This is a genomic window from Arthrobacter sp. CMU6, from assembly GCF_059090205.1.
Genome location: NZ_JBNHFL010000012.1, coordinates 57,672 through 115,342, shown reverse-complemented (window position 1 = coordinate 115,342; position 57,671 = coordinate 57,672). Strand labels below are relative to the sequence as shown.

Annotated in this window: 52 protein-coding genes and 3 pseudogenes (2 of these 55 cut by a window edge); 39 read left to right on the top strand and 16 right to left on the bottom strand. The window is 67.6% G+C overall.

Translation table 11 applies throughout. From position 1 onward, the window contains the following. Together secF and AC5RWD_RS10660 are read left to right on the top strand one after the other, a co-directional pair. A protein-coding gene (gene secF, locus AC5RWD_RS10665) for a protein translocase subunit SecF (protein ID WP_494019963.1) crosses the window boundary here: on the top strand, nt 1-724 show its 3' portion. Its footprint begins 293 nt before the window's first position; 724 of the gene's 1,017 nt are visible here — the last part of the coding sequence; its start codon lies off the left edge, out of view; it ends in the stop codon at nt 722-724. 194 nt (nt 725-918) lie between these two features. Beyond that, entirely contained in the window at nt 919-3,312 is a 2,394-nt protein-coding gene (locus tag AC5RWD_RS10660; protein ID WP_306923928.1) for a RelA/SpoT family protein, read from the top strand. Here the strand turns inward: AC5RWD_RS10660 and AC5RWD_RS10655 are convergent. The 3 genes from AC5RWD_RS10655 to AC5RWD_RS10645 all read right to left on the bottom strand — a co-directional run bounded on the left by AC5RWD_RS10655 (nt 3,193) and on the right by AC5RWD_RS10645 (nt 6,640). Further along, nucleotides 3,193-3,897 (bottom strand): hypothetical protein, encoded by a 705-nt coding sequence (locus AC5RWD_RS10655; protein WP_494019962.1) that lies wholly within the window; start codon nt 3,895-3,897, stop codon nt 3,193-3,195. The genes AC5RWD_RS10660 and AC5RWD_RS10655 overlap by 120 nt on opposite strands. A gap of 177 nt (nt 3,898-4,074) precedes the next feature. Beyond that, nucleotides 4,075-5,748, bottom strand: coding sequence for a DUF349 domain-containing protein (locus AC5RWD_RS10650; protein ID WP_494019961.1), 1,674 nt, complete (start codon nt 5,746-5,748; stop codon nt 4,075-4,077). A gap of 73 nt (nt 5,749-5,821) precedes the next feature. Next, complete coding sequence (locus AC5RWD_RS10645) at nt 5,822-6,640, bottom strand: peptidylprolyl isomerase (protein ID WP_494019960.1); 819 nt, start codon at nt 6,638-6,640, stop codon at nt 5,822-5,824. 264 nt (nt 6,641-6,904) lie between these two features. Here AC5RWD_RS10645 and hisS point away from each other — a divergent pair, with 264 nt between their 5' ends. Continuing rightward, a complete protein-coding gene (gene hisS / locus AC5RWD_RS10640; protein WP_494019959.1) occupies nt 6,905-8,257 on the top strand; it encodes a histidine--tRNA ligase in 1,353 nt (450 codons plus the stop codon). A gap of 16 nt (nt 8,258-8,273) precedes the next feature. On the opposite strand, the gene AC5RWD_RS10635 is transcribed toward hisS, so the two are convergent. Beyond that, nucleotides 8,274-9,545 carry an APC family permease gene (locus AC5RWD_RS10635; RefSeq protein ID WP_494019958.1) on the bottom strand — a complete coding sequence of 424 codons (1,272 nt, stop codon included), beginning with the start codon at nt 9,543-9,545 and terminating at the stop codon, nt 8,274-8,276. 99 nt (nt 9,546-9,644) lie between these two features. Between AC5RWD_RS10635 and aspS the strand changes: the two genes are divergently transcribed. Together aspS and AC5RWD_RS10625 are read left to right on the top strand one after the other, a co-directional pair. Beyond that, nucleotides 9,645-11,432 carry an aspartate--tRNA ligase gene (gene aspS / locus AC5RWD_RS10630; protein ID WP_494019957.1) on the top strand — a complete coding sequence of 596 codons (1,788 nt, stop codon included), beginning with the start codon at nt 9,645-9,647 and terminating at the stop codon, nt 11,430-11,432. Between the two features lie 164 nt (nt 11,433-11,596). Then, nucleotides 11,597-12,472 (top strand): GNAT family N-acetyltransferase, encoded by an 876-nt coding sequence (locus tag AC5RWD_RS10625; RefSeq protein WP_494019977.1) that lies wholly within the window; start codon nt 11,597-11,599, stop codon nt 12,470-12,472. A 96-nt stretch (nt 12,473-12,568) separates the two neighbouring features. Here AC5RWD_RS10625 and AC5RWD_RS10620 read toward each other — a convergent pair whose 3' ends face one another. The 6 genes from AC5RWD_RS10620 to AC5RWD_RS10595 form a co-directional block, all read right to left on the bottom strand. Further along, nucleotides 12,569-12,763 carry a hypothetical protein gene (locus tag AC5RWD_RS10620; protein ID WP_494019956.1) on the bottom strand — a complete coding sequence of 65 codons (195 nt, stop codon included), beginning with the start codon at nt 12,761-12,763 and terminating at the stop codon, nt 12,569-12,571. Between the two features lie 28 nt (nt 12,764-12,791). Then, nucleotides 12,792-14,186, bottom strand: a complete 1,395-nt coding sequence (locus tag AC5RWD_RS10615) for an MFS transporter (RefSeq protein WP_494019955.1) — start codon at nt 14,184-14,186, stop codon at nt 12,792-12,794. A 10-nt stretch (nt 14,187-14,196) separates the two neighbouring features. Next, nucleotides 14,197-14,526, bottom strand: coding sequence for a Dabb family protein (locus AC5RWD_RS10610; protein WP_494019976.1), 330 nt, complete (start codon nt 14,524-14,526; stop codon nt 14,197-14,199). A gap of 1 nt (nt 14,527) precedes the next feature. Further along, nucleotides 14,528-16,213, bottom strand: a complete 1,686-nt coding sequence (chcC1, locus tag AC5RWD_RS10605; protein WP_494019954.1) for a 4-oxocyclohexanecarboxylate 2-dehydrogenase — start codon at nt 16,211-16,213, stop codon at nt 14,528-14,530. Between the two features lie 64 nt (nt 16,214-16,277). Continuing rightward, on the bottom strand, nt 16,278-17,039 hold the full coding sequence (locus AC5RWD_RS10600; protein WP_494019953.1) for an SDR family NAD(P)-dependent oxidoreductase: 762 nt from the start codon (nt 17,037-17,039) through the stop codon (nt 16,278-16,280). 106 nt (nt 17,040-17,145) lie between these two features. After that, nucleotides 17,146-17,931, bottom strand: a complete 786-nt coding sequence (locus tag AC5RWD_RS10595; protein WP_494019952.1) for an IclR family transcriptional regulator — start codon at nt 17,929-17,931, stop codon at nt 17,146-17,148. Between the two features lie 135 nt (nt 17,932-18,066). On the opposite strand from AC5RWD_RS10595, the gene chcC2 reads away from it, so the two are divergent. From chcC2 to AC5RWD_RS10560, 7 genes and pseudogenes are all read left to right on the top strand, one after another. Further along, nucleotides 18,067-19,815 carry a 4-oxocyclohex-2-ene-1-carboxylate 5-dehydrogenase gene (gene chcC2 / locus AC5RWD_RS10590; RefSeq protein WP_494019951.1) on the top strand — a complete coding sequence of 583 codons (1,749 nt, stop codon included), beginning with the start codon at nt 18,067-18,069 and terminating at the stop codon, nt 19,813-19,815. A 20-nt stretch (nt 19,816-19,835) separates the two neighbouring features. Further along, a pseudogene (locus AC5RWD_RS10585) lies at nt 19,836-20,003 on the top strand (helix-turn-helix domain-containing protein); the annotation flags it as partial. 36 nt (nt 20,004-20,039) lie between these two features. Continuing rightward, a pseudogene (locus AC5RWD_RS10580) lies at nt 20,040-20,555 on the top strand (IclR family transcriptional regulator); the annotation flags it as partial. Nucleotides 20,556-20,750: 195 nt separating this feature from the next. Next, nucleotides 20,751-21,995 carry a cytochrome P450 gene (locus AC5RWD_RS10575; RefSeq protein WP_494019950.1) on the top strand — a complete coding sequence of 415 codons (1,245 nt, stop codon included), beginning with the start codon at nt 20,751-20,753 and terminating at the stop codon, nt 21,993-21,995. Then, nucleotides 21,988-22,377: pseudogene (locus AC5RWD_RS10570) on the top strand (FAD-dependent oxidoreductase); the annotation flags it as partial. The gene AC5RWD_RS10575 and the pseudogene AC5RWD_RS10570, both read left to right, overlap by 8 nt. Before the next feature lie 14 nt (nt 22,378-22,391). Next, complete coding sequence (locus AC5RWD_RS10565) at nt 22,392-22,886, top strand: oxidoreductase C-terminal domain-containing protein (RefSeq protein ID WP_494019949.1); 495 nt, start codon at nt 22,392-22,394, stop codon at nt 22,884-22,886. Between the two features lie 10 nt (nt 22,887-22,896). Further along, nucleotides 22,897-23,232, top strand: a complete 336-nt coding sequence (locus AC5RWD_RS10560) for a 2Fe-2S iron-sulfur cluster-binding protein (protein ID WP_494019948.1) — start codon at nt 22,897-22,899, stop codon at nt 23,230-23,232. Nucleotides 23,233-23,323: 91 nt separating this feature from the next. On the opposite strand, the gene AC5RWD_RS10555 is transcribed toward AC5RWD_RS10560, so the two are convergent. Next, on the bottom strand, nt 23,324-24,010 hold the full coding sequence (locus AC5RWD_RS10555; protein WP_494019947.1) for an acVLRF1 family peptidyl-tRNA hydrolase: 687 nt from the start codon (nt 24,008-24,010) through the stop codon (nt 23,324-23,326). Nucleotides 24,011-24,070: 60 nt separating this feature from the next. Here AC5RWD_RS10555 and AC5RWD_RS10550 point away from each other — a divergent pair, with 60 nt between their 5' ends. The 14 genes from AC5RWD_RS10550 to nusB all read left to right on the top strand — a co-directional run bounded on the left by AC5RWD_RS10550 (nt 24,071) and on the right by nusB (nt 37,763). Then, complete coding sequence (locus AC5RWD_RS10550; protein ID WP_494019946.1) at nt 24,071-25,624, top strand: replication-associated recombination protein A; 1,554 nt, start codon at nt 24,071-24,073, stop codon at nt 25,622-25,624. Nucleotides 25,625-25,796: 172 nt separating this feature from the next. Further along, the gene (rpsD, locus tag AC5RWD_RS10545) at nt 25,797-26,423 is read left to right on the top strand and encodes a 30S ribosomal protein S4 (RefSeq protein ID WP_377952103.1); all 627 of its coding nucleotides are present in this window, start codon (nt 25,797-25,799) and stop codon (nt 26,421-26,423) included. Nucleotides 26,424-26,569: 146 nt separating this feature from the next. Then, entirely contained in the window at nt 26,570-26,944 is a 375-nt protein-coding gene (locus tag AC5RWD_RS10540; RefSeq protein ID WP_307103150.1) for a DUF948 domain-containing protein, read from the top strand. A 19-nt stretch (nt 26,945-26,963) separates the two neighbouring features. After that, a complete protein-coding gene (locus tag AC5RWD_RS10535) occupies nt 26,964-27,194 on the top strand; it encodes a DUF6167 family protein (protein ID WP_494019945.1) in 231 nt (76 codons plus the stop codon). A gap of 106 nt (nt 27,195-27,300) precedes the next feature. After that, on the top strand, nt 27,301-29,979 hold the full coding sequence (gene alaS / locus AC5RWD_RS10530) for an alanine--tRNA ligase (RefSeq protein WP_494019944.1): 2,679 nt from the start codon (nt 27,301-27,303) through the stop codon (nt 29,977-29,979). Between the two features lie 6 nt (nt 29,980-29,985). Further along, a complete protein-coding gene (gene ruvX, locus AC5RWD_RS10525; RefSeq protein WP_494019943.1) occupies nt 29,986-30,585 on the top strand; it encodes a Holliday junction resolvase RuvX in 600 nt (199 codons plus the stop codon). After that, nucleotides 30,582-32,285: an endolytic transglycosylase MltG gene (gene mltG, locus AC5RWD_RS10520; RefSeq protein WP_494019942.1), complete on the top strand. Its 1,704-nt coding sequence runs from the start codon at nt 30,582-30,584 to the stop codon at nt 32,283-32,285. The genes ruvX and mltG overlap by 4 nt, the downstream gene beginning before the upstream one ends. Beyond that, the gene (locus AC5RWD_RS10515) at nt 32,282-33,142 is read left to right on the top strand and encodes a shikimate dehydrogenase (RefSeq protein WP_494019941.1); all 861 of its coding nucleotides are present in this window, start codon (nt 32,282-32,284) and stop codon (nt 33,140-33,142) included. Before mltG ends, AC5RWD_RS10515 begins: the two co-directional genes overlap by 4 nt. 26 nt (nt 33,143-33,168) lie before the next feature. Further along, nucleotides 33,169-34,368 carry a chorismate synthase gene (aroC, locus tag AC5RWD_RS10510; RefSeq protein WP_306923873.1) on the top strand — a complete coding sequence of 400 codons (1,200 nt, stop codon included), beginning with the start codon at nt 33,169-33,171 and terminating at the stop codon, nt 34,366-34,368. After that, on the top strand, nt 34,368-35,009 hold the full coding sequence (locus tag AC5RWD_RS10505; protein ID WP_494019940.1) for a shikimate kinase: 642 nt from the start codon (nt 34,368-34,370) through the stop codon (nt 35,007-35,009). The genes aroC and AC5RWD_RS10505 overlap by 1 nt, the downstream gene beginning before the upstream one ends. After that, a complete protein-coding gene (aroB, locus tag AC5RWD_RS10500; RefSeq protein WP_494019939.1) occupies nt 35,006-36,094 on the top strand; it encodes a 3-dehydroquinate synthase in 1,089 nt (362 codons plus the stop codon). Before AC5RWD_RS10505 ends, aroB begins: the two co-directional genes overlap by 4 nt. After that, nucleotides 36,094-36,612 (top strand): tetratricopeptide repeat protein, encoded by a 519-nt coding sequence (locus AC5RWD_RS10495; RefSeq protein WP_494019938.1) that lies wholly within the window; start codon nt 36,094-36,096, stop codon nt 36,610-36,612. Before aroB ends, AC5RWD_RS10495 begins: the two co-directional genes overlap by 1 nt. Before the next feature lie 177 nt (nt 36,613-36,789). Next, nucleotides 36,790-37,353 (top strand): elongation factor P, encoded by a 564-nt coding sequence (gene efp / locus AC5RWD_RS10490; RefSeq protein ID WP_003800749.1) that lies wholly within the window; start codon nt 36,790-36,792, stop codon nt 37,351-37,353. Further along, a complete protein-coding gene (nusB, locus tag AC5RWD_RS10485) occupies nt 37,353-37,763 on the top strand; it encodes a transcription antitermination factor NusB (protein ID WP_076802758.1) in 411 nt (136 codons plus the stop codon). The genes efp and nusB overlap by 1 nt, the downstream gene beginning before the upstream one ends. 79 nt (nt 37,764-37,842) lie before the next feature. Here the strand turns inward: nusB and AC5RWD_RS10480 are convergent, their stop codons facing one another. Beyond that, nucleotides 37,843-39,129: a PrsW family intramembrane metalloprotease gene (locus tag AC5RWD_RS10480; protein WP_494019937.1), complete on the bottom strand. Its 1,287-nt coding sequence runs from the start codon at nt 39,127-39,129 to the stop codon at nt 37,843-37,845. 167 nt (nt 39,130-39,296) lie between these two features. Here AC5RWD_RS10480 and pyrR point away from each other — a divergent pair, with 167 nt between their 5' ends. The 13 genes from pyrR to AC5RWD_RS10415 all read left to right on the top strand — a co-directional run bounded on the left by pyrR (nt 39,297) and on the right by AC5RWD_RS10415 (nt 54,498). Beyond that, nucleotides 39,297-39,881, top strand: coding sequence for a bifunctional pyr operon transcriptional regulator/uracil phosphoribosyltransferase PyrR (gene pyrR / locus AC5RWD_RS10475; RefSeq protein WP_494019936.1), 585 nt, complete (start codon nt 39,297-39,299; stop codon nt 39,879-39,881). Further along, complete coding sequence (locus tag AC5RWD_RS10470; protein ID WP_494019935.1) at nt 39,878-40,873, top strand: aspartate carbamoyltransferase catalytic subunit; 996 nt, start codon at nt 39,878-39,880, stop codon at nt 40,871-40,873. The genes pyrR and AC5RWD_RS10470 overlap by 4 nt, the downstream gene beginning before the upstream one ends. After that, entirely contained in the window at nt 40,873-42,234 is a 1,362-nt protein-coding gene (locus AC5RWD_RS10465) for a dihydroorotase (protein WP_494019934.1), read from the top strand. The genes AC5RWD_RS10470 and AC5RWD_RS10465 overlap by 1 nt, the downstream gene beginning before the upstream one ends. Then, the gene (locus AC5RWD_RS10460) at nt 42,234-42,752 is read left to right on the top strand and encodes a PH-like domain-containing protein (RefSeq protein WP_494019933.1); all 519 of its coding nucleotides are present in this window, start codon (nt 42,234-42,236) and stop codon (nt 42,750-42,752) included. Before AC5RWD_RS10465 ends, AC5RWD_RS10460 begins: the two co-directional genes overlap by 1 nt. A 19-nt stretch (nt 42,753-42,771) precedes the next feature. Beyond that, complete coding sequence (gene carA, locus AC5RWD_RS10455) at nt 42,772-44,079, top strand: glutamine-hydrolyzing carbamoyl-phosphate synthase small subunit (protein WP_494019932.1); 1,308 nt, start codon at nt 42,772-42,774, stop codon at nt 44,077-44,079. Continuing rightward, nucleotides 44,079-47,420 carry a carbamoyl-phosphate synthase large subunit gene (carB, locus tag AC5RWD_RS10450; protein ID WP_494019931.1) on the top strand — a complete coding sequence of 1,114 codons (3,342 nt, stop codon included), beginning with the start codon at nt 44,079-44,081 and terminating at the stop codon, nt 47,418-47,420. The genes carA and carB overlap by 1 nt, the downstream gene beginning before the upstream one ends. After that, nucleotides 47,413-48,300, top strand: a complete 888-nt coding sequence (gene pyrF, locus AC5RWD_RS10445) for an orotidine-5'-phosphate decarboxylase (protein ID WP_494019930.1) — start codon at nt 47,413-47,415, stop codon at nt 48,298-48,300. The genes carB and pyrF overlap by 8 nt, the downstream gene beginning before the upstream one ends. 98 nt (nt 48,301-48,398) lie before the next feature. After that, a complete protein-coding gene (gene mihF / locus AC5RWD_RS10440) occupies nt 48,399-48,722 on the top strand; it encodes an integration host factor, actinobacterial type (protein ID WP_043418338.1) in 324 nt (107 codons plus the stop codon). Nucleotides 48,723-48,765: 43 nt separating this feature from the next. Next, the gene (gene gmk / locus AC5RWD_RS10435) at nt 48,766-49,362 is read left to right on the top strand and encodes a guanylate kinase (protein ID WP_003800770.1); all 597 of its coding nucleotides are present in this window, start codon (nt 48,766-48,768) and stop codon (nt 49,360-49,362) included. 15 nt (nt 49,363-49,377) lie between these two features. After that, a complete protein-coding gene (rpoZ, locus tag AC5RWD_RS10430; RefSeq protein ID WP_003800778.1) occupies nt 49,378-49,638 on the top strand; it encodes a DNA-directed RNA polymerase subunit omega in 261 nt (86 codons plus the stop codon). A 40-nt stretch (nt 49,639-49,678) separates the two neighbouring features. Beyond that, nucleotides 49,679-50,923, top strand: coding sequence for a bifunctional phosphopantothenoylcysteine decarboxylase/phosphopantothenate--cysteine ligase CoaBC (coaBC, locus tag AC5RWD_RS10425; RefSeq protein WP_494019929.1), 1,245 nt, complete (start codon nt 49,679-49,681; stop codon nt 50,921-50,923). A gap of 76 nt (nt 50,924-50,999) precedes the next feature. Continuing rightward, on the top strand, nt 51,000-52,235 hold the full coding sequence (gene metK, locus AC5RWD_RS10420) for a methionine adenosyltransferase (protein WP_494019928.1): 1,236 nt from the start codon (nt 51,000-51,002) through the stop codon (nt 52,233-52,235). A gap of 130 nt (nt 52,236-52,365) precedes the next feature. Beyond that, nucleotides 52,366-54,498, top strand: a complete 2,133-nt coding sequence (locus AC5RWD_RS10415; RefSeq protein WP_494019927.1) for a primosomal protein N' — start codon at nt 52,366-52,368, stop codon at nt 54,496-54,498. 28 nt (nt 54,499-54,526) lie between these two features. Here the strand turns inward: AC5RWD_RS10415 and AC5RWD_RS10410 are convergent, their stop codons facing one another. The 4 genes from AC5RWD_RS10410 to AC5RWD_RS10395 form a co-directional block, all read right to left on the bottom strand. Continuing rightward, entirely contained in the window at nt 54,527-55,603 is a 1,077-nt protein-coding gene (locus AC5RWD_RS10410) for a glycosyltransferase family 4 protein (protein ID WP_494019926.1), read from the bottom strand. After that, nucleotides 55,600-56,529: an alpha/beta fold hydrolase gene (locus tag AC5RWD_RS10405; protein ID WP_494019925.1), complete on the bottom strand. Its 930-nt coding sequence runs from the start codon at nt 56,527-56,529 to the stop codon at nt 55,600-55,602. The genes AC5RWD_RS10410 and AC5RWD_RS10405 overlap by 4 nt, the downstream gene beginning before the upstream one ends. Nucleotides 56,530-56,543: 14 nt before the next feature. Next, nucleotides 56,544-57,413: an aldo/keto reductase gene (locus AC5RWD_RS10400; protein WP_494019924.1), complete on the bottom strand. Its 870-nt coding sequence runs from the start codon at nt 57,411-57,413 to the stop codon at nt 56,544-56,546. A gap of 74 nt (nt 57,414-57,487) precedes the next feature. Further along, nucleotides 57,488-57,671, bottom strand: the 3' portion of a protein-coding gene (locus AC5RWD_RS10395; RefSeq protein WP_494019923.1) for a VOC family protein. Its footprint extends 179 nt past the window's final position; only the last 184 of its 363 coding nucleotides appear in the window; its start codon lies beyond the right edge, outside the window — the gene reads right to left on this strand; its stop codon occupies nt 57,488-57,490.

The following is a 57,671-nucleotide window of genomic DNA, read 5'->3' as shown; positions in this document are numbered from 1 at the left end:
CCAGACGGACAAGCTCTCCGATGACGAGACCCTCAAGATCAAGGAGGGCCTCACCAAGGCCTACGGCGTGACCGACAACGAGGTGACCTCCACCTTCGTCGGGCCCACCTGGGGAGCTGACGTCACCAAGCAGGCCCTGATCGGCCTGGTGGTCTTCGTTGCCCTCGCGACGGTCCTGATGGCCCTGTACTTCCGGACCTGGAAGATGTCCCTCTCGGCCATCGTGGGCATGCTCGTCACGATGTTTATTACAGCCGGTGTCTACGCCCTGAGCGACTTCGAGGTCACGCCCTCGGCGATCATCGGCTTCCTGACGGTCCTCAGTTACTCGCTGTACGATACCGTGGTGGTGTTCGACAAGATCCGTGAAAACACTGCCGACATCGACTCCTCCACGCGCCGGACCTTCGGCGAGGAAGTCAACCTCGCGGTCAACCAGACCCTGGTCCGTTCCATCAACACCATGATGGTGGCCATCCTTCCGGTCGGGGCGATCCTGTTCATCGGGGCCGGGCTGCTGGGTGCGGGAACCCTGCGCGACCTTTCGCTGGCCCTGTTCGTCGGGATCCTGATCGGCACGGCCGCGACGATCTTCATCGCGGCCCCTATGTACGCCTGGCTGCGCCAAAGCGAGGCGCCGCTGGTCAAGCAGGCGCAGCGTGTCAAGCAGCGCCGCGCCGACGCTGCTGCCAAGGCTGCGGCGGGTGAGGCCGCGAAAGCCTAGAGCCCCGTCTTAGACCGGATGCCGTCACCGCGACGGCGTCCGGTCTTTGCGTTAAGCGACTGTCAGCGTCGCGGCGTGCTGTCCGGGTGCCGGTCTGCGTACCTGGCTGCGCCGTTGGTGACGGACGCGGTTATCGGTCAGGCCCGGAGCGGGAATAGACTGGGATAATTAAACGGGTCGTGAGGGGTACTTCATTGGAAGAGGGTTCGACGTCGGCGCCAACGGCAGCCGGAGGCAACGGTCCGGGCCAGGGACAGCAGACTGGCCTGGTGGCTGCCGGACGCCCGGCGCCCGGCGTGCCTGTGGACAACTCCGGCGTCCGGCCCACATTCCCGGGCCGGCGTGAGCGGACGAGGTCCCGCCTGGCACGCCTGACGGGCCGCAGCACCGCAACGTACTCGCCCATCCTGGAACCGCTGCTGCGTACCGTGCGGGCGAACAACCCCAAGGAAGACTTCGACCTCATCCAGCGCGCCTTCGTGGTCGCGGAGCAAAGCCACCGTGGGCAAAAGCGCAAGAGCGGTGATCCCTACATCACCCACCCTGTCGCCGTCGCGACCATCCTCGCCGAGCTGGGGCTCAGCGGCACCACTCTGGCCGCCGCCCTCCTCCACGACACCGTGGAGGATACGCCCTACACCCTTGAGGACCTCCGGGCGGACTTCGGGCCCGAAGTGGCCATGCTGGTTGACGGCGTCACCAAGCTGGACAAGGTCAGCTTCGGTGAGGCAGCCCAGTCCGAGACCGTCCGCAAGATGGTCGTGGCCATGGCCAAGGACATCCGTGTCCTCATGATCAAACTTGCGGACAGGCTGCACAACGCGCGCACATGGCGGTTCGTCTCCGCCGAGTCCTCGGCCCGCAAAGCCCGGGAGACCCTGGAAATCTTCGCACCGCTGGCACACAGGCTCGGCATGAACACCATCAAGTGGGAGCTCGAGGACCTGTCCTTCGCGGCGCTTTATCCCAAGGTGTACGAGGAAATCGTCCGCATGGTGGGGGACCGTACGCCGGAGCGCGAAAAGAGCCTCAGCGTCATCCGGAACCAGATCGCCGACGATCTGCGCACGGCACGGATCAAGGCTACGATCACCGGCCGGCCTAAGCACTATTACTCGATCTACCAAAAAATGATCGTCCGGGACAAGGACTTCGACGACATCAATGATCTCATGGGCGTCCGGGTCCTGGTGGACTCGGTCCGCGACTGTTATGCCGCCCTGGGCACCCTGCATTCGCGCTGGAACCCGCTGCCTGGCCGGTTCAAGGACTACATCGCGATGCCGAAGTTCAACATGTACCAGTCCCTCCACACCACGGTCATCGGCCCCGGCGGCAAGCCGGTCGAAATCCAGATCCGCACGCACGAGATGCACCGCCGCGCCGAGTACGGTGTGGCCGCGCACTGGAAGTACAAGGACCAGCCGAACCGGACCGCCACCGGACCAGGCAGCCCGCGCGACGGCGACATGGGCTGGCTCCGCTCCTTGGTGGACTGGCAGCAGGAAACGTCCGATCCCGGCGAGTTCCTCGACTCGCTCCGGTTCGAGATCAATGCCCGCGAAGTGTTCGTGTTCACGCCCAAGGGCGAAGTCATGGCGCTGCCGGCCGGCTCCACCCCGGTGGACTTCGCGTATGCCGTGCACACCGAGGTGGGCCACCGCACCATCGGGGCCCGGGTCAACGGCAAGCTCGTGCCGCTCAACAGCGAACTCAACCACGGCGACTGGGTGGAGATCTTCACTTCGAAGGCCGAGGGGGCCGGCCCCAGCCAGGACTGGCAGCACTTCGTCAAGAGCGCCCGGGCACGCAACAAGATCCGGCAGTGGTTCAGCAAGGAACGCCGCGAGGAGGCGATCGACCGCGGCAAGGAGCTGCTGACCCGTGCCATGCGGAAGCAGAACCTTCCGCTGCAGCGCCTGATGACGCACGACGCGCTGGCCGCCGTGGCCGAGGACTTCAAGTACGTCGACATTTCCGGGCTGTACGCCGGAGTGGGTGACGGCCACACCTCCGCGCAGTCCGTCATGGAAAAGCTCGTGGAGAGCCTTGGCGGCAACGAAACGCCCGACGACGACCTCACCGAAGTCAGCATCCCCACCCAGGTCAGCAAGGCCCGGTTCTCGGATTCCGGCGTGGTGGTCCGCGGCGTGGGCGACGTCTGGGTGAAGCTGGCCCGCTGTTGCACCCCTGTGCCGCCGGACCCGATCCTCGGCTTCGTCACGCGCGGCTCGGGCGTGTCGGTGCACCGGACCGACTGCACCAACGTGGCGGGCCTGAAGGACCAGCCGGACCGGATCGTCGACGTTGACTGGGCGCCGACGCAGTCAAGCGTCTTCCTGGTGGAGATCCAGGTGGAGGCGCTGGACCGGAAGTCCCTCTTGTCCGACGTGACGCGCGTGCTCTCCGAGAATCACGTGAACATCCTGGCGGCCAGCGTCCACACGTCCACGGACCGCGTGGCCATCTCAAAGTTTGCCTTCGAGATGGGTGACCCCAAGTACCTCAGCCACGTGCTCAGTGCTGTACGGCGGATCGACGGGGTGTTCGACGTCTACCGGACCACGGGCAACCGCCGGAGAAGCTAACAGCGAGAGCTTCTCCAGGGCTGCGTTCTTGTGCGGCAGCCGGGGCATCGCCTCGACGGCCAGCATCAGGAGCCGGAGCCTGACATCGAGTTCGGGCTTGGCCAGGAGCAGCCTCAGGGCCGGAACTGCCCGCTCGGTCTCCACATGCAAGGCGATGTCCAGTGCCGTCCGGGGCGGACTGGACACCATGAGGCCGCCCAGGCTGACGACGTCAAACGGCCCGAGCCGGACCTCGTGGAGCGTGCAGCCGCGGGTGGAGCGAAGGCTGGAGATGCGGCGCTTGGCATCCACCAGGAGGGCCAGCCGGTCCGGCTCGCGGGCGCAGCCATAGATCCAGGCGGCAGTCATCCGTCCTGCCACCACGCGCCGCCGTACCTGGGCCGGCACTCCGTGGGCCGCCGCGCGTGCCCGCAGTTGCGGGGACGCTGCCGTCCCGGGAACGGTGTAGCCGTGCTGATAAAGCTGCGTGAGCACGCCGTCGGCCGCCATGGACTGGAGCTCAGGCCAGGTGAAGGGAAGCCCCGGCGAATAGAGCTCCTGTAGCTGGGCGGGGGAGTCCGCGGGCAGGGAATCGCATCTGGCCAAGGAGACATGGGCTTGGGTTACATGTGTCTGCGAACCAGATGCCTGTGAAGCTGGTCCCTGTGTAACAGGGGGCTGGGAGAACGGTGCCATTCCGTCATCCTGCCGGAAGCGGACTTAACGGGTAAGGCCCCGCCCCGGCTATGTGGATAACCGGGACGGGGCCTGTGCGGATGCTCCCTAGGAGAGCTCGCTCGCCGACCGCTGGATCTGGTCCAGCCATGCCTGGCGGGCTTCCAGGGCTTCCCGTGCAGCCTTGATCTTGCGCTGGTCGCCTGCCTTCTCCGCCTCGGCCAGGTCATCCTTCAGGCCGGCGATGGCGGATTCGAGCTGGCTCAAGGCACTGTTGGTGCGGGCCTTGGTCTCCGGGTTGGAGCGCTGCCACTTCTCGTCCTCGGCCTGGCGGACTGCATCCTCGATCCGGCGCAGCCCGGCCTCGATCCTGCCCATGTCCGCACGCGGAACCTTGCCGGCCTCTTCCCAGCGGTCGTGGATGGACTGCAGGGCCTTCTTGGCGGCGGCGATGTCCTTGACCGGAACGATGGACGACGCCTCCTCGAGGAGAGCCTCCTTGACCTTCAGGTTGGCGGCGTATTCCTGGTCGATCTCGTCGTTGGCGGCCTGGCGCGAGCTGAAGAAGACATCCTGCGCGGCGCGGAACCGGGCCCACAGTGCGTCGTCATCCTTGCGGCTGGCACGCGGTGATGCCTTCCACTCGTCCATCAGGCGGCGGTATTCGCCGGCAGCGAAGCCCCAGTCGGTGGACGTCGACAAAGCCTCGGCCTCCGCAATCAGCTTCTCCTTGGCAGCCTTCGCCGCCGAGTTGTTGCTGTCCAGCTGGGAGAAGTAGGCGCGGCGGTGCCGGTCGAAGACCGTCCGGGCGGCACGGAAACGCTTCCACAGGGCGTCCTCGTTGCTGCGTCCCAAGCGGACCCCGCTCTTCTGCGCGGCCTTCCAGCTTTCAAACAGCTCGTTCATGCGCGCGCTGGACGTCTTCCACTGAACCTGGGCCGGATCGGTGCCGGAGATCGCCTCGGCCTCGGCCACGATGGCCTCACGTGCGGCGAGCTCGGCGGCGCGGACGGCGTCGTGCTGTGCCTTTTCCGCCTTCTCCAGCTCCGTGATCTGGGTGGACAGGGTGTCCAGCCGGCCCTCCGCGGAACGGATGTCGCCCACCATGTTCCGTTCACCGAGCTGCTCGCGCAGGTGCGTCACGGTCTTCTGCATGTCAGTGGTGGGGGCCTTCGAGGCCACGCGCTGTTCCAGCAGGACAATCTGGGCGACGATGTCGTCATACTTCCGGGCGAAGTAGGCCAGGGCCTCGTCGTTGCTGACGTCCGGGTACTGGCCGACGGGGTGTTCCTCGCCGTCAATGGTCAGGAACACGTGGCCATCGCCCTCAACGCGGCCCCAGCGGGCGGCTTCGGCAAGCGAGGTGGCCGGTGGTGCCTGCACCGGCGTTACGGTGGCAGCAGGGCCGGCCTTGGGCCGGGCAGCAAAGGCTGCCGGGGTCGGTGCGGGCCGGTGTGCCGGCGTCGGACGCGGTGACGGTGCGGGGCTGGGTGCCGGCGCTTCCTCCACAGCTTCCGGCTGCGGGCTTTCCTGCGTGGCTTCGGCCTGTGGCGCCTCGGGCTCAGCAGCGTCGGCCTGCGCCGCTTCGGGCTCAGCGGCCTCGGCCTGCGCCGCCTCTTCCGGCTGCGCCTGCGGGGCGTCGGCCTGCACCTCACCCTCAGGCTGCACCTGATCCACAGGCTCGGCAGCCTCCGCAGGCTCGGCCGCTTCCACGGTCTCGGGGGAAGCCTGGACCTCGGTCACTTCGGCTGCTGTTTCGTCGGATTTCTGACTGTCTGTCACCGCTAAAAGTCTTTCGCTTGGAGGAAGATACTCATCCATAAGTCGCCTGTGGCCGCTGGCGCGGCAGGGGTTCCTACTTCAGAGAAAACGAGTCTATCGTGACTGCTTCCGCAGGTGCGCCGTCCGTGTCACTTTCGCCCGTCTTAAGACCGGCAGCCGCAATCTTCGTCACGACATCCAGGCCCGAAGTCACCTTGCCCACGATGGTGTAGCCGCCGGCCGAGTCGGCCGGAATGACGGTGTCCTTGTAGACAATAAAGAACTGGGTCCCATTGCCGTAGGCGTTGTTGCCCGTACGGGCCACCGCAATGGTGCCGGCAGGATACTTGTTGTCCGCCGGCGTGTTCTCCAGCGGCCCCCAGGTGTAGTTGGGGTCGCCCTGGCCGTCGCCGGTCTTGGAGCCGCACTGCAGGACACCGAAGTTCTCGGCGGTGGTGAGGCGGTGGCAGCTGACGCCCTTGTAGTAGTTCTGGTCGGCAAGGGACTTGAACACGGCGGCTGCCTGCGGGGCCTTGGTGCCGTCCAGCTGCACGCCCAAGGTGCCCCGGTTGAGCTGCAGTGAGCCGGTGAATGTTTTGCCTGCCGCCGTCGCGGGCTTGGGGATGTTTGCCGCGTTGGTCTGCGAGGCAGTAGGAGTGGCGGAGGCGGACGGTGTGGCTGACGGAGAGGCAAGGCCTGCCTCGGCAGCAGCGAATTCCTCTTCGGTGGGGTTCCCGGCAAACACTGTCAGTTGAAGAACGACGGCGAGCACCACCGCCGCGGCCGCCGCACCTCCCGCCACCAGGTTGTCCCGCTTGCGGCGCTTCTCCTGGGCCCGGCGAAGCTCGCGTTTGGCTTCCATCTGCTGGATGCGCCTCTTGGCTTCGCGTGTTTCGCGTGGACTGGCCGCCACGGGTCCTCCTCATCGATCGGACTGCCCGGCCGGGCAAGCCCCTGAAGGCATCCCCGGCTGCAGATTGCACTGCGGCAGCCCCGTCACCGCCCGGGTTCCCCGCATTAGAGATGCAGGCGCCGAAAGCATAAACTGACTGCCGCACATAAGTTTATGCAGAACAGGCTGGACTCCCGCCGCTGCCGCAGCTGTTTGGTTCCAAATAGCGACGCGGAACATGGCGCAGCGGCTCCCGCCTTCGTTTACCTGAGGAGAAACTCCACCATGGCACGCACCGCCTCCCTGTCCGGATTCCCCGAGTGGCTTCCCGAGGAGCGGCTGGTGGAGCAGCATGTCCTGGACTCGCTGCGCCGCACGTTCGAGCTGCACGGTTTCGGCTCCATCGAGACCCGCGCCGTGGAAACGGTCGGCCAGCTGCTGCGCAAAGGCGAAATCGACAAAGAGGTCTACGGGCTGAGCCGGCTCCAGGACGACGAGGGAGAGGAAGCGAAGGGCAAACACGATCCGCACGCCCTGGCCCTGCACTTCGACCTCACCGTGCCGTTCGCCCGGTACGTCGTGGAAAACGCCGGCTACCTGGCCTTCCCCTTCCGCCGCTACCAGATCCAGAAGGTCTGGCGCGGGGAACGCCCGCAGGAAGGCCGCGCCCGCGAGTTCACCCAGGCGGACATCGATGTGGTGGGCGACGGCGAGCTACCCTTCCGCTACGACGTTGAGATCGCCCTCGTCATCGCCGAGGCGCTGGGCGCCCTCCCCATTCCGGAGTTCCGGCTGCGCATCAACAACAGGAAGCTCGCCGAGGGCTTCTACCGGGGCATCGGCCTACCCGATACCGCAGGAGTGCTGCGCAGCATCGACAAGCTGGAGAAAATTGGTCCGGAGAAGGTGGCGGAGCTCCTCAAGTCCGAGCTCGGCGCCACCGACGAGCAGGCACAGGCGGCGCTGAAGCTGGCCGGTATCAAGACCGAGGACACATCCTTCGTGGCGCAGGTCCGCTCGCTCGGCGTCAGCAACGACCTCCTGGAAGAGGGACTGAACGAACTCGAACAGGTGATCGAGGCCGCCGTGAAGCGGGTCCCGGGCAAGGTTGTTGCGGACCTCAGCATTGCCCGCGGCCTGGACTACTACACCGGCACGGTCGTGGAAACCGTCCTGGTTGGCCACGAGCAGCTCGGCTCGATCTGCTCCGGCGGCCGCTACGACGCCCTGGCGAGCAAGGGCAACCGGAAGTTCCCAGGCGTCGGGCTGTCCATCGGCGTGACCCGGCTCGTCTCGCGCATCCTCAGCCAGGACCTGGCCAAGGCTTCCCGTTCCGTACCCACGGCAGTGTTCGTGGCGCTCACATCGGACGAGAGCTGGGGCGAGGCGCAGGACGTGGCCACGGAGCTGCGTAGCCGCGGCATCGCCGCCGAGGTAGCCGCGAAGGCAGAGAAGTTCGGCAAGCAGATCAAGTTCGCGGACCGGCGCGGCATCCCCTTCGTCTGGTTCACGGACGAGGACGGCAAGCACCAGGTCAAGGACATCCGCTCCGGCGTGCAGGTGGACGCCGATCCGGCCACGTGGACGCCGTCGGACGAGGACATTCGCGTCCAGGTCATTCCGGCTCCCGTCTCCTGAGCTACGGTTTCCTGGGTTACCGTCTGCCGGGTAACCGCAGCCGGCGCTTCCGCAATGTAAGTACGGCGGCGCGCCCGGCGAGTCCGGCGGCCATGACGGCCGCCATGCCGAGCACAGAGGCCGCGGGCAGGGTAAATGCCAGGACCAGGCACCCGGCCAGCCCTGCGGCGTTGAGCCACCTGGGCGCGTGCCGGGGCCGGTCCCTGAGGGTGAACGCTGCGGCATTCGTTACCGCGTAATACAGCAGGACGCCGAAGCTGGAGAAGCCAACCACCGTGAGCACGTCGGTGGTCAGCAGCAGCAGAACGACGACGGCGGCCACCGCCAGTTCGGCCGTTACCGGCACCGTGTGGTGCCCGCCCACCCTGGCCAGGGGAGCGGGGAGGTCGCGTTCGCGGGCCATCGCCATGGCCGTGCGCCCCACCCCGGTGATCAGGGCAAGCAGAGCGCCGAGAGAGGCGGCGGCCGCACCTGCCTGGACTGCCGGCGCCCCGGCGGCCAGCCGGGACTGTTCCACAGCGTCGAGCAGCGGCGCCGTGGAGGAAGCAAGCACCTGCGGTGAAAGATGCGCCAGAAGCAGCGCCCCCAGCAGCAGGTAGATAACCAGGGCGCCTGCCAGGGCACCGAGGATGGCGCGCGGTATGACCCGCGCCGGGTCCTTCACCTCCTCGCCGAGCGTGGCGATGCGGGCGTACCCCGCAAAGGCGAAGAACACCAGGCCGGCGGCGGGCAGGATGCCCCAGACGCTGCCGGCCTGCCCGGAAACTGTCCCGCCGTCAGGAACGTGAGGTCCCAGAATGCTCGCGGCGGCCACGAAGGCCAGGGTGGCCAGGACCACGGCCAGCAAAATGCGCGTGAGGAAGGCCGTCCGGGTGATGCCCAGCAGGTTCACTCCCGTCAGCGCGGCCACCGCTGCGATGGCCACGGGGGTGGCGTAGCCCGGCGCAACGTACTGGCCGAAGGTCAGGGCCATGGCAGCGCAGGACGCCGATTTGCCGGTCACAAAACCCCACCCGGCAAGGAACCCGGGCCACTCGCCGAGCTGCTTGCGGCCGTAGACGTATGTGCCACCGCTTTGCGGATACATTGCGGCGAGCTGGGCCGAGGCGACGGCATTGCAGTAGGCCACGGCGCCGGCCAGCGCTATGGCCGCAAGGAGCAGCGGTCCGGCCAGGCGGGCGGCCGGCGCGAAGACGACAAAAACGCCGGCGCCGAGCATGGATCCGAGCCCGATCGCTGTTGCATCGGCCACACCGAGCCTACGTTGCAGCTGCTGGTGCTTGGTCATGGCAGGGCGGGAACCTTTCAAACGGGTAAACTCGGACGGGATCGTTTCCGCAACGATCGTATTTAAACTTCATTCTGTCTTCCTTCTGAAAGGAATGCTGTGCTGCGCACACATGACCTCGGATCCCTTCGCTCCGAGCACATTGGACAAACCGTAACCCTGGCAGGCTGGGTCGGCCGCCGTCGTGATCACGGTGGTGTCGCATTCGTCGATCTGCGTGACGCCTCGGGCGTGGCGCAGGTGGTGGTCCGTGAGGAAGAGGTCTTCCACGGGCTGCGCAACGAATATGTGCTGCAGGTGACCGGCACGGTGTCCAAGCGCCCGGAAGGCAACGAGAACCCTGCCCTGGCCACGGGCGAGGTGGAGGTCATGGCGGACAAGGTGGTCATCCTCAACACCGCCGACGCCCTCCCGTTCCAGATCGATGAGCACGTGGAAGTGGGGGAGGAAGCCCGGCTCAAGCACCGCTACCTGGACCTGCGCCGCCCCGGCCCCAGCCGCAACATCCGCCTCCGCTCCGAGGCCAACCGCGTGGCCCGCGAGCTGCTGCACGAGGAGGGCTTCGTCGAAATTGAGACGCCGACCCTGACGCGTTCGACGCCGGAAGGCGCCCGTGACTTCCTGGTCCCCGCCCGCTTGGCGCCGGGTTCCTGGTACGCGCTGCCGCAGTCCCCGCAGCTGTTCAAGCAGCTCCTGCAGGTGGGCGGCTTCGAGAAGTACTACCAGATTGCCCGCTGCTACCGTGACGAGGACTTCCGCGCCGACCGCCAGCCCGAATTCACCCAGCTCGACATCGAGGCCAGCTTCGTCGAGCAGGACGACATCATCCGGCTCGGCGAAAACATCGTCAAGGCTGTTTGGAAGCTGATCGACGTCGAAATCCCGACGCCGATCCAGCGCATCACCTACGCCGACGCCATGGCCCGGTTCGGGTCGGACAAGCCCGACCTCCGGTTCGGCCAGGAGCTGACCGAGCTGACCGAGTTCTTCAAGGACACCAACTTCGGCGTCTTCAAGGCTCCCTACGTCGGCGCTGTCGTCATGCCCGGCGGCGCCTCTCAGGCCCGCCGTGCCCTCGATGCCTGGCAGGAGTGGGCCAAGCAGCGCGGCGCCAAGGGCCTGGCCTACGTCCTCTACAAGGAAGACGGCGAGCTCGCAGGCCCCGTGGCCAAAAACCTCACCGAGACCGAACGCGCGGGCCTGGCCGACGCCGTGGGCGCCAAGCCGGGCGACTGCATCTTCTTCGCCGCCGGCGAGAAGACCCCGTCCCGTGCGCTGCTTGGTGCTGCCCGCGTTGAGATCGGGCACCGCACCGGCCTGATCGATCCCAGCGCGTGGGCCTTCTGCTGGGTGGTGGACGCCCCCATGTTCGAACCCGCCGCGGCCGCGGTGGCGTCGGGCGACGTGGCAGTCGGCGCCGGCCAGTGGACCGCCGTGCACCACGCCTTCACCTCACCGAAGCCGGAGTTCCTGGACAACTTTGAGCAGGACCCGGAGGCCGCGCTGTCCTACGCCTACGACATCGTGTGCAACGGCAACGAGATCGGCGGCGGATCCATCCGTATCCACGAACGCGAAGTTCAGGAGCGCGTCTTTGAGCTCATGGGCCTGGACAAGGCCGATGCCCAGACGAAGTTCGGGTTCCTGCTGGAGGGCTTCAAGTACGGCGCCCCGCCGCACGGCGGCATCGCCTTCGGCTGGGACCGCGTGGTGGCGCTGCTGGCAGGCGTGGACTCGATCCGCGACGTCATCGCCTTCCCGAAGTCCGGCGGCGGCCACGACCCGCTGACCGACGCCCCGGCCCCCATCACCGGCCAGCAGCGCAAGGAGGCCGGCGTTGACTTCAAGCCGGAAGCCAAGAAGCCGGAAGAGAAGAAGGCCGACTAAGCTGCGCGGCTGGCGTCAAGCGTCACGTAAAGGCGTGAGCTGACGCGAAGCATCACCAGGAGCAGGAGGCTCCCCGGATCTGCAGCGCAGATCACCGGGGAGCCTCCTGCCGTTGACGAAGGAGGGCCGCGGCCGTGACCGACATCGACATGCCCGACACCGACATGCCCGATGCCGCCTTGCCGGATGCTGCCTTGCCCGATGCCGGCCTCCCGGATCTGGAAGCGGCCATGGATGCAGCCTGGCCGGCACCGGATAGGGAGCAGTCCGGCGGCTGGGTTCTCCGCGCCGCCAACGGCGTGACCCAGCGTGCCAACTCCATCTGGCCGCGTTCGGAGCCCCAGGGGACGCGGGATGAACGGCTCGCGGCGCTGCGGGATGCCCGGGCCTGGTATAGGGGCCGCCGGCTGCCGGTGATCTTCCAGGTCTTCGACACTCCCGGCAGCTCCGCGCTGAACGCCGTCCTGGATGAGGAAGGCTTTATACGGCAATCCGAGACGCTGGTCATGGTGCGTGCAGCTGACGTTGCACCTGCGGCCGGCGGGGACGCTCCGGAACCTGGCGCCGGCGTCGAAGTGAGCGAACGTCCATCGGCGGAATGGCTGGACCTGTGGTGGTCCGTGGACGGCCGCGGCGGAGCCGCGGAACTGGAGGCCGCCCGTGCCATCCTCACCGGTTGCCCGGCACTTTACGCCCTGGTGAGGGACGACGACGGCGGGCCGGCCGCCGTCGGACGCCTCGCCGTTGTTCCGGGCGGGACAGCGGTTCCCGGTACGGGAGGTGTTCCCGGCGCGGTAGGCAGCTGGGGCGGGCTGTACTGCATGGCCACCCGGCCCGATGCCCGGCGCCGCGGGTACGCCACCCGGGTCCAGCAGGCCATGTTCAGCGCAGGTGCGGCGCGGGGACTGGCCGGTTACTGGCTGCTGGTGATGGCGTCGAACACCGCCGCCCGGGAGCTGTACTCCCTGGCAGGCTTCTGTGAAGTGTCCCGCTATTACTACCGGCAGGAGCGGCCCCGACGGTCGCTGACCGGCTGCTGAGCGGGGCTCCACTCCGCCGTTTCGACGGTTCCCTGCTCGCTCGACGCCGCGAAGCATCGAAGCGGCAGGGAACCGTCGAAACGGGCGGTAGCGGGGCTAGATCTCTTCGGTCCGATAATGCAGGCCCATCCACGGGGCGGTGACCAGCTCGCCGTCGTATGCGGATGCTGCGGGCTTCTCTGCGGATGCCGCAGGGCCAAGCGGCTGTTGCCGCCGGGTTGCCGGTAGCCGCGGGACCTGGAACGGCCAATGGCGCGGGTACCCGGTGCGGCGGCCGGTGTGTTGCCTCATGGTCTTTTCCTTCCGGTGCGGCGTCGGCTCAGCGGTCCTGGAGGGCGGACAGCTGCGCTTCGGCCTGCCGCCGGCGTGCGGTGCCCGCCAGGTATGGTCCGCCCAGTTCGCCGATGGGCGTGGCGGCGGTCTCCCGGGACCAGAATGCGGATCCTGCGGCGATGAGCATGCACACGGTGCCGAAGACGGCCACAGGCACCCAGCCCCAGGCCCCGGGGGCCAGCAGCATCCCGGCGATCATCGGACCAAAGCCGGCGAGAACCAGGCCGAACTGGTTGCCCAGCGCCATGCCTGAGTAGCGGACGGGCGCTGCGAACTGTTCGGCGAAGAACGCCGGCCAGACGCCGTTGAAACCCGAGTACAGCACCGTCATGTTCAGGAAGGCGGCAAGGAACACCAGCACGATGTTGCCCGAGGAGAGCGCCAGGAAGTACAGGAAGATCGTGACGGAGCAGCCGAACGCGGCGGTCAGCAGGAGAGGGCGGCGGCCAATCCGGTCGGACAGCCTGGCCGCCAGCGGCATGGCGAACATGGACAGGCCGATGGCCACGGCGTTGACGGTCAGGATGGATGCCCGGTCGAACCCGGCGTCGGACGTGGCATAGGCGAGTCCGAACACGGTGAAGATGGTCTGCATCACGGACATGATGGACATGCCAGCCACCCGCAGCACATCGGGGGCCTGGAAGCGGAGCACTTCCTTGATGGGCATCGGGGCCACCTGGCGGCGTTCCTGAGCCTCCTCGAAAACCGGTGTTTCATCCAGATGCGTGCGGACCCAGTAGGCGATGGCCAGGACCACGATGGAGAGCCAGAACGGGATGCGCCAGCCCCAGCCCATCATGGCTTCCCGGGGCAGGGACGTGACCGGGATGAAAACCAGGGTGGCCAGCACCATGCCGGAGGCGTACCCGGTCATCACGAAGCTGGTGAAGAACCCGCGCCTGCCTTCGGGTGAGTGTTCCAGCGTCAGGGTGGAGGCACCCGCCGACTCCGCGCCGGCGGAGAAGCCCTGCGCCAGCCGGCCCACCACCAGCAGGATGGGGGCCCACACGCCGAGCTGCTCGTAGGTTGGCAAGAAACCGATGCCGAGGGACGCCACGCCCATGATGCCGAGGGTCAAGAGCAGTATTTTTTTGCGGCCCAGCTTGTCGCCGAAGTGGCCCATTACCAGGCCGCCCACAGGCCGCGCGACGTACGCGACGCCGAATGTGGCGAAGGCGCCGATCAGACCCACGGCCGGGTCCGCGGACGGGAAGAACAGGTGCGGGAACACGAGGGCCGCGGCGGTGCCGTAGATGAAGAAGTCGTAGTACTCCAGCGTGCTCCCGAGGAAGGACGCCAAGGCGGCCTTCCGGGGCGTTTTCCGCGGAGCCTGCGTCGTTGCCTGCACTGGAACCTGCGGTGAGGGGGTGGTGGTCACGGGAATCTCCTTAAGACTGCGTTGTCTCAATGGGAGCCGGCGTGGTCTCCGGGAGGTGGAAATCCACCGCAAGGATCTGCCGGCTGTTGGGGAACGAGTACGCCTTCAGCGGTTCGTGGAGCGGATGCGTGTTGTAGACGGCGATGTCCTCGGCACGTTCAAAGTCGGCCACGATGGCGTAGTCGAAGGAGCGCTCCGTTTTGAGCACGTCCGGACCATGGCTGAGGCTGAGCATGCCGGGGATCTTTCCGGCCATGTTGTTGAGCCCGTCAATCCAGGCCTGCCGGTCAGCCGGCAGGAAATCGGGCTTGAACTGGAAGAGCACCGTGTGGCGGATCATCTCACGCACCCACCAGTTCCGTAGCCGGCTGGTCAGCCGTGCTGTCGCCGCGGGACGGGTACTCGGGGGACTGGCCGGCAAGGGCACGGCCGGCGAGATAGCCCATGGTCATGATGGGCCCAAGGGTGGCGCCGGCCCCGGGATAGCCTGCCGCGTAGGCGTTTTCGGTGGTGTTGCCGGCGGCGAACAGGCCCGGAAGGGGACGGTTGTCGACGTCGAGCACGCGGGCGGACCCGTCGGTGGCCACGCCGCCATTGGTGCCGAAGGCGCCGTTCACCACCTCCAGCGCGTAGAAGGGCCCCGACTCGAGCGGACCCAGCGAGGGATTCGGCCACGGGCAGTCGGCGTCGCCCCAGTATTTGTCGTAGGCGCTTTCGCCGCGGCCGAAGTCGGGGTCCTCGCCCTTGACCGCGAACTCGTTGAACCGGGCCACTGTGGCCTCCAGGTTTTCCGCCGGGACGTTGATCTTGGCGGCAAGTTCAGCCAGCGTGGGCGCCTCGATCAGGTAATCCGGCGTCGGCTGGCCTGCGCGGTGGGCCAGGATGCCGTAGCGCTCCAGGTAGCCGTGGTCCACGATCACGTGCGCCGGGGTGTTCAGCGCGCGGTTGGCGGCGGAGTCCCAGGACTGCAGGCTGCGGGCGAGGTCGTTGTAGTTCTGCGACTCGTTGGCGAAGCGGCGGCCGTGCCGGTTCACCATGATCGACCCCGGGCCCTGGCGTTCGAACCGCAGCAGGGTGCCGACCGCCTGCCCGTCGCGGGTGTCGCCGGTGACGGACATCGGCGCCCACCAGGCTTCGCGGGTGCCGCGGGTCTGGCCGCCGACGCGCTGCGACATCCGCAGCCCGTCGCCGGTGTTCGAGGGCGGCGAGCACATCGTGTAGAGCCGGGAAGCGAGCATAGAGTCGGCCAGGGCCCTGTCCCATTCGAAGCCGCCGGTCGCGAGCACCACGCCGTCGCGGGCATGGAACGCCTCGCCGGTTTCGAGTTCGACGCCGGTCACCCGCCCGCCGTCGGTGAGCAGGCGGTGACCGCGTGCCCCGGTGACGAGGGTGGCGTCGTCCCGGACCAGGCTGGCGAGCAGCATGGACACGAGGGCCTGCCCCTTCGCCACGAGCCCGCCGTCCTGGCGGGCGGCCAGTTCGTCCCACGGGAACTTGGTGAAGGCGCCCCACTCCTCGTATTCCTGCATGGTGAACGGGGCGCGGCCGTCACTGCGCACGTGTGCGCGGAGGCCGCCCAGGGCTTCGGCGCTGTTGAACAGCTCGGGCTCCACCGTGCGGCCGCCCGTCACTGCACCCGGGAGATCCTGCCGGTAGTCGGGGAAGTTGTCGAGGAAGATGAAGCGGACGCCGCACTCCGCCTCGACGAAGCGGAGCATCTGGTCGCCGTAGTCCAGCGCAGCGTCCAGCAGCTCCTCGCGGCCCCTGCCGCGGGCGACGGCCCGCACGTACTCCTTGGCCGCGGCCTTGGAATCAGTGATCCCGGCCTTCCGTGCGTGGTGGTTGTCCGCCACCCACAGCATGCCGCCGGACACGGCGGAGGTCCCGCCCAGGAGGTCGCTCTTTTCGAGGACGACGACGGACTTGCCGGCCCGGGCGGCGGTGGCCGCCGCGGTGAGTGCTCCCGCACCCGAACCGACGACGACGACGTCGTAGCTGTCGGCGGGCGTTCCGTTGACGAATTTCATGGGTTGCCTTTCAAAAGGAAGTTGGTGGGTGCTGTGCAGGTGGGTCCTGCTGAGTAACGTGGCGTCAGACGGCCGTATAGCCGCCGTCGATGACGAGCTCTGAACCAGTGGTGAAACGCGACTCGTCCGAGGCCAGGTAGAGCACGCCGTACGCGATCTCATCCGGTTCGCCCTGGCGGGGCAGCGGGTTGGAGCCAACCAGCTGCTTGTAGTAGGCCTCGGGACCGATGTCCGACTGCTCGGCAGAGCGGCGGCTCATCCTGGTGTTCATGGATCCGGGATGGATGGAGTTGACCCGGATGCCGTAGCCGCCATAGGCCGCGGCGTCCGACTTGCTCAGCAGCCGCACTGCCCCCTTGGTGGCGTGGTACAGCGGAACGTTCCGGCCACCGGTGAGGCCGTGGATGGAGGAGAAGTTGACGATGCTGCCGGTGCCCTTTTCGATCATGCCGGGGACCACGTGCTTGGTCATCAGCCAGACGCCTTTGACGTTGACGTTGAAAATCGTGTCGAAGTCGGCCGTCGAAGCGGTGTGGGACGCTCCTGCCGGGCCGATGATGCCGGCGGCGTTGACCAGGATGTCCGGCGTGCCCAGTTCGTCGCGGACCTGGCGGATGGCGTCGGCGACGCTGGCCTCGCTGGTGACGTCGACGTCGAACTCACTGATGTTTTCGTGGGCCGCGGCGGCGGGGGTGCCAGCAACGTCCAGGCTGGCCACCTTTGCGCCGTGTTCGGCCAGGAGGGCGGCGGTGGCGCTGCCCAGGTTTCCGCGGCCTCCGGTGACAATGGCCGTCTTTCCGGCCACCCGGTTCTGGATGGGATTCATGTGGTGCTCCTCGTGATCCTGCAGCCTCGTCGCTGCTTCCCAGCCAGCGTGGCAGGGGACCTGTGAGCGGAACCACATGATTACCAATGAACGGTAAAACCGGTCTTCAGTGGCTTTGCCGGAGCGTGCCCTTCAGCTCGCCCCGCCAGCCCAGGGCACGGGAGATCCCGCGCGCCGCGGCCATCAGGACGGGCACCCGGGCCGGCGCGTTCTCCTCGTTGCGCGGCACCACCACGCTGAGCGCCGCGCGGACTGTGTTGTCGGGGCCGAACACCGGCACGGCGATGCCGCTGGACTCCGGCACGATCACTCCGGGCATGGCGGCGAAGCCGCGTTGCCGGATCTCGGCCAAGTGGCGCCGGAGCGCGGCCGGCTCGGTCAGGGTGGTCTCGGTGAACTTCGTCAGTGGCCGTGCGAGGAAGGCGTCCTGGTACGCGGCGGGGGAGTGTGCCAGCAGGACCAGTCCCGAGGACGTGGCGTGGACCGGCAGCCTGCCGGCGATCTTGGTGATGTCCACGATGGTCTTGTCCGAGCCGAGCCGCTCGATGTACAGGACCTCGTCCGAATCGAGGATGCCCAGCGTGGTGGAGTGCTGCACCACGGCCTGGACGTCCTCCATGAACGGCAGGGCGGCCTCGCGCAGGCCCAGCATCTTGGAGCCCCGGGAAGCCAACTCCCACAACCGCGTGCCGATGTGGATGTCCCCGCCGGGCTCGCGTTCCAGCAGCCGCTCGAGCAGCAGGTCGTTCACCAGCCGGTAGGTGGTGGTCACCGGCAGGCCGGTGCGGCGCCCGAGCTCGGCAACGCTCATGGCGGGGTGCCGGTCATCGAACGCGCTCACGATCTTCACGAAGCGGCCGATGATCGACTCGCCGGACGCGGAGTTTGCCACTGTTCCTCCTGTGTCGATTCCCGCTCAATGGTAATCCTCCTCCCGGGCGGCCGTTCGCCCCGGTCTACTGGGGCTTTGGCAGTCAACGCCTGCCGCCGCAAAGGTGTGGCCGGCAGGAAGAACGGAGCAGGAACCATGACGGAAACCGCAAAGACGGCGGTCTGTGACGTCCTCGTCATCGGATCGGGCGTGGCCGGGATGGCCGCAGCATTGAAGGCCGCGTCGCAGGGATTGAGCGTGATCGTCGCGGAAAAGGAACAGTACTTCGGCGGAACCACCGCCATTTCCGCCGGATGGGCCTGGGTCCCCGGCAACAAGCACGGCCTTGCACAGGGCGATACCCGCGAAGACGCAGAGACCTACCTGAAGAACCTGGCGCCGGAGACGTTCAACGAAACGGGAGTTCGGAACTTCCTGGACACCGTGCCCGAGGCGATCTCCTTCTTCGAAAACGAAACCGACGTGAAGTTCACCTACCCCGAGAAGGCCCCGGACTACCAGATGGACCTGCCCGGAGCGAGGCTGTCCGGCCGGGCCATCCTGCCGCAGGACGTGGACGCACGCGTGCTCGGGGACAAGCGGCTCCTGATGCAGCCGTACCTGAGCTCCTACACAGTCTTCGGCTACATGCCGCAGGTAGGACCGGACATCAACGAGTTCTTCCACGTGAACCAGTCGGTCAGGTCCTTTATCTACGTCGCCCGGAAGCTGCTGCGCACCTGGGCCGACGCCGCCCGCTACAAGCGCCCGGTTCTGCGCTCCAACGGCAACGCCCTGATGACCCGCATGGTCAAGAGCGCCGATGACCTGGGCGTCCGGTTGTGGAAGTCCTCACCCGCGCTTTCCCTCACCAGGGACGACGCCGGGACCGTCACCGGTGCGGTCATCGGGGGAGAGCACGCCGTCACCGTCACGGCGCGGGCCGGCGTCATCCTCGCCGCCGGCGGATTCTCCGGGAACAGGGCGCTGCGGCAGCGGTATTTTCCACATGATGCCGGCGGCGACGACCACTTCACCCCCACCATCGGCCATGGCGGTGACGCCGCCACCCTGGCGATGGGCGCCGGCGGCTACATCGATGATTCCGTGTTCAGCGTTGGCTCCTGGGCGCCGGTGACCGTATTCAGGTACCTCAGCGGCGAACAGCGGCTCTTTCCGCATCTGCGGGCCATCGGGCTGCCCGGGCTGATCGCCGTCGACCGCCACGGCAGGCGCTTCGGCAACGAGGCCCTGAGCTACCACGACTTCGGCGGGGCCATGATCGAGCACAACAAGGACGAAGACAGGACCTTCGGCTACGTGATCGGCGACGCGAAAACGATGCATAAATACGGCGTCGGCTATGCCAAGCCGTGGCCGATGCCGCGCGGCTACTTCTACCGGACCGGGTACCTGGTCAAGGGGAACACCCTTGCTGAGCTGGCCGGCAAGCTACGCATCGATGCCGCGGGCCTTGAAGCCACCGTGGCCGAATTCAACCCGGCCGCGCAGCGCGGCGAGGATCCCGCATTTGGCCGCGGCTCCACGCAGTACAACCACTTCCGGGGCGACCTCGAACACAAACCGAACCCGAACCTCGCGCCGGTGGGCAAGGGTCCCTACTACGCGGCGAGGATCCAGATGGGCGATCTGGGCACCTTCGCCGGCCTCCGCGTCAACGAACACTCCGAAGTGGTCACAGCTGAAGGATCGGCGGTTCCGGGGCTCCTGGCCGTGGGCGCGGCAGCGGTAAGCGTCTTCGGCGGCGGTTACCCCGGCTACGGCTCCCACATCGGCCCGGCTTTGGTGTTCGGCTACCGTGCCGGACGGGACATCGCCAGGCTTGCCGGGGAGCGGAACGGGGTACGGAACGCGGAACGGCTGGCCGAAGTGGCGGGCCGCTAGGCGCCGGGCCGGAGACCGCCATGGCCAACTCTCCCTCGGGGGAATCGGTGATCAGCCGGGTGGTGCGGCTCTTGGGCGCCTTCGACCGGGACCTGCCGGCCATGACGCTCTCCGGCCTCGCGCGCCGCGCCGGGCTCCCGCTGACCACCGCGCACCGGCTCGTGGATGACCTGGTCCTCCACGGCCTGATCGAGCGGCTGCCGGACGGGAACCTGTGCTCCGGGATGCGGATGTGGGAGCTCGCCGCCCGGGGCTCCCGCGCGCTCAACCTCCGTGAGCTGGCGCTGCCGTTCATGGAGGATGTCCAGGCAGCTGTCCATCAGCACACCACCCTCGCCGTGCTGGACCACGGCACCGTGTTGTACGTGGAGCGCCTCTCCTCGCCGCACTCCAGCCTGGACGCAGCCCACATTGCACAGCGGATGCCCATCCACGCAGCCTCGTCCGGCCTGGTACTGCTGGCTTTCTCGCCGCCCGCTGTCCAGGCCGAGGTGCTCGCGAAGCCCCTCAAGGCTGTCACGCCCGAGACCATCACTGACCCAGCCCTTATCCGCAAGCACCTGGCCGAGATCAGGCAGCGCGGCTACGTGGCCTTGCCCGGCATTGGCGTCACCGAGTGGACGGGCATCGCCGTGCCCGTCTTCGGACCGGGCAACGCGGTAGCCGCGGCGCTCAACGCCATCGTGCCGCGGCAGGAGGCGGCTGTTCCGCTGATCGTCCCCGCCCTGCTGACCGCCGCGCACGGGATCTCCCGCGCGCTGAAATCCACCCGGACCGACGGCCGGCCCCGCTGAAATCCTGCCAGCTTCAAGGTCAGCCAGACTTTCACAACCGATGAACGGAAGACCTGTGGGGGCGGCCACGGCGCATCCCGCACTGTGGAGTGAGAGGCGGATCACATCGGGTCCCGCCGAAGCCAACCGGAAAGAAGGACGATGATGCCTTGCCCGCTGACAGCAACGCTTCCCCCGTATTCGCATGAACTGGACTGGCCCGAGGGCATGGCGCCCTTCAAAGTGGTGGACGACGGTACCCAGGGCGATCCCTACCGCCACTACCAGTGGATGCGCGAGAACGCGCCGGTGCTCCGCGCCCATTCACCCGTATCGGATGTCTGGTTCATCTCCCGGTACGACGACGTCCGCCGGGCCATGCGGGCACCGAAAGTCTTCTCCTCGCAGGTTGTGGACCCGGTTCCGCTGACCTTCCTGACCCTTTTCGACGCCCCCAACCACACCCGGCTCCGCCAGGTGGTGGCGCAGGCCTTCATCCCCAAGGCCATCGCCCGCTTTGAGGACCGGGTACGGGAGAACGCCGAAAAGTACCTGGCACCGATGCTCGCCGCCGGCGGCGGGGACGCAGTGGACGACTACGCAATCCCGCTCAGCATGTCCACCATCAGCGCGCTGCTCGACGTTCCGGCGGAGGACTTCGAGAAGATGAAGTTCTGGTCCGACGAAACCTTCAGCTACTTCGGCCGGCTGGCCCGCAATGCCCAGGGCACCGGCACCGACGAGCAGAGCACCCTCGAGTTCTTCGCGTACCTCAAGGACACCATGGAGCGCCTGTACCGCGAGGAGAGCGACTCCGTCGGCGGACACATCGCCCGCATGTGGAAGGAAGGCCTGCTCAGCGAGAAGGAGGCCAAGGAACTCTGCGCCTTTGTCTTCGTCGCGGGCCATGACACCACCACCATCCTGCTGGCCAACACGTTCCGGATCTTCAGCGAACAGCCGGACCTGCTGGAAAGGATCCGCCTGAATCCGGACGATGCCAACTTCTTCGTCGAGGAACTGGCCCGCTACCGCGGCACCGTCCAGCGGGCCAGCCGGATCACCACGGAGGAGGTGGAGGTTGCCGGTGTGACGATTCCCGCCGGCGCCATCGTCCGCCTGCTGCCCGCCGCAGCCAACCGGGACAGCAGCAAGTATCCCGACGGCGAGCGCTTCGACATTGACCGCAACACCGACGGCCACCTTGGCTTCGGGCACGGGGTCCACAGCTGCCTCGGGGCGCCCCTCGCCAGGCTTGAGGTCCTGGTCACGGTGAAGCTCCTGGCCGAAAAACTCGCATCGCTAACCCTGGATCCGGACAAGCCCATCGAATACGTCCGCGGCAACAACCTGACGAACTCGGGCCCGGAGCACCTCCACGTGCTGCTGGAGGAGACCAATGCGTAGCGGGACAGGCGCAGCAGCAGCGGTACTGACCCAGGACCCGGTATGGGATCCGGTTGTCATCGTCGGTTCGGGCCACTCCGGCGTCGCTGTCGCCGCAGGGCTCCGCACCCGCGGCTGGGAAGGCGGCATTCTGCTCATCGACGCGGAGAACGAACTGCCCTATGAGCGGCCACCGCTCTCCAAGGAACTCTTGAAGGACGGCGCCCCGGACGCCGCAGCCCTGCTCCGCAAGGAGAAGTTCTATGCGGACAAGGGCATCGACCTGCTCTCCGGGGCCACCGCCGAGTCCATCGACAGGGACGGCCGGACAGTGCTGTTGTCCGACGGGACGCAGCAGTCCTACCATCGGCTCGTCATCGCCACAGGCTCGCGGTCGCGGCCCCTCACGGTGCCGCCATGCCGGCGTCAGGTCCCTGCGGACCCGGGACGACGCGCTCCGTCTACGCCAGCGGCGACGTCACGCGCTTCACCAGTCCGATCGACGGCACCAGCCAGCGGCTCGAGTGCATCCAGAACGCGCTTGCCCAGGCGGACCGGGTGGCCGCCCATATCACCGGACAGGCGGCCCCAGAACCGGAAATCCCCTGGTTCTGGACCGTCCAGCACGGTGTCCGGCTGCAGACCGCCGGCGTCCGCCATCCGGACGACCAGGTAATCGTCCGCGGCGAACCCTCTGGCGGCAAATTCTCCGTGCTCTACCTCCGCGACGGCCGGCTCGCCGCCCTCGACACCGTGGCCAACCTGGCCGACTTCCGCACGGCCAAGCGGCTGATCGCGCAGGGAGCCCGCCTCGACCCGCTGCTGGCCGCGGACCCCGCCATCCCGCTCGCCGAAGCCATCTGCGGCAACTCCAACCACACCGCCGCTGGCCTTGCAACAGCCCGATCCTAAGGAAACCGACATGAGCAACACCACAAGCACCAACACCCTGACCGTCGTTGACCGCGAAGGCGCCACCCATGACGTGGAATGGGAGCCGGACCAGAGCATGATGGAGGCCCTCCGGGACAACGACCTGTCCGTGCTGGGATCATGCGGCGGAACCGCCTCCTGTGCCACCTGCCACGTTTTCCTGGAGCAGGAGGTCTTCGAGACCCTGGAGGAACGCAGCGAGGACGAACTCGAACTGCTCGTGGAGGCCGAGGGCTACCGGGAATGCGGCTCGCGGCTCTCCTGCCAGGTGGGCTTCAGCCGGGACCTCAACGGGGTCACCGTGACGCTGGCACCTGAGGAGTAGCCCCCGCCGTTTCGACGGTTCCCTGCCCGCTCGACGCCGCGAAGCATCGAAGCGGCAGGGAACCGTCGAAACGGCGGAGCCGGCAGCAGGGCTACGACGGCGGGTCCGTCACGGTCACCCGCACCGCGCAGGCGTCCGCCGCGGCTTTCTTCAGGACAGCCGCGCGGGGATCGGGAACATCGAGGTAGGCCAGGCGCGGCAGCCCTGCCCAGGGCTTCAGGGCAGGCAGTGCCAGGACCTCGTCGGCCAGGGCGCGGTCACCGCCCGGGAGGATGTACTCGAAGGCCTGGCCGCCAAAAACCAGCCGAGCCTGCTCCGCAACCGCCTCCGCCATCGCGTCCGCCTGGTTGCCGCGGCGCCGGGCGAACCGCTGCTGCGACTGGCCGCCGGCGGCCGTGCGGGACTGCACATACCTGGAACCCGTCTTGGCGGCGAGGATGGTCCCCTCGCTGGCGACGGCCACACCATACCCTCCGCGGCGGACCAGGACCAGGCCCACCGTGCGCGGCTGGGAAGCCAGCGAAGCCAGCCGTTCCACGAGGCCGGATCCCCGCCCCGGCCGGCCGTCGTCGGGCCACGGCGCCACCAGCAGGGCGGTGGCGCCGTCAGCGGCAGCCAGCCGGATGCCGTCGTCGTGGTCCTCGTAGTCAAGGTCACCGTGGCTGGCGGCAAACCGTTCCACCCAGCCGGCCAGCCGCGGGCCGGGGACGAACGCGGTCCTGGTGGACGCCGGGCGTCCCTGCACCGGACGTCCCTGTGTCGGACGGCTGCCTGGCATCGCCGTTCCCTGCTTTCGTGGCCGGATTTTTCCTGCTGAATCTAGAAGTAGCCTATCTATGTGGATGATCTCTTTGGTTCGGCGGCCCAGGACAGCGACGACGGCGACAGCGACGACGCCGCCGATTCGGCCCAGTCCGGGTCCGCCCAGTCCGGGTCCGGCCAGTCCCGTGCAGGACAGTCCCGTTCGGCGCAGTCCCGTTCCACCCCGCCTCGCGGTCCCCTGGCCGTCCGGATGCGCCCCCGAACATTGGACGAGGTGGTGGGCCAGCAGCACTTGCTGGGCCAAGGGTCCCCGCTGCGGCAGCTGGCTGCAGGTGTCGACGCCGCCGGCCCGGCCGGCCCCAGCTCGCTGATCCTCTGGGGCCCGCCCGGCACCGGCAAGACCACGCTGGCGCACGTGATCGCACGCGGGCCCGGGCGCAAATTCGTCGAACTCTCCGCCATCACGTCCGGGGTCAAGGATGTCCGCCGCGTCATGGACGACGCCCTGACCGCCCGTGACCTGTACAAGACCACCACCGTCCTTTTCCTCGATGAGATTCACCGCTTCAACAAGGCACAGCAGGATGCGCTGCTGCCCGGCGTCGAAAAGGGCTGGGTTGTCCTGGTGGCGGCAACCACCGAAAATCCGTCGTTTTCGGTGGTGTCGCCGCTCCTGTCCCGCTCCCTGCTGCTCACGCTCAAGCCGCTGACCGACGCGGACATCGAAGGCCTGCTGGTGCGGGCCGTGAAGGATCCCCGCGGGCTGAACGGCAACGTCCGGCTTAGCGACGAGGCCCTGGAACACCTCGTGCGGCTTTCCGGCGGCGACGCCCGCCGGGCGCTGACCGCGCTGGAAGCCGCTGCCGGCGTCGCGTTCGGTGACGCGGACGACGTCGGAAATGCCGTTGCGGGGGACGGCGGCACCGATGCGGATGGTGCCGTTGATAACGGCGCAGTGAGCATCGGCCCAGGGCAGCAGGTCACCCTTGAACCGGTTACCGTGGAGCTGCGGCACACCGAGCGTGCCCTGGACGCCGCTGCCGTACGCTACGACCGTGCCGGGGACCAGCACTACGACGTGGCCAGTGCGTTCATTAAGTCCATCCGCGGGTCCGACGTGGATGCGGCGCTGCACTACCTCGCGCGGATGCTGGAGGCGGGGGAGGACCCGCGCTTCGTGGCCCGGCGCATCGTGATTTCGGCCGCGGAAGACGTGGGCATGGCTGATCCGACGGCGCTGCAGACGGCCGTGGCCGCGGCGCAGGCTGTGCAGCTCATCGGAATGCCCGAGGGCCGGATCGTGCTCGCCGAGGCGGTGGTCCACCTGGCCACGGCGCCAAAGTCCAACGCTGCCTACATGGGCATCAACAAGGCCATCGCGGACGTGCGGGCGGGCCTCGGCAACGGGATCCCCGCGCACCTGCGCGACGCACACTATCCGGGGTCCAAGCAGCTGGGCCACGGCGTGGGCTACAAGTACGCCCATGACGCCCCGCACTCGGTGGCCGCCCAGCAGTACCCGCCGGACGACCTCGTGGGACGCGACTACTATGAGCCCACCGCCAACGGCGCCGAGCGGGACATCGCCGTCCGGCTTGAACGGCTGCGGAAGATCGTCCGGGGCAAGTGACCGCCGTGGTAGGATGGATGTTTGTCTGGCAAGGCACGGACGCACAATCCACCGAATTTTTAGTTCGACGGAGCTGTGCCCTGTGCCCAGTAGCAAAAGGCAGCGGTTGGCCGATGCTCTCCATCGTGGAGGCCAGTAACACTGACACACCGCAGATATTGGAAGGACACAAGTGGCTAACAACACTCGTGCTCGCCGTCAGGCCCGCCTCTCGCGGTCCCTCGGCATCGCTCTGACCCCCAAGGCCGCCAAGTACATGGAGCGCCGCCCGTACGGCCCCGGTGAGCATGGCCGTGCCCGCAAGAAGCAGGACTCCGACTACGCCGTACGTCTGCGCGAAAAGCAGCGTCTGCGCGCCCAGTACGGCATCCGCGAAGCCCAGATGACCCGTGCCTTCGAAGAAGCACGCCGCACCAAGGGCCTGACCGGTGAAAACCTCATCGAACTGCTCGAGATGCGCCTCGACGCCCTCGTGCTGCGTGCCGGCTTCGCCCGCACCATCGCACAGGCCCGCCAGCTGGTTGTGCACCGCCACATCCTCGTTGACGGCATCCGCGTTGACCGCCCGTCCTTCCGCGTCGGCGAGGGCCAGCTGGTCCACGTTCACAGCCGCAGCGAAACCATGCCTCCGTTCCAGGTTGCAGCAGCCGGCGCCCACCGCGACGTCCTGCCCGCCGTTCCGGCCTACCTGGACGTCAAGCTGGATGCCCTCCAGGCCCGCCTGGTTCGCCGCCCGAAGCGCGCCGAGGTCCCCGTGACCTGCGAAGAGCAGCTCGTCGTCGAATTCTACGCACGCTAAATTCCGGCAGCGTATACAAAGAAGCCCGTGGCAAGCGCCGCGGGCTTCTTTGTATGTAAGGTACTTGGGGGACATTTGCGGCTGCAGCACTTTGGCCGCTGCACGCCCGGTACAGTCCCACGGAGTTTTCAAGGAGATGAACGTCTATGTCTGGTGGCGATATTGCCGGCCTGATCGCGGCCGGGGTATTTGCGCTCCTGGTCCTGTTGCTTGCTGTGCCCATCCTCAAGCTGGGGCGGGTGTTCGACGAGGTGCGGACATCCATCCGCTCCATCAGCGACGGCGCCACCCCACTCATGGACGAGGTCACCGCGACGGTCTCCACCACCAACCAGCAGCTGAAGAAGGTGGACGGCATCGCCTCCAACGTTTCGGATGCCTCGGCCAACATCTCCGCGCTGTCCTCCCTCGTGGCCGCGACCGTCGGTTCGCCGCTGATCAAGGTGGCCGCGTTCAGCTACGGCGTCCGTACCGCGTTTGCCACCCGCAAGAAGCCCGCCACCGGCCGCCGCAGCCGCTAAGCCCACCCGGAGAACTGAAATGAAACGACTTGTCTGGATGGGAATCGGCGTGGCCATCGGGGTCATCGCCTTCCGCAAGGTCACCGAGGCGCAGTCAGCGCTTGGCCCCGAAGGCCTGAACCGGGCCGTGGGCCGGCTCGCCGACGGAGTCTACGACTTCGCCGACGCTGTCCGCGCCGGCATGCGCGAACGGGAAACCGACCTGCGCGCCGCCCTGGGTGTTGAAGCCCAGGACATCGTCCGCCGCTAAACGCGCGAGAATTAAAACCTGCAGTCCCGTCCACCACCGGAACTGCCTCTGAATCAAACTGTCACGCGCCAGCATGCGTGAACCAAGAAGGGTAAGTAATCAGCTCATGAAGTCGCAGGAGATCACAAAGCGCTGGGTCGATTTTTTCGTCAGCAAAGGCCACACGGCGGTTCCCTCCGCATCGCTGGTCTCCAGCGACCCCTCCCTGCTGTTCACGGTTGCCGGCATGGTTCCGTTCATCCCGTACCTGACCGCGCGCGAGGAACCGCCCTACACCCGTGCCACGAGCGTCCAGAAGTGCATCCGCACCGGTGACATTGAGGAAGTGGGCAAGACCGCCCGCCACGGCACCTTCTTCCAGATGTGCGGCAACTTCTCCTTTGGGGATTACTTCAAGGAAGACGCCATCAAGTTCGCGTGGGAGCTGCTGACCACCAACGTTGCCGACGGCGGGTACGGACTTCCGCCGGAGCTGCTGTGGGTGACGGTCTACGAAGAGGACGACGAAGCCGAGGAACTCTGGCTCAAGAACACCGGAGTACCCGCTGAGCGCATCCAGCGCATGGGCAAGTCCGACAACTACTGGTCCACCGGCCAGCCCGGGCCGGCCGGACCCTGCTCGGAGATCTACTACGACCGCGGTCCGGCCTACGGCGCCGAGGGCGGCCCCATCGCGGACGAGAACCGCTACGTGGAGATCTGGAACCTCGTGTTCATGCAGTACCAGATCGACAACGTCCGTTCGAAGGTCGACTTCGACATCATGGGCGAACTGCCCAAGAAGAACATCGACACCGGCCTGGGCATGGAACGTCTTGCCATGATCCTGCAGGACGTCGAGAACATGTACGAGACCGACCAGGTCCGCCCGGTCATCGACATGGCCGCCAAGCTCTCGGGCAAGGAATACACCTCCGCCGAGACCGAGGACGATCCGCACCACACCGATGACGTCCGCATGCGCGTCGTCGCCGACCACATCCGGTCGGCCCTGATGCTCATCGCCGACGGCGTCACGCCCTCCAACGAAGGCCGCGGCTACGTGCTGCGCCGGCTCATCCGCCGCGCGGTCCGCTCCATGCGCCTGCTCGGCGTGGAACAGGCCTGCCTGCCGGAGCTCCTGCCCGCCTCCCGCGACGCCATGAAGGGCGTGTACCCCATCGTGGACACGGACTTCGACCGCATCAGCCGGATCGCCTACGCCGAAGAGAAGGCGTTCCTGCGAACCATCGCCTCCGGCACGGCCCGCCTCGAGGATGCCGTCAACGAATCCAAGGCCGCCGGGCGCCCCCTCTCCGGCGCCGACGCGTTCACGCTGCACGACACCTACGGCTTCCCGATCGACCTGACCCTCGAAATGGCCGAAGAAGCCGGCCTGAAGGTGGACGAGCCCGAGTTCCGCAAGCTGATGCTCGAGCAGCGCCAGCGCGCCCAGGCCGACGCCAAGGGCAAGAAGGGCGGCCACGCCGACCTCAGCGTCTTCCAGGAGCTGCTCGCCGAGGGCGAAACCGTCTTCACCGGCTACACCGACCTCGAAGGTGAATCCCGGGTCCGAGGCATCCTCAGCGGCGGCAGCAAGGTGCCCCAGGCCGCCACCGGCGACGAAATCGAACTCGTGCTCGCCGAGACCCCGTTCTACGCCGAAGCCGGCGGCCAGGCAGCCGACACCGGGCTCATCACCGGCGACGGCTTCGTCGTCGAGGTCCTCGACGTCCAGCGTCCGCTCAAGGGTCTGAGCGTCCACAAGGCCATCGTCCGCGAAGGCGAGATCGCCTCCGACGTGCTGGTCCGGGCTGCGGTGGACCGCGAACGGCGGCACGCGGCCGAACAGGCGCACACCGGGACGCACATCGTGCACGCGGCACTGCACCAGATCCTCGGCCCGCAGGCCACCCAGCGTGGTTCATTCAACAAAGCCGGGTACCTGCGCTTCGACTTCGCCTGGGGCGAGGGGCTCAGCGCCGCCACCAAGTCCGAAATCGAGGAAGTTTCCAACCTCGCCATCCGGAACAACTTCCAGGTGGAAACCAAGGTCATGGGCCTCGCCGAGGCTAAGGCCCTGGGCGCCATGGCGCTGTTCGGCGAGAACTACGGCAGCGAAGTCCGGGTTGTGGAGATCGACGGCGCGTGGTCCCGTGAGCTTTGCGGCGGCACCCACGTGTCCAACACCTCCCTGATCGGCAGCCTGTCCCTGCTCGGCGAGCAGTCCGTCGGATCCGGAAACCGCCGCGTCGAGGCGTTCGTCGGCATGGATGCCTTCCGGCACCTGGCCGCTGAACGGGCCCTGGTGACAGAACTCACCGAAATGCTCAAGGTGCCCTCCGGGCAGCTGGCTGATCGCATCTCCGCCACCCTCACCAAGCTGAAGGCCACGGAAAAGGAGCTTGAGCGGCTCCGGAAGGAGCAGCTCACTGCCGCTGCCGCCCAGCTCGCCGGAACCGCCGTGGACGCCGCCGGCGTCCGGGTCATCGCCCACGACGCCGGCCAGGTCAGCGGTGCCGACGACATCCGCGGTCTCGCCCTGGACCTCCGCAACCGGCTGGGGTCCGAAGCCTCCACGGTTGCCGTGGCCGGCGTCAGCAACGACCGCCCGGTCATCCTGGTGGCCACCAACGAAGCCGCCCGTGAAGCCGGCGTAAAGGCAGGCGCCCTGGTCCGGCTCGCCGCCGGAATCCTCGGCGGCGGCGGCGGCGGCAAGGACGACGTGGCCCAGGGCGGCGGCACCGACGCCTCCAAGGTCAGCGCCGCGCTGACCGCCGTCGTCGATGCCGTCACCAGGCGCTAACCAACCGTGACTTCTTCCGCTGAGCCGCACGTCCACCCCCGGGGCATCAAACTGGGGGTGGACGTGGGGACCGTCCGCGTCGGCGTCGCCATCTGTGACCGGGACGAGATCCTGGCCACACCGCTGAAGACGCTGGAACGCAACGCCAAGAAGAATTCGGACGTCCGGGTCATTGCCGCCCTGGCAGTGGACCGGGGAGCCGTCCAGATTTTCGTCGGCCTGCCACGGACCATGAAGGGCGAGGAACACGCCTCGGCCCGCATGGCCACGGAGTACGCCCAGCTGCTGGCTGACGAACTGGACCGCGCAGGATCCGAGGTCCCGGTACACCTGGTTGACGAGCGGCTCAGCACCGTCACGGCCCACCGTAACCTTCACGAAGCTGGCATGAGCAGCAAAAATCACCGTAAAGTGGTGGATCAGGTTGCGGCTGCAGGAATACTGCAGCACGCCATCGACATGCAAAAAGCCAGGGGAACGGATGTGGGGAGCCGTGTGCGCGCGCTTCCCCGTACGGGGCTGCCCGGACATGCCGCCGCAGACACTGCTGCGCGGCCTGACCCGGAAAAGGAAACACGATCTTCAGAGGATGGACAGCTAAAGTGAGCCCGGTCAATAGTGACGACTCCTCCGGCGGCCCCTTCGCGGACACCGGACGGCCCCTGACACGCAAGGAGATCCGTGCCCGCGAGAAGGCCATCACCGGCGATGCCGTGCCCGAGCAGGCCTACGAGTCCGGCGAAGAGCTGCACGTGGGGGTAGGCGCCGCACAGCGGACCGGGGCATCGGCTTCGGCTGCAGGGGCCGGTCCGGAGAGCCCCCGGACGGCGGCAATAGCCACGCCTCCGGATGCCGTTCCTGCTGCAGAGCCCGTTCCCGCTGCGGAGCCCGTTCCGGCTGCAGAGGTTCCCGACGTTCCGCCGGTTCCGCCAACGATCCACGATCCTGCTGAACATGCGGAGCCCTCCCCGCATGGGGACGCTGCTGCCGAGGTCCACGGCGCCCAGTCTGAGCACGCCCCGCATTTTGCCGAGTTTGCGGACGGCCATGCCGAGCACCACGGTGACGGCCACCACGCTGACATTCACCACGACTCCGTCCCTCACGAGGACGGCCACCATTATGACGTCCACCACGACGCAGCGGCCCACGAAACCTACGGGGAGCATGAGCCTTACGAGCAGCAGGCCGTGGGGCACCAGCTCCTGGGCAGCCCCGAAAGCGCAGCCACGGTGACGCGGCCCTCCAAGAAAGTCCGCCGCCGGCGCCGACTCGTGGCTCTATTGCTCACCCTCGCGCTGTTCGTCACGGCCACCGTCGTCGGCGCGCAGTTCCTGAAACCGCTCCTGGGGAACGATAAGCCGGCCGACTACCCCGGCCCCGGCACCGGGCAGGTCAAGGTATCAGTCGTTCCGGGCGAAGGGCCGGTATCAGTCGCGGCCAAGCTGGAGGACGCGAAGGTGGTGGCCAACGCCGAGACCTTCGTGGCGGCGCTGTCCGCATCCGGCGGAACGCTCTCGCCGGGCGAGTACGACTTCAAGCAGGAGATGAAGAACTCCGACGCAGTCTCTGTGCTCCTCAACGAGGGTCAGGCCAAGGTCATGTACTTCGCCCTCAGCGCCGGCCTGCGGATCGATGAGTCGCTGCAGGCGATCGCGGAGGGCTCGGGTCTGTCCCTGGCCCAGCTGACGTCACTCAGCGATTCGCCCAAGCAGTTCGGGCTGAGCGCCAAGGCGAAGAACCTGGAAGGGTTCCTGTCCCCGGGGGAGTACCGCTTCCCGCTGGGCACCACCGCCAAGGAGATCCTCACCAAGCTGGTGAAGACCACCCAGGATGAACTCAAGGCGCAGGGCGTGACGGACGCGGCCAAGCAGTACGACGTCGTGACCGTTGCCAGCATTGTGCAGGCAGAGGGCGGCCAGGCGGAGTACAAGGACGTGGCAGGCGCCATCTACAACCGCCTGAAGCCCACCAACACGGAGACCAACGGGCTGATCCAGTCGGACGCCACCGTCACCTACGGCCTGGGCAAGAAGACCTTCCACATCGACGAGGCCGAAAAGGCGGACAAGTCCAACCCGTACAACACCTACGCCATCCAGGGCCTGCCAGCGGGGCCAATCGGGTCGCCGGGCAAGACGGCCATAGACGCGGCGGCCAAGCCGAACGACAACGATTACCTGTACTGGGTGACCATCAACCTCGACACCAAGGAGACGAAGTTCTCCAAGACGCTGGCCGAGCACAACGGCTACGTTGAGCAGTACAACGCCTGGTGCGAGGCCAACCCGGGCCGTTGCGTATGAGCCTCCGGGCAGCCGTCCTGGGACACCCCATCAGTCACTCGAAGTCCCCGGCGCTCCACCTTGCCGCCTATGCGCGGCTCGGTGCGGACATCGGCTACAGCGCCATCGACGTGACTGAGGAGTCGCTCTCGGCGTTCATGGACTCCGTCCGTGCCGAGTCCGGCTGGCGGGGACTGTCCGTCACCATGCCGCTGAAGAAGGCCATGGTCGCCGAGGTGGACGAGGTCCGCGGTGTGGCCAAGGTTCTGGGCGTCATCAACACGGTGGTGTTCGAAGGCGCTGGGGATTCCGCGAAGCTCATCGGCTACAACACCGACGTTGCGGGGATCGTCAATGCCCTCCGCAACGCCGGAGCCGGCGACAGCCCCTCGGGCGTCATCCTCGGCGGCGGCGGGACGGCAGCCGCGGCAGTGGCAGCCCTGCAGGAGCTCGGCGCGGTGTCCGTGGACCTGTACGTCCGGAACACTGCCCGGGCTGCAGAAGCCAGGGCGGCGGCCGGTGGGCTCGGCATCGACATCACCGTCCATTCCCTCGTCGGTGCCGTCGAAGCGATGGCCGGTGCCGGCGTCGTAATCTCCACGCTGCCGCCACGGGCGGCCGACGGGATGGTTGCAGAACTCGAAGCGCTGGGGCGGCGCACGGACGGCGTCCTGCTGGACGTTGCCTACGATCCCTGGCCCAGCCAAATCGCCGCGGCCTGGCACGCCGGAGGCGGAACAGTGGTCCCCGGCCTGGAGATGCTGCTCTACCAGGCGGTGGAGCAAGTCCGCCATTTCACCGGACTGGCAGAGGCCGGCAGTGCCGAAGTCATAGATGTGATGTGCGACGCAGTCGGGGCACCCCGGCGGGTGTCCTGACCGCCAGACATGGCAGGATGGTTTTTATGTTGCGTTGGTTGACCGCCGGTGAATCCCATGGCCCGGCACTGGTCGGAATTATTGAAGGCGTGCCCGCGGGTGTTGAACTCACCAGCGGGCAGATCGCCGATGCCCTCGCCCGCCGCCGGCTCGGCTACGGCCGCGGGGCACGGATGAAGTTTGAGCAGGACGTCGTCACGATCCTCGGCGGTGTCCGCCACGGCATCACCCAGGGCGGCCCTGTCGCCATCCAGGTGGGCAACACCGAGTGGCCCAAGTGGGAACAGATCATGTCAGCCGATCCGGTGGACCCCGAGGAGCTCGAGGGGCAGGCCCGCAACGCTCCGCTGACCCGGCCGCGCCCGGGACACGCCGACTTCACCGGCATGCAGAAGTACGGCTTCGACGAGGCCCGTCCCGTGCTTGAGCGCGCCAGCGCCCGCGAGACCGCCACGCGCGTTGCCATGGGCACTGTTGCCGCCCAGTTCCTGAAGCACCTGGGCATTGAGCTGGTCAGCCACACGGTTTCCATCGCCAGCGTGACCGTTCCGGAGGGCCGGCCGCTGCCGGTGCCGGACAACGTGATTGCGCTCGACGCCGATCCGTTGCGCTGCTTCGACCGCGAAACGTCCGACGCCATGGTTGCGGAGGTGGACGCCGCCCACAAGGAAGGCGAAACCCTCGGCGGCGTGGTGGAGGTGCTCGCCTACGGCCTGCCGCCGGGACTCGGCAGCTACGTCCACTGGGACCGCCGCCTTGATTCCCGCCTGGCCGCCGCACTCATGGGCATCCAGGCGATCAAGGGCGTTGAGGTGGGCGACGGTTTCCTCACCGCCGCGCGACGCGGCTCCGCCGCCCACGACGAGATCGTCAAGGACGCTGACGGCAGGATCATCCGCACCAGCAACCGCGCCGGCGGCATCGAGGGCGGCATGAGCATCGGCGACGTCCTGCGCGTCAGGGCTGCCATGAAGCCCATCGCCACCGTGCCGCGCGCCCTGAAGACCATCGACATCAGCACCGGCGAGGCGGCCAAGGCCCACCACCAGCGCTCGGACGTCTGTGCCGTTCCGGCTGCCGGCGTGGTGGCCGAGGCCATGGTTGCGCTGGTCCTGGCCGAGGCCGTGACCGAAAAGTTCGGCGGCGATTCCGTGGCCGAGACCGCCCGCAACATCAAGGGCTACCTCGAGAGCATTCCGGCGTCGCTGGATACGATCGGACTCTAGTGCCCCGGAGCAACACACCCTGCGGTGCAGGGGACCGGCCCATTGTGCTCATTGGGCCCATGGCGGTCGGCAAGTCGGCGATCGGACAGCAGCTGGCGCAACAGCTGGACGCCCCGTTCGTGGACACCGACGCGGTCATCGTGGAGGGCCACGGTTCCATTGCGGACATCTTTGCCAGCCGCGGCGAGCGTGCCTTCCGGGAGATCGAAGCCCGGACGGTTGCCCGCGTCATCGAGGCCGCTGCCGGCACCGCCACCGTGGTTTCCCTGGGCGGCGGGTCGGTCCTGGACTCCGGCACGCAGCAGCTGCTGGAGCGGTGCACGGTGGTCTACCTGGAGTGCGACGCCGATACCGTCGCCGCCCGGATCGCCAAGAACTCCGGCCGGCCGCTGCTGGCCGGTGACGGCATCAGGCGCTGGAAGGCGCTGTTCGCCACACGGAAGCCGGTCTATGAACGCCTCGCGGACATCGTCCTGGACGTCCGGCAGGGAACTGTGCCGCAGCTGGGGCTGAAGCTGGAAGCGGCGCTGTGCGAGTTCGCCGCCGGTAAACCCCACCAAACCACCACCCGCGAGATCAACAAAACCGCGACGACGGCAGCCAACGGAAGCGCTGCCGCGAAACAGGAAGTTGAAAAGTGAGCGAATCAACCGTCATCAAGGTCACCGGCCAGTCGGCCGGGGACAACTACGACGTCGTAGTTGGCCGCGGCCTGCTCGGCACCCTGCCGGGACTGCTGGGGGAGCGCGTCCGCCGCGTCCTCGTCATCCATCCGCGGGCCCTCCGGCTCACCGGCGACACCGTCCGGGATGAACTGGCCGCCGCCGGTTTCACCGCCGTCACCGCGGAAATCCCGGACGCGGAGGAAGGCAAGCACATCCAGGTTGCCGCCTTCTGCTGGCAGGTGCTGGGACAGAACGACTTCACCCGCTCCGACGCCGTGGTCTCCGTCGGCGGCGGCGCTGTCACCGACCTCGCCGGCTTTGTGGCGGCCACCTGGCTGCGCGGCGTGAAGGTCATTCATATGCCCACCAGCCTCCTCGGCATGGTGGACGCCGCCGTGGGCGGAAAAACGGGGATCAACACGGCCGAAGGCAAGAACCTGGTGGGTTCCTTCCACCCGCCGGCTGCCGTCCTCGCGGACCTGGATACTCTGAAGACCCTGCCCCGGAATGAAATCATCTCCGGCATGGCCGAGGTCATTAAGTGCGGCTTCATCGCCGATCCCGCCATACTGGACCTCGTGGAGAAGGATCCCGAGGCCGTGACGGATCCAGGCTCCGACGCCCTGCGTGAACTCATCGAACGCGCCATCGCCGTCAAAGCCCGCGTCGTATCGGAGGACCTCAAGGAATCCGGACTCCGGGAAATCCTGAACTACGGCCACACCCTGGGCCACGCCATCGAACTCGTGGAACGCTACTCCTGGCGGCACGGCGCGGCCGTCTCCGTGGGCATGATGTTCGCGGCCGAGCTGTCCCGCAGCGTGGGCCGGCTCAGCGACGCCGACGCCGACCGGCACCGCAGCATTCTCGAATCCCTCGGGTTGCCCGTCACGTACCGGCGCGACCGCTGGCAGGGGCTCCTGGACGGCATGCGCCGCGACAAAAAGTCCCGCGGCGACCTGCTCCGCTTCGTGGTCCTCGACGGCATCGCCAAGCCGGGGATCCTGGACGTGCCGGATACCTCCCTGCTCTTCGCCGCCTACCAGGAGATTGCTTCCTGATGCGCGACGACCAGGGCGGAACGAGCGAATGGCCCGACGGCGGGTTCCCGGGGATCCGGGTCAACCCCGAATCGCTGCTTCCTGAAATCATCTGCGAAGAGGCGTGTGCCGCCGCACTCGAGGCATCAACCGACCCTGCCGAGCGGGTCCTTGTGCTGCTCGTCGAGGGACGCGCCGCCGACGCAGCCGAAGTGCTGGCAGAGGCCCGCTACAGAGACCCCGAGTCGTTCCGGCTGCGGGTCTATGAAGCGGACGTCCTGCGCGTCTCCCACCGCTATGACCGCGCCGTCGAGCTCTTCCGGCAGCTCCTCACCGAGGCGCACGGCACAGCCAACGAAGCCCTCGCCCACCAGTACCTTGGCCGGGCGTACTTTGCCGCAGGGAACATCGGCGCCGCAGTGGAATCCTTCGCCCGGGCGCTCGATCTCCGGGTGGCGCAGTCCGCCGACGCTTCGCTCATCTACTCCTCAACGGTGGCGCTGCAGCGGGCCCGGGACGTCTTCGAGCTGGCCTCCTGACTGCGGCCGGACCGGTCTTCCGGCCGCACAGCCAGCGGCCCCGAAAAGCGCGCCCGCCTTTTCCGCTAGAATGGATTCTGGATTTTTGATAAATACACGCTGGCGCGCCGTTCGGCATGCCTGCTTGACATAAACAGCTGGCAGCCAGAACCAGTCAGACACAACCAGAGGAAACCAGTGGCAACCACAAACGACATCAAGAACGGCACCGTCCTGAAGCTCGAGGGCCAGCTCTGGAACGTCATCGAGTTCCAGCACGTCAAGCCGGGCAAGGGCGGCGCCTTCGTGCGCACCAAGATGCGCAACGTCATGTCCGGCAAGGTAGTGGACAAGACCTTCAACGCAGGCCTCAAGATCGAGACCGCCACCGTTGACCGCCGCGACTACCAGTACCTGTACCAGGACGGCGCGGACTTCGTCTTCATGGACACCTCGGACTACGACCAGATCACTGTTTCGGGCGCCACCGTGGGCGATGCCACCAACTTCATGCTCGAAAACCAGATGGTCAACATCGCCATCCACGAAGGCACCCCGCTGTACATCGAGCTGCCGCCGAGCGTTGTCCTCGAAATCACGTACACCGAGCCGGGCCTGCAGGGCGACCGCTCCTCCGCCGGCACCAAGCCCGCCACCCTGGAGACGGGCTACGAGATCCAGGTGCCCCTGTTCGTTGAGAACAACACCAAGGTCAAGGTCGACACCCGCGACGGCAGCTACCTGGGCCGGGTCAACGACTAGTGAGCGCCCGCGGTAAAGCCCGCAACAGGGCTCTTGAGGTCCTCTTCGAAGCCGAGCAGCGCTCTGTCTCGGCCTTCGACGTGCTGCGTGCGCGCCGCGAGAGGACCGACCAGATCGTCAATCCGTACACCCTCGAGATCGTCGAGGGCGTGGTGTCGATGCAGTCCACCATCGACGAATTCCTCGAGACCTACTCGCAGGGCTGGACCCTGGAGCGCATGCCGTCCGTAGACCGCATTATCCTGCGGATCGGCACCTGGGAGCTGCTCTACAACGACGACGTCCCCGACGGCGTCGCCGTCAGCGAAGCTGTCGCTTTGGCCAAGACGCTCTCCACCGATGAGTCGCCGTCGTTCATCAACGGCCTCCTGGGGCGCCTTCAGCAGCTGAAGCCGTCCCTGCTCGCCTGAGCTGAGTCATGCGCAGAAAGCCCCTGCCGGGTTGCCGGCAGGGGCTTTCTGCGTTAACGCCGCTCTGTTGTAAGGCCGCCTACCGCTGGACGGCAGCCCGCAGCGCGGTCAGGTGGCGCAACTGTTGAACCTCGTCCTGCTGGTGCAGCGGCACATCCCTGCCGCTGAGGATCCGCTGCCGGGCGAAGGCCAGGCGCGTCGCGGCCTTGACGAACTCCTTCATCTCGTGGCCCCGGTTGTACTGCCCCGCCCAGCGCACGGCCTGCCGGCGGCCCCCGGGAGTGGACAGCAGCTCCACCTCGGCCGGCGCGAACCAACCCGCTGCGGCGTACTCCTGGAGGCGCTGCCGGGTGAGGCGTGTCTCCGCAACCCGCAGCACCACGATGCACACCACGGCCAGCAGGAAGATGGGAACCTGCACCAGCACGTACTGGGCCAGGAAGTCCTGTCCCATGCTGTTCCACCTGTTGTGCAGCACCATGGCGGGAACGAGGCCGACGAAGAACGCGAGCACCGAAAGACCGGCCTGCCCGCGCCGCGCGGCCAGGCCCATGATCAGTCCGGTGGTTCCGGTGAAGATGGCGTGCGCGAACGGCGACATCACCCCGCGCAGGAAGAAGACCTGGACAAGGTCGCTGCCGGGAGTGCTGGACTCGGCGATCGCCCGGCCGAAGTAGAGGATGTTCTCAGTGAAGGCGAAGCCGCCCGCGATGGTGAAGGCAAACACCACACCGTCGACCGGGCCGTCAAAGTTGCGGCGGGCGAACAGGAGGAGCAGCAGCAGGCCCAGGGACTTCGCGAATTCCTCCACCACCGGGGCCTGCACGGTGGTCATGAAATCGCGGAAGGCCACCTCATCAGTGACGGGGGCCGCGAGGGCGAAGACCGGCTGGATGAGCAGCGTCACGGCGATGGACACAGCTGCGCCCCAGGTGAAGGCAAACAGCAGCAGCCGCTTGGGCTCGGGTTCCCACCGGTCAATGACGGCCACGGCGGACAGGACCGCCGCCAGCGGGATCAGGGACGCCACAAACCCGATGACGAAACCGGTGACGCCGGTGCTGGCCAGGAGGAACGGCACCACAAGGAACAGGCTGACGAAGGCCAGTATCCCGCCGCCCACGACGAGCCCCAGGGTCCCTGCCCCCGGGCGGGCGGCCACGGTGGACGCGGCCTCCGGGATGACCTGGTGCACCGCGCCGCCGCTGTGCCCCGGAGCCGGCCGGTAGTTCTGCGGCTGGACGTGGCCCATCCAGCTGGGATTGGCGGGCTGGTCCTGGAACTGCCGCCCGGGATCGCCGGGACGGTTCCAGGCTGAGTGGTGCCGGCCAGGGCCGGACGGCGGCTGCTGCGGGTTCATCGACATAGACACGAGCCTATGTGCCGCAGTGTGGGCAGCAAAGGAACACCCGCACGGTGTGACGGACGACGCCTTCTGGCGGGGCGGGGCGCGGGCGCCCGTATGGTAATTTTGGAAGGCAAATGTTCCTTTTTTAATTCCGTCCCGTGAGGCGGGGAAAGGGGAGACGAGCGATGACTCCTGTCACGCAGGCACCGGTTCCGGCCAGGGTTGTTCTCAACCAGGCGGACATTGACCGCGCCCTCACTCGTATCGCCCACGAAATCCTCGAGGCCAACAAGGGCTCCCAGGACCTGGTGCTGCTGGGCATTCCCCGCCGCGGCTACCCGCTTGCAGTCCGGCTCGCCGAGAAAATCGCCGCCGCCGACCCCGCCGTGGACGCTGCCGCCATCGTCGGCCAACTGGACGTCACCATGTTCCGGGACGATCTTTCCCACCAGCCCACAAGGCCGCCGCACCACACACGGCTGCCGCTGACCGGCATCGACAACAAAGTGGTTGTGCTGATCGACGACGTCCTGTACTCGGGCCGGACCATCCGTGCCGCACTGGACGCGCTCGTGGATCTCGGCCGGCCGCGCATCGTCCGCCTGGCTGTCCTGATTGACCGTGGCCACCGCGAACTTCCCATCCGCGCGGACCACGTGGGCAAGAACCTGCCCACGTCCTCCGCCGAGAAGGTCCGGGTCCGGCTCGAGGAGACCGATGCCGTCGACGGCCAGGCAGTCAATGAAGTGGTAATCGAGGGCGGCGCATGAAGCACCTGCTCTCCACCGAAGACCTCAGCCTTGCCAACGCCGTCCGCATCCTCGACACCGCCGAAGAGATGTCCACCGTGGGGGAGCGCGAGGTCAAGAAGCTTCCCGCCCTGCGCGGCCGCACCGTGGTGAACCTCTTCTTCGAGGACTCCACCAGGACCCGCATTTCCTTCGAGGCCGCAGCCAAGCGGCTCTCGGCGGACGTCATCAACTTCGCCGCCAAGGGCTCGTCGGTCTCCAAGGGCGAATCACTCAAGGACACCGCCCAGACGCTGGCGGCCATGGGTGCTGACGCCGTCGTAATCCGCCACTGGGCCTCCGGTGCCCCGCACCGGCTGGCGGCCACCGACTGGATTGACGCCGCAGTCATCAACGCCGGCGACGGCACCCACGAACACCCCACCCAGGCGCTGCTGGACGCCTTCACCATGCGGCGGCACTGGACCAAGCTCTCCGGCCTGCCCTCCACTGGGGCAGACCTGCGCGGCATGCGCGTCGCCATCGCCGGCGACGTCCTGCACTCCCGCGTGGCGCGGTCCAACGTCTGGCTGCTGCGCACCCTCGGCGCCGACGTGACCCTGGTGGCGCCGCCCACACTGCTGCCCATCGGCGTCGAACGCTGGCCCTGCAGCATCAGCTACGACATGGACGAGACCCTGGAAAAGGGCGTCGACGCCGTGATGATGCTCCGCGTCCAGGGTGAGCGGATGAACGCCTCGTTCTTCCCCTCCACCCGCGAGTACTCCCGCCGGTGGGGGTTCGACGACAACAGGCTCCGGGCGCTGGACAGCCTGGGCCTGAAGGACACCATTATCATGCACCCCGGACCCATGAACCGGGGCCTGGAAATTTCCGCGGCTGCCGCCGACTCGCCCCGTTCCACCGTGCTCGCACAGGTCAAGAACGGCGTGTCGATCCGCATGGCCGCCCTGTACCTGCTGCTCTCCGGGGATACCCGTGAACCAGCCGCCACCCTGAAGGAGAGCAACTGATGGCTGAAGAAACCACGTACCTTATCCGGGGCGCCGCGATCCTGGGCGGCGACCGCGAGGACCTGCTGATCCGCGACGGCGTGATCACCGCCAGGGGCACCGACCTGTCAGAGGCAGGCACGGCGGACGGAGCCACCGTGATCGACGCCGACGGCCTCGTCGCCCTGCCGGGCATGGTGGACGTCCACACCCACCTCCGTGAACCGGGCCGCGAAGACGCCGAAACGGTGGAAACCGGCACGCGCGCCGCAGCGCTCGGCGGCTTCACCGCCGTGCACGCCATGGCCAACAGCACCCCGGTGGCGGACACGGCCGGTGTGGTGGAACAGGTCTACAGCCTGGGCCGGTCCGCCGGCTGGGTGGACGTCCGCCCGGTGGGTGCCGTCACCGTGGGACTGGCCGGCGAACAGCTCGCCGAGCTCGGCGCGATGGCCGATTCCCGCGCTCGGGTGCGCATGTTCTCCGACGACGGCATCTGCGTCCACGATCCCGTCCTGATGCGCCGCGCGCTCGAGTACGTCAAGGCGTTCGACGGCGTCGTGGCCCAGCACGCGCAGGAACCGCGCCTCACCGCCGGTGCCCAGATGAACGAAGGCGAAGTGTCCGCTGTCCTCGGCCTGACCGGCTGGCCGGCAGTGGCCGAGGAAAGCATCATCGCCCGCGACGTCCTGCTGGCCCAGCACGTGGGCTCCCGGCTCCACGTCTGCCACGTGTCCACCGCGGGTTCGGTGGAGATCATCCGTTGGGCCAAGGGCCGCGGCATCAACGTCACCGCCGAAGTGACGCCGCACCACCTGCTGCTCACTGATGACCTGGTCCGCAGCTACGATCCCGTCTACAAGGTCAACCCGCCGCTGCGCACCAACGACGACGTCCAGGCCCTGCGCGCCGCCCTCGCCGACGGCACCATCGACGTCGTCGGCACCGACCACGCCCCGCACCCGAGCGAGCACAAGGAGTGCGAGTGGGCGCAGGCCGCCATGGGCATGACGGGGCTGGAAACCGCCCTGTCCGTGGTCCAGCACGCCATGATCGAGACCGGCCTCATGACCTGGGCGGACTTCGCCCGGGTCACCTCCACGGCGCCGGCCGGCATCGGACGGCTCACGGACCAGGGCCGGCCGCTCGAAAAGGGCGAATCCGCCAACATCGTCCTCGTGGACCCGGCCGCGCGCTGGACCGTGGATCCCTCCGCGATGGCAACCATGGGACGCAACTCGCCGTTCCGCGGCATGGAACTTCCCGGCAAGGTGGTGGCCACGTTCTTCAAGGGCCACCCCACGGTCCTGGACGGCAAGCTCAACACGCCTTACCGCTACCCCACGGAAGCGCCGGTTGCCGGCGCAGCAGGTGCCAACTGATGGAAAAAGTCCTCCCCGGACTTGCGATGCTGGCGGTCGTCGCCGTCGTTTTTGTCCTCATCTGGATCGGCTGGCGCAACCGGCTGCGGCGGCAGTCGGACATCGAGCAGCTGCCGGCGGTTCCCGCCGGGCTGGGCGAGCCGCTGCTCTCGGCGGACGGGCAGTACGTGGCCTCCACCACCGCGGGGGACTGGCTGGACAGGATCGCCGTGCACGGCCTCGGCATCCGCACCAACGCGGAGCTCTCCATCCATCCGGAGGGGGTGCTCCTGGACCGCTCCGGCGCGCAGCCGCTGTTCATCCCCGCCGCTTCGCTGGCCGGCGTCCGGCAGGACAGCGGCATGGCCGGTAAATTCGTGGAAAAGGACGGGCTGCTGATCCTCAGCTGGACGCTCGGAACCCACGCCCTGGACACCGGCTTCCGCACCCGCCGCGCCGCGGACAAGCCGGCCGTCCTCCACCAACTTCAGGAAATGATCTCCCCAGGCCCCCAGGCAGGTGCCCATAGTGGAAAGTAATAAAGTGACGGAAACCGAAGTGACAGTAAACGCAGGAACTGCGCCGCAGGCCGCAGCATCCGCCCCCGCCGTCCTGGTGCTCGAAGACGGCCGCATCTTCCGCGGCCGCAGCTACGGCGCGCAGGGCACCGCCCTGGGGGAAGCGGTCTTCGCCACCGGCATGACCGGCTACCAGGAGACCATTACGGACCCGTCCTACGCACGCCAGCTGGTAGTGCAGACGGCGCCGCACATCGGCAACACCGGTGTGAACAGCGAGGATGCAGAATCCCGCCGCATCTGGGTGGCCGGCTACATCGTCCGTGACGCCGCCCGCCGTCCGTCCAACTGGCGCTCGGAGCGCAGTCTGGACGACGAGCTCGTCGAGCAGGGCATCGTCGGCATCCAGGGCGTGGATACCCGGGCCATCACCCGTCACCTGCGCGAGCACAAGACCATGCGCGCCGGCATCTTCTCCGGCGAGGCAGCCATGGCCACCGACAAGGAACTCGTCGACGCCGTGCTCGCCAGCGAGCCGATGGAAGGCGCCCGGCTTGCCGAGGAAGTCAGCATCGACGAAGCCTACGTGGTGGAGCCCAGGGACCACGGCTGGGACGGCGAGGCACGCCTCACCATCGCCGCGATCGACCTCGGCATCAAGGCCATGACGCCGGCGCGCTTCGCCGAGCGCGGCGTCCGCGTGCACGTGCTGCCCGCCACGGCCACCATCGACGACGTCAAGGCCGTCAGCCCCGACGGCTTCTTCATGTCCAACGGCCCCGGCGACCCCGCCACGGCCGACAACCAGGTCAAGCTGCTCCGCACCGTCCTGGACGAGAAGCTGCCGTACTTCGGAATCTGCTTCGGCAACCAGATCTTGGGCCGCGCCCTCGGCTTCGGCACGTACAAGCTGCGCTACGGCCACCGTGGCATCAACCAGCCCGTCATGGACCGCCGTACGGGCAAGGTGGAGATCACCTCGCAGAACCACGGCTTCGCCGTCGACGCCCCGCTGGACGGCCCCACCAACGCGCCGGAAGAGCGCTACGGACGGGTCGAGGTCAGCCACGTCAGCCTAAACGACGACGTCGTTGAAGGCCTGGCCTGCCTGGACATCCCCGCTTTCTCCGTCCAGTACCACCCCGAAGCCGCCGCCGGCCCGCACGACGCCGCCTACCTCTTCGACCGCTTCATCGAGCTGATGGAAGGCACCCGCGACGGCCGCACCGCCAACCTGTCCAAGGAACCGGTGGACGCCCAGCACCCCGCAGAGGCCCAGCAGAACGGCGCCCAGCAGAACGATGCCCTGCCGAACACGACTGACAACAAGACTGAGGACAAGAAGTAATGCCCAAGAGAACTGACCTTAAGAGCGTCCTGGTCATCGGTTCCGGCCCGATCGTCATCGGCCAGGCCGCCGAATTCGACTACTCCGGCACGCAGGCCCTTCGCGTCCTCAAGGAGGAAGGCCTGCGCGTCATCCTCGTCAACTCCAACCCGGCCACCATCATGACCGACCCGGAGTTCGCCGACGCCACCTACATCGAGCCCATCACCCCCGAGGTGGTGGAGAAGATCATCGCCAAGGAGCGCCCGGACGCCGTGCTGCCCACCCTGGGCGGCCAGACGGCACTGAACACCGCCATCGCCCTGGACAAGAACGGTGTGCTGGAGAAGTACAACGTGGAACTGATCGGCGCGAACATCGCCGCGATCGAGCTCGGCGAGGACCGCGAGAAGTTCAAGGGCGTCGTGGAGCGCTGCGGCGCCGAGTCCGCCCGCAGCCACATCATCCACACCATGGACGAGGCCCTGAAGGCAGCCGACGACCTCGGCTACCCCATGGTGGTTCGCCCCTCCTTCACCATGGGCGGCCTCGGTTCCGGCCTGGCGTACAACGAAGACGACTTGCGCCGGATCGTCGGCCAGGGCCTGCAGTACAGCCCCACCAGCGAGGTGCTGCTCGAAGAGAGCATCCTGGGCTGGAAGGAATACGAGCTCGAGATGATGCGGGACAAGAACGACAACGTGGTTGTCGTCTGTTCCATCGAGAACTTTGATCCCGTGGGCGTGCACACCGGCGACTCCATCACGGTTGCCCCCGCGCTGACTCTTACCGACCGCGAATACCAGCGGCTGCGCGACATCTCCATCGCGGTCATCCGTGAGGTCGGCGTGGACACCGGCGGCTGCAACATCCAGTTCGCCATCGACCCCGCGAGCGGCCGCGTGGTGGTCATCGAAATGAACCCGCGCGTGTCCCGCTCCTCGGCGCTGGCATCCAAGGCCACGGGCTTCGCCATCGCCAAGATCGCCACCAAGCTCTCGCTGGGCTACACCCTTGACGAGATCCCGAACGACATCACCCAGAAGACCCCCGCCTCCTTCGAGCCCACGCTCGACTACGTGGTGGTCAAGGTCCCGCGGTTCGCGTTCGAGAAGTTCCCGGCCGCCGACAACACCCTCACCACCACCATGAAGTCCGTGGGCGAGGCCATGGCCATGGGACGCAACTTCACCGAGGCCCTGCAGAAGGCCCTGCGCTCCCTGGAGCAGAAGGGCTCGCAGCTGGACTTCAGCTCCGTCCCCGAATGGGAAGTCCCGGAACTCATCGAGAAGGCCAAGCGCCCCACGACCGAACGCCTGCACCAGGTGCAGCGCGCCCTGCTCGGCGGCGCCAGCGTGGAGGAACTCCACGAGGCCACCAAGATCGACCCCTGGTTCCTTGACCAGCTCCAGCTGCTCAACGAAATCTCCCAGGAGATCCGCCGCTCCGGCGCCCTGACCCAGGACATGCTCCGCAACGCCAAGCGCCACGGCTTCTCCGACGAGCAGATCGGCGCCCTCACCCACAACTCCGAGGCCGTTGTCCGCGGCGTCCGCCAGGCACTGGGCATCCGCCCGGTCTACAAGACCGTGGACACCTGCGCCGCGGAATTCGCCGCCTACACGCCGTACCACTACTCGGCCTACGACGAGGAGGACGAGGTTGCGCTGCACTCCAAGCCGTCCATCCTGATCCTCGGCTCCGGGCCCAACCGCATCGGCCAAGGCATCGAGTTCGACTACTCCTGCGTCCACGCCTCGATGGCGCTGCGCAAGGCCGGCTACGAGACGGTCATGGTCAACTGCAACCCGGAAACCGTCTCCACCGACTACGACATCTCCACCCGGCTGTACTTCGAGCCGCTGACCCTCGAGGACGTCCTTGAGGTCATCGCGGCCGAGGAGCGCACCGGCGGCGTGATGGGCGTCTTCGTGCAGCTCGGCGGCCAGACACCGCTGAAGCTGGCCCAGCAGCTGGCAGACGCCGGCGTGCCGATCCTGGGCACCTCGCCTGAAGCGATCGACCTCGCCGAGCACCGCGGCGCCTTCGCCCGCGTGCTGGACGAAGCCGGCCTGGTTTCCCCGAAGAACGGCACCGCCGTCTCCTTCGAGGACGCCAAGAAGATCGCCGACGAGATCGGTTACCCCGTCCTGGTCCGCCCGTCCTACGTCCTGGGCGGCCGCGGCATGGAGATCGTCTACGACGAGCCGAACCTGTCCCGCTACATCGCCAACGCCACCGAAATCACGGCCGAACACCCGGTGCTGATCGACCGGTTCCTCGAGGACGCCGTCGAGATCGACGTCGACGCGCTCTTTGACGGCACGGACATGTACCTGGGCGGCATCATGGAGCACATCGAGGAGGCCGGCGTCCACTCCGGCGACTCGGCCTGCGTCCTGCCGCCCATCACCCTGGGCAACAACGTGCTGGACCGCGTCCGCACCGCCACCCGGGCCATCGCCGAGGGTGTGGGCGTCCGCGGCCTCATCAACATCCAGTTCGCGCTGGCCTCCGACGTCCTGTACGTCCTGGAAGCCAACCCGCGCGCCTCCCGGACCGTGCCCTTCGTGTCCAAGGCCACGGGTGTGCAGATGGCCAAGGCCGCCGCCCTGATCGGCACCGGCGTGACCATCGGCCAGCTCCGCAGCGCCTACAAGATGCTCCCGGAGACCGGCGACGGCTCCACCCTGCCGCTGGACGCGCCTGTCTCCGTCAAGGAAGCGGTCCTGCCGTTCAGCCGCTTCCGCACCCCGGAAGGCAAGGTCGTGGACTCCCTGCTCGGCCCGGAAATGCGCTCCACCGGCGAGGTCATGGGCATCGACAAGCACTTCGACACCGCCTTCGCCAAGAGCCAGGCCGCGGCGAACAACGCGCTGCCCACCGAGGGCAAGGTCTTCGTGTCCGTCGCCAACCGCGACAAGCGTTCGGTGATCATGGGTGTCAAGCGTCTCTCCGACCTCGGTTTCGAGATCGTCTCCACGGGCGGCACCGCCGACGTCCTGCGCCGCAACGGCATCCAGGCCACCCCGGTGCGCAAGGTGGCCGAGGGCAGCAGCGCCGAGGGCGAAGGCACCATCGCCGACCTCGTGGTCGCCGGCGAAATCGACATGGTGTTCAACACCCCGTCCGGCGGCGAGGCCCGCAGCGACGGGTATGAACTCCGCGCCGCCGCCACGTCCATCGGCATCCCCTGCATCACCACCGTGGCCGAGTTCAACGCCGCGGTGCAGGCCATCGAGGCCCTGCGCACCTACGCCTGGTCCGTGACCAGCCTGCAGGAGCATGCCGCAGCGCTCGTTGCGTCGCAGGAGGCAGCCCTGCAGAAGGCCGCGCAGAGCCCGGCAGCGCAGAATGCCTGAGGCAGGGAACACCGCCGCAGGCGAAGGCGTTGCCCCAGGCGCCGGCCGGGAGTCGTTCGGCTCCCGGCTGGGCCGGGCCATGGCGGACCGCGGCCCGCTGTGCGTCGGGATTGACCCCCATCCCGCCCTCCTGGGCAGCTGGGGCCTGAACGACGACGCCGCCGGCCTGAGGCGCTTTTCGCTCACCGCACTGGAGGCCGTGGCTTCGCTCGCTGCCGCGGTCAAGCCGCAGGTGGCGCTGTACGAACGGCACGGGTCGGCAGGCATGGCAGTCCTCGAAGAGGTTCTCGCCACGGCCCGTGACGAGGGCGTGCTCACCATCGCCGACGCCAAGCGCGGCGACATCGGGTCCACGATGGCCGCGTACGCCGACGCGTGGCTCCGTGACGGCTCTGCCCTCGCCGCGGATTCCGTGACGCTGAGCCCGTACCTGGGCTTCGAGTCCCTCCGTCCGGCACTGGATCTTGCTGCCGAGCACGGCCGGGGCGTGTTTGTCCTCGCGCTGACGTCCAACCCCGAGGGCGCCTCGGTGCAGCACGTGGGCGGAAGCGATTCCGTGGCACGCCGGATCGTTGAGGCCGCCGCCGCGGAAAACGAACGCTACTCCGGGCCGCTGGGCTCGGTGGGCCTCGTGGTGGGAGCCACGGTGGGCACCGCGCTGGCTGACCTGCAGCTTGACCTGGGTGCCGTCCACGGCCCGATCCTCGCGCCGGGCCTGGGCGCGCAGGGGGCAACCCCGGCTGACCTGCGCCGGACGTTCGGCACCGCTTATCCCCAGGTCCTGGGAACGTCCAGCCGCGACATCCTCAAAGCCGGCCCCGGCGTCCGCGAGCTGACGGAGGCGGCGGAGCGCACGCTCGACGGACTCCGCTCCGAATAGTCCATTGATTTCTTCGGCCGGCAGGGAGTAGGTTCAGGACAAATCCGTGGCTGCTCCAACGCCGCCGGCCGCGGATCCGTTGGCTGACCCCAGGGGAAATGACCGTGAGCTTGCGACCCTTGTCACCGCAGGAACGTTCCGACGCACTCAGGAAGGCCGCGGCGGCAAGGGCTGCCAGGGCCTCGGCCAAGGAGCGGCTTAAATCCGGAGAGCTGACCGTGGCCCAGATCCTGGACTCCGGCGGCACCGAGGAGGCCATAGCGCGCATGCGCGTATCGGAACTCCTCGAGGCCCTGCCGGGCATCGGGAAGGTCCGGGCAGCGGCCATCATGGACAGCCTCGGCATCGCCGCGTCCCGCAGGGTCCGCGGGCTGGGCATCCACCAGCGCCGGGCGCTGGTAGATTTTATGAACGAGAAATAGCTTCATCCGAACAGAGTCATCTGTAGACCGTCCAAAGGAATACGTGAGCAACAAACCCGGACTGACAGTCCTCGCTGGTCCTACGGCTGTTGGCAAAGGCACCGTGTCCACCTATATCCGCGACAACTATCCCGAAGTCTGGCTGTCCGTCTCAGCCACCACCCGGGCCCCGCGGCCCGGCGAGATTGACGGTGTGCACTACTACTTCAAGTCCAAGGAAGAGTTCGAGTCCCTGGTGGCTGCCGGCGAATTCCTGGAGTGGGCCGTGGTGCATGGGCAGAACACCTACGGGACCCTGAAGAGCACCGTCAACCAGGCCATCGCCGAGGGCCGCTCCGTGCTGCTGGAGATCGACCTGCAGGGGGCACGCCAGGTGAAGCAGGCCGTTCCGGATGCCCAGTTCGTGTTCCTGGCACCGCCCAGCTGGGAAGAATTGGTCCGCCGGCTGGTGGGCCGGGGCACGGAATCGGCCGAGGAACAGCAGCGCCGGCTGGAAACCGGTAAAGTAGAACTTGCTGCTGAACCGGAGTTCGACCACACCGTCATCAATGACGACGTCCGCCGGGCAGCGGACGAGCTTGTTTCACTCATGGGGCTGACCCCGCATCCGCGCCAGCCGCAGACGCCATCAGCCCGCTAGAAATTTGGAGAATTCGTGTCCACGAACCTTGAAGGCATCATCAACCCGCCGATCGATTCGCTGCTTGAGGCAGCCGATTCCAAGTACGGACTGGTGATCTTCGGTGCCAAGCGTGCACGCCAGATCAATGCCTACTACGCACAGCTCCACGAGGGCCTGTTCGAGTATGTTGGCCCGCTGGTTGACACCAAGCTGAACGAGAAGTCGCTGTCCATCGCCCTGCGCGAGATCAACGAGGGCAAGCTGGTTTCCACGCCGATCGAAGCTGCAGAGTAACCTCCGCAGAGTAAACAGACTGCCTGCTGACGGAGTTCACGTGCGCATAGTCCTCGGAGTCGGGGGAGGGATCGCCGCCTACAAGGTGGCATTGCTCCTCCGGCTTTTTACTGAAGCCGGCCATGACGTCACCGTCATTCCCACGGAGGCAGCCACTCGCTTTGTCGGAGTGGCCACCTGGGAGGCGCTGTCCGGGAACCCGGTGACCAACAGCGTCTTCGACGACGTGGACCAGGTGAAGCACGTCCGCCTGGGCCACGAGGCAGACCTCATTGTGGTGGCCCCCGCCACGGCCGATCTCCTGGCCCGTGCCGCCACCGGCCAGGCCAATGACCTGCTCACCAACACGCTTCTCATGGCAAGTGGGCCGGTGCTGTTTGCCCCGGCCATGCACACCGAGATGTGGCAGCACGCGGCCACCCAGGCCAACGTCGAAACTCTGCGCAGCCGTGGCGTGACCGTCCTGGAACCCGCCAGCGGACGGCTCACCGGCAGCGACTCCGGCCCCGGCCGGCTGCCCGAGCCCGAAGCCATCTTCGACGCCGCCATGGCACTCTCCCAGTCCGCAGACGGAACCTCAACCGGGCCGCTGTTCCCGCTGGCCGGCCGCACCGTGACCATCAGCGCCGGCGGCACCCGGGAGCCGCTGGACCCCGTCCGGTTCCTGGGCAACCGCTCCTCCGGCAAACAGGGCGTGGCGCTGGCCGCTGCCGCCCGCGACGCCGGAGCCACCGTGCGGCTCGTGGCAGCCCATATGGAAGTGCCCGCACCGCCCGGGGTCGAACTCATCGCCGTCGAAACGGCCCTGCAGCTCCGCGAAGCCATGTTGGCAGCGGCAACCGATTCCGACGTCGTCATCATGGCGGCGGCGGTGGCCGACTTCCGGCCGGCGGAGGTGTCCGGAAGCAAGATCAAGAAGCGGGACGACACCGCCGACCCCGTGATCACGCTGGTCCGCAATCCCGACATCCTGCACGAGCTCGTCCAGGTCCGCGACGCCGCAGACAGCAGCCAGCTCGTGGTGGGCTTTGCCGCCGAGACCGGGGATGAACAGGGTGACGTGCTGTCCTACGCGGAGGCAAAGCTCAAGCGCAAGGGTTGCGACCTGCTGGTGGTGAACCACGTGGGCGCTGACAAGGTCTTTGGCCAGGACCACAACTCCGTGGTCATCCTCTCGCGGGCCGGTTCCGAGCCCCAGTTGGCCGCCGGCTCCAAGCAGGACGTCGCCGCCATTGTCATTGACCGCGTCGGCTCCGAACTGAGCCGGGTCTTTCCGCGAACCTGACGGGCGTAAGCAACGTCTCCTTAGCATGGGGACACACGCTGCCGCCCCTCCGTTTGCCAACCAGTAAGGTAGTTGAGTGACTTTACCGCTGCACATTCCAGAATCCCACGGGTCCGCACCCGCCTCGCTTCGGCTCTTCACCTCGGAGTCGGTAACTGAAGGGCACCCGGACAAGATCTGTGACCAGATCAGTGATGCGATTTTGGACGCCCTGCTGGACAAGGACCCCGAGTCCCGTGTCGCCGTCGAGACCATGGCCACCACCGGCCTGGTCCACGTGGCCGGCGAAGTGACCACCGACGCGTACGTCGAAATCCCCCAGATCGTCCGCGAGACCATCCTGGGCATCGGCTACGACTCCTCCGCCAACGGCTTCGACGGCGCACGCTGCGGCGTCTCCGTCTCGATCGGACAGCAGTCCAACGACATCGCCGGCGGCGTCTTCAATTCCCTGGAAGCCCGCGAGGGCCGCCAGGAGGACGACTACGACCTTCAGGGCGCCGGCGACCAGGGCCTGATGTTCGGCTACGCCAGCGACGAAACCCCGTCCTACATGCCGACGCCGATCTGGATTGCGCACCGCCTCTCCGAGCGGCTCACCGAGGTCCGCAAGAACGGCGAACTCGCCTACCTCCGCCCGGACGGCAAGACCCAGGCCACCATCGGGTACGACGGCGACCGGCCGGTTTCGGTCGAGACCATCGTGATCTCCAGCCAGCACGCCGACGGCTTCAGCCTTGAGCAGCTGCGGGCCGACCTCGCGACGCACGTCATCGACCCCGTCCTTGCCCTCGCGGACCTCGACATTTCGCGCACCAACAACATCCTGAACCCGGCCGGCGCTTTCGTGATCGGCGGCCCGGTGGGCGACGCCGGACTCACCGGCCGCAAGATCATCGTGGACACCTACGGCGGTATGGCCCGCCACGGCGGCGGCGCCTTCTCCGGCAAGGACCCGTCCAAGGTGGACCGCTCCGCAGCGTACGCCATGCGCTGGGTTGCCAAGAACGTGGTGGCAGCGGGACTCGCCAAGCGTGCAGAGATCCAGATCGCCTACGCGATCGGCCAGGCGCGCCCGGTAGGAACCTACGTCGAGACGTTCGGGACCGAGACCGTCGACCCGGCAAAGATCAGCGCCGCGATTGCGGAGATTTTCGATCTGCGCCCCCGTGCCATCATCGATGCCCTGGACCTCAAGCGTCCCATCTATGCCAAGACGGCCGCCCACGGCCACTTCGGCCGGGACGATCCGGACTTCACCTGGGAGCGCCTGGACCGCGTGGATGACCTGAAGGCGTACTTCAACGCCTGAACCGTTCCGTCCGTGGCCCCCAGCACCGGGAATGTCAGACCCGTGTGATTGGCTGATGAGCAGGCCAGGACGGAGGTGAGGCGCCATTTCTGCAAACAGCAAGTCTTCAAACGGCATATCCTCAAACGGCATGTCTTCTAACGGCACCTCCTCGAACGGCCTGCCTTCGCACCCGACGCCGGAGCCGCTGCAGCTGTCACTGCTGCAGGGGTTCCCGGCCACGGCCAGAACCCCCGGCGGCCCGCCGCTGGCCACCGAGCGTCCGGTGGCGCGCGTGCTCATAGAATCGCCGCTGCCGCACCTGGACCGGCCGTTCGACTACAGCGTGCCCGCGGAACTGGATGAGGACGCCCAGCCGGGCGTCCGCGTCCGAGTGAAGTTCAGCGGCCAGGAACTCGGCGGCTACATCCTGGACCGGGTTGAGGAGTCGGACGCCGGCCAGCCCCTCGTCCCGCTGCACATGATCGTTTCGCCGGTCGCCGTCCTGACCCCCGCCCTGCAGGAACTCGCCGGTCGGGTGGCCGCACGCTACGCAGGCACGGTCAGCGATGTGCTGCGCGTGGCTATCCCGCCGCGGGTGGTCAAGGTGGAGAAGGAGCTTGCGGACGTTGAGCCGGGCGGGCCTCCCGCAGCGGATCATGACATGTCAGGCTCCGGATGGACCATGTACCGGAACGGCGCCGCCTTCCTCCGCCACCTTGCGTCCGGAGGATCACCCCGGGCTGCACTGAGTGCGCTGCAGGGGTTCGGCCCGAACGGCTGGCCGCGTCTTATCGCGGAAGCTGTGGCGGCCGTCCGGCAGTCCGGACGCGGCGCAGTCGTCGTCGTTCCCGACTACCGCGACCTGGACCGCGTCCAGGCTGCACTCGAGGACTTGCTGCCCGCCGTTGACGTTGCGCGGCTGACGGCCGACGACGGCCAGACACCCAGGTACCGCAGCTACCTCCGAATACTCAAGGGTTCCGCAGGCGTTGCGGTGGGCACGCGCTCGGCTGCCTTCGCCCCGGTGCAGAACCTCGGACTGGTGGTGTGCTGGGACGACGGCGATGACCTCCACGTCGAACAGCGCTCCCCATACGCCCACACCCGCGAAGTGTTGCTGCTCCGCGCCGAGCAGGAGGGTGCGGCGTGCCTGCTGGCGGGGCACGCGCGCAGCACGGAGGTGCAGCGTCTGGTGGACGCCGGCTGGGCCATGCCAGTGGAAGCCGAACGTACGGTGCTCCGCCGGACGGTTCCCCGGGTCCTCAACACCGCCGACAGCTTTGAGCAGGAACGCGACCCGCTCGCCCGGATGGCCAGACTGCCGGGCGCGGCGTGGCGCACCGCCAAAGAGGCTCTCGAGCGGGGCCCCGTCCTGGTGCAGGTTGCCCGTGCCGGGTACGCGCCGTCGCTGGCGTGTGAAACCTGCCGGGAACCGGCGCGCTGCCCGTCCTGCCAGGGGCCGCTCGCCATCGCGGGCAGCGCCGCTGTTCCGCAATGCCGATGGTGTTCGACGCCGGCACCGGAGTGGCGCTGCGGGCACTGCAACGGCACCCGGCTGCGCCGCGGCGCGGCTGGTGTTCTCCGTACGGCCGAGGAACTGGGCCGGGCATTCCCCGGCAAGGCCGTGGTCACGTCCTCCGGCCAGAACGTCAAGGCCACGGTGCCGGATGCCGGTGCGCTGGTGGTGGCCACCGTGGGTGCCGAGCCGGTGGCTCCAGGCGGTTACGCTGCTGCGCTTCTGCTCGACGGCGACTCCCTGCTGCGCCGGGAGAACCTCCGCGCCGGCGAGGACGCCGTGCGGCGCTGGTTCAACGCCGCCAGCCTGGTCCGGCCGGCCACGGCGGGAGGGATCGTCGTCATCACCGCCGACGACACCGCTGCCGTCGGCGCGCTGCTGCGGTGGGACCCGGCGGGCTATGCCCAGCGTGAGCTGGGGCTGCGCGCCGAGCTGCAGCTGCCTCCGGCGGTAAGGGTAGCCGCCGTCACGGGCGGCAGCACCGCCGTCGGCCATTTCACGGCCTCGGCCACGAGACTTCTTGCCGCCGAGGGCGTGGAACTGCGCGTCGCGGGTCCGGCGCCGCTGCTGCAGACGGCAAGCATCCAAGCCCCCAGCATCCAGGCGCCCGGCCCGGAAAGCGTGGACGTGCGCACGCTGCTGTTCATTCCGTACGCCCAGGCCGCCACCGTGACCAGAGTGCTTCGGGCCACCAAGGCCGCAGGGGCAGCGAAGCGCACCGACGATCCCGTGCAGCTGCGGCTTGACGGGGTTGACGTGCTCTGACGGCTTGACGCTGCCCGGGACTTGCCCGCTACCTCCGGCGCAGTGCGATTACCTCTGCCGCAACGTCCACCAGCTGGCGGGCTGATTCGTCCCAGCTGAACTGGTGTGCGCGCGCCACGGACCGCCGCGAGATGGCCTGCCAGTGCTGACCTTCGGCGAGGCTGCGCACGGCGGCGGCGAACTCCGGCGCGGACTCCGGAGCAACGTAGGTGGCGGCGTCCCCGCCCACCTCGCGGAAGATGGGGATGTCGCTGGCGATGACCGGCGTACCCAAGGCCATGGCCTCCACCAGGGGCAGGCCGTAGCCCTCGGCCTTGGACAGGGTGACCAGAGCGGTGGTGCGGTTCAGCAATGCCGTGTATTCGTCGTCAGTGACGCCGTTGTGGAACACGACGTTCGCGCCGGCGGGGATCTGCGCTTCAAGTTCAGCGCGGCGGTGCGGGGTGATCCGGCTGAGCAGGTGCAGCGTGTAGTCCGGCAGTTCGGCCATCCCGGCGAGCATGGTTTCGACGTTCTTGTAGGGCATGAACGAGCCCATGTAGAGCAGTGACTTCTCCGGCGCCGCATCCGGTTCGCGCGGCTGCTGGGCCGGCTGCGGGGCGTTGCTGACGATCCGCACCGGCCGGCTGGTCAGGCGGTACTTGGCCATCAGGGCCTCGGTGGTCCTGCTGATGGTGGCCACGACGTCGGCACGGTTGAGCAGGAGCCGCTGGGGCCAGAACGCCTTGTGGTACAGGCGCCACAGGACCCGCACCGGGGCCGGCAGGAAGCCCGGCGGTGCCGGGTGTTCGTAGTAGATGAGGTCGTGCAGGGTCAGTACGAGGCCGTACTTGCGTCCCCACGTGCCCATGGTCTGCATGGGGCACACCACCACATCCGCCCCGAGCTGATTGACTTTCCGCGCCACGAAGAGCTCGGCGGGGGAGAGAGGGCTGCTGATGAGCGTGTACGGAACATCGGGAAGCAGGGCCAGCTGCCGGAGGTCGCTGATGAGCATGGATACATCGGCGATCTTTGAGACGGCGGCAATGAGGCTGGAGCCGTAGCGGCTGATCCCGTCGTGGTGGTCCGTCCGGGTGAACCGGGCGTCGATGAGTATCTTCACGCGGGGTGGTCCTTAAGGAAGCGGCGGATGAATCCTGCGGCCGGTTCAGGCGTTTCGTAGTGGATCAGGTGGCCGACGCCCGGGATGACGTCGAGCGTCGCGTCGGGGAGCAGCCCGGCAAGCCGGTGCTGGTCCCGCAGCAGGGCGATCTCGTCCTTTTCGCCCGCGATCAGCAGCACGGGCAGGGTGAGCCGGGACGCGACTTCGGCCACGTTGCTGCTGACGGACGCGGTGAACGATTCCAGCAGGCTGTCGCGGTTAGCGAAAGCGCTGAAGTACGCGTGGTGCTGCCCGTGGATGAACCGCAGCAGGTCCTTGTCCTTCGTCTTCGCCATGGCCATGCTCATCACCCGCACAATGAGCGGGCTGCGGAGCAAGGCCAGGCCGAGCGGGCGGGGGAGCCGTGCGGAGAGGCGGTAGTACAGCACGGCCAGCCGGGTCATGACGCCCTTGGGGCCTTCGAGCGCGGGCGCTGCGATGGGGTTGACCAGTATGAGCGGGCGGACGGCGTCCGGGTGGGCGGCGACGAAGTGGGCGGCCACGATGGACCCGAACGAGTGGCCCAACAGTACGGTGTCCGGCCCGAGACCGAGCGCTGCCATGAAGTCGCTGATGAACCGGCCGTAGCGTTCAACGCTGTGGGCGCCCTCGGTGAACGCCTCCGAGCTGCCGAAGCCGGGAAGGTCGGGCATGATCAGGCGCATCTCCGGCAGCTGGTCAGCCACGCGCAAAAGCCCGTGATGGTCGCCGCGGAAGCCGTGGATGACCAGGATGGTGCGCGTTTCAGGAGTGGTCTTTTCCGGTTCGTACACCCAGTAGGCAACGTTGCTGCCTGCCAGCTGCACGGTGGACGCACGGGTGCGGGCGGCGAGTCCGCTGCTGACGAAGGACGGTGCGGTTACGGGCTCGGAGTCGGCTGTTCTCATCTGCTGGGGGAGTCCTAATTGACGTTGTCGGGGTGGGAGCCGGTACGGTGTCCACGCTCCAGGCCTTCGATGTCAGCCATGTCCAGCGCTGAGAGCTCGAACCCGAACACGTCGAGGTTCTCACGGATCCTGGCGGCGGAGCTGGCCTTGGGGATGGCGACGTTGCCCAGCTGCACCTGCCAGCGCAGGACAACTTGGGCGGCGCTCACCTTGTGTTCGGCCGCCAAGGCGCCGATAACGGGATCCTCCAGGACCTGGCCGCGGCCCAGGGGGCTCCACGCTTCGGTGAGGATTCCCAGCTCGCGGTGCTTTTCCCGGAGCTCCGCCTGCTGCAGCCACGGGTGCAGTTCGATCTGGTTGACGGCCGGTACCACCTCGGCTGTCTCCAGGAGCTGGTCCAGGTGCTGCGGCTGGAAGTTGGACACGCCGATGGCCCGCACTTTGCCCTCGCGGTACAGCGTTTCCAGGGCGCGGTACGTCTCCTGGAACAGTCCCCGCTTCGCACACGGCCAGTGGATCAGGTACATGTCCACGTATTCCAGGCCGAGGTTGATCATGGACCTGTCGAAGGCCCGCAGAGTGGCGTCATAGCCGTGGTCGTCGTTCCAGACCTTGGTGGTGATGAACAGGTCCTCGCGGGATGTACTGTGCGCGGCCTCTCCGGAACCCCCGGCGGCGGCTTCCGTGGCGAACAGGTCCACCAGGCCGCGCGCTACCCCGGATTCGTTCCCGTACATGGCCGCCGTGTCGAAGTGCCGGTACCCGGCTTCCAGGGCGGTCGCCACCAGGTTGGCGGTGTCTTTCGGCGGAACCTTGTAGAGCCCGAAACCCAACTGGTCGATCAGCACGCCGTTGTTCAGGCTGAGCCGGGGTGAGGTAGTCATGGATACGACTCTACCGATACCGTGCCGCCACGGGTGTGACCGGCAGGCGCAGTGGCAGCCCCTGCCGCAGGAGTTCAGCCCCAGCAGAGACAGAAGGGGTGGCCGGCGGGGTCCGCGTACACCTGGAAGCCCTCGGCGGAGGTGATGTCCTCCGCGGTCTTGAGCAGGCGTGCCCCGAGGGATATCGCCTCGTCGTGGGCGGTCGCTACGTCCTCCACATAGAGGTCAAGGTGGATCTGCTGCGGGTTGCCGTCGGGC

Bases quoted from the DNA above. Each gene is read 5' to 3' on its own strand.
- hisS (WP_494019959.1), top strand. From the start codon at position 6,905: ATGGCACGCACCGCCTCCCTGTCCGGATTCCCCGAGTGGCTTCCCGAG.
- AC5RWD_RS10635 (WP_494019958.1), bottom strand. From the start codon at position 9,545: ATGACCAAGCACCAGCAGCTGCAACGTAGGCTCGGTGTGGCCGATGCA.
- AC5RWD_RS10625 (WP_494019977.1), top strand. From the start codon at position 11,597: ATGCCCGATGCCGCCTTGCCGGATGCTGCCTTGCCCGATGCCGGCCTC.
- AC5RWD_RS10620 (WP_494019956.1), bottom strand. From the start codon at position 12,763: ATGAGGCAACACACCGGCCGCCGCACCGGGTACCCGCGCCATTGGCCG.
- AC5RWD_RS10610 (WP_494019976.1), bottom strand. From the start codon at position 14,526: ATGATCCGCCACACGGTGCTCTTCCAGTTCAAGCCCGATTTCCTGCCG.
- chcC1 (WP_494019954.1), bottom strand. From the start codon at position 16,213: ATGAAATTCGTCAACGGAACGCCCGCCGACAGCTACGACGTCGTCGTC.
- AC5RWD_RS10600 (WP_494019953.1), bottom strand. From the start codon at position 17,039: ATGAATCCCATCCAGAACCGGGTGGCCGGAAAGACGGCCATTGTCACC.
- chcC2 (WP_494019951.1), top strand. From the start codon at position 18,067: ATGACGGAAACCGCAAAGACGGCGGTCTGTGACGTCCTCGTCATCGGA.
- AC5RWD_RS10575 (WP_494019950.1), top strand. From the start codon at position 20,751: ATGATGCCTTGCCCGCTGACAGCAACGCTTCCCCCGTATTCGCATGAA.
- AC5RWD_RS10565 (WP_494019949.1), top strand. From the start codon at position 22,392: ATGCCGGCGTCAGGTCCCTGCGGACCCGGGACGACGCGCTCCGTCTAC.
- AC5RWD_RS10560 (WP_494019948.1), top strand. From the start codon at position 22,897: ATGAGCAACACCACAAGCACCAACACCCTGACCGTCGTTGACCGCGAA.
- AC5RWD_RS10555 (WP_494019947.1), bottom strand. From the start codon at position 24,010: ATGCCAGGCAGCCGTCCGACACAGGGACGTCCGGTGCAGGGACGCCCG.
- AC5RWD_RS10540 (WP_307103150.1), top strand. From the start codon at position 26,570: ATGTCTGGTGGCGATATTGCCGGCCTGATCGCGGCCGGGGTATTTGCG.
- AC5RWD_RS10535 (WP_494019945.1), top strand. From the start codon at position 26,964: ATGAAACGACTTGTCTGGATGGGAATCGGCGTGGCCATCGGGGTCATC.
- alaS (WP_494019944.1), top strand. From the start codon at position 27,301: ATGAAGTCGCAGGAGATCACAAAGCGCTGGGTCGATTTTTTCGTCAGC.
- AC5RWD_RS10515 (WP_494019941.1), top strand. From the start codon at position 32,282: ATGAGCCTCCGGGCAGCCGTCCTGGGACACCCCATCAGTCACTCGAAG.
- aroC (WP_306923873.1), top strand. From the start codon at position 33,169: ATGTTGCGTTGGTTGACCGCCGGTGAATCCCATGGCCCGGCACTGGTC.
- AC5RWD_RS10495 (WP_494019938.1), top strand. From the start codon at position 36,094: ATGCGCGACGACCAGGGCGGAACGAGCGAATGGCCCGACGGCGGGTTC.
- AC5RWD_RS10480 (WP_494019937.1), bottom strand. From the start codon at position 39,129: ATGTCGATGAACCCGCAGCAGCCGCCGTCCGGCCCTGGCCGGCACCAC.
- pyrR (WP_494019936.1), top strand. From the start codon at position 39,297: ATGACTCCTGTCACGCAGGCACCGGTTCCGGCCAGGGTTGTTCTCAAC.
- AC5RWD_RS10470 (WP_494019935.1), top strand. From the start codon at position 39,878: ATGAAGCACCTGCTCTCCACCGAAGACCTCAGCCTTGCCAACGCCGTC.
- AC5RWD_RS10465 (WP_494019934.1), top strand. From the start codon at position 40,873: ATGGCTGAAGAAACCACGTACCTTATCCGGGGCGCCGCGATCCTGGGC.
- AC5RWD_RS10460 (WP_494019933.1), top strand. From the start codon at position 42,234: ATGGAAAAAGTCCTCCCCGGACTTGCGATGCTGGCGGTCGTCGCCGTC.
- carB (WP_494019931.1), top strand. From the start codon at position 44,079: ATGCCCAAGAGAACTGACCTTAAGAGCGTCCTGGTCATCGGTTCCGGC.
- pyrF (WP_494019930.1), top strand. From the start codon at position 47,413: ATGCCTGAGGCAGGGAACACCGCCGCAGGCGAAGGCGTTGCCCCAGGC.
- mihF (WP_043418338.1), top strand. From the start codon at position 48,399: ATGACCGTGAGCTTGCGACCCTTGTCACCGCAGGAACGTTCCGACGCA.
- AC5RWD_RS10415 (WP_494019927.1), top strand. From the start codon at position 52,366: ATGTCTTCTAACGGCACCTCCTCGAACGGCCTGCCTTCGCACCCGACG.
- AC5RWD_RS10405 (WP_494019925.1), bottom strand. From the start codon at position 56,529: ATGAGAACAGCCGACTCCGAGCCCGTAACCGCACCGTCCTTCGTCAGC.
- AC5RWD_RS10400 (WP_494019924.1), bottom strand. From the start codon at position 57,413: ATGACTACCTCACCCCGGCTCAGCCTGAACAACGGCGTGCTGATCGAC.